Origin of the sequence: Methylobacterium sp. XJLW (assembly GCF_003254375.1) — a bacterium.
GTDB lineage: Bacteria > Pseudomonadota > Alphaproteobacteria > Rhizobiales > Beijerinckiaceae > Methylobacterium > Methylobacterium fujisawaense.
This window is the reverse complement of record NZ_CP016429.1, coordinates 6378300-6435232: the sequence shown is the minus strand read 5'-3', so window position 1 is coordinate 6435232 and position 56933 is coordinate 6378300. Positions and strand designations below refer to the sequence as shown.

The window sequence follows — 56933 nt, the reverse complement described above, 5'->3', positions numbered from 1 at the left end:
TCCTGATCGGCAAGACCAACCTCGACCAGTTCGCCACCGGCCTCGTCGGCCTGCGCACGCTCGACCCGGTCCCGCGCAACGCCATCGATCCGGCCTACGTGCCGGGGGGCTCCAGCAGCGGCTCGGCCGTCGCGGTCGCCCACGGAATCGTCGCCTTCGCCCTCGGGACCGACACGGCAGGCTCGGGGCGGGTGCCGGCGGCGCTCAACAACGTCGTCGGTCTGAAACCCTCCCTGGGGTCGATCTCCAGCCGCGGCATGCTGCCGGCCTGCCGGACCCTCGATACGCTCTCCGTGTTCGCCGGCACCGTCGCCGACGCCGACGCCGCCTTCCGGGTCATGCTGGGCTTCGACAGCGCCGATCCCTGGTCGCGGGCCTTGCCGGTGCCGCCCGCACCGGCCGGCCTTCCACCGGGCCTGCGGCTGGGCCTTCCCGATGCGGCGAGCCTCCGCTTCGGCGGCGACGGCCACTCGGAGGCGGCCTTCGCGGCGACGATTGCCGATCTGGAGACCCTCGTCGGGGCGGCGCTGCCGGTCGATTTCGCGCCGATGTTCGCCGTAGCGGCCCTGCTCTACGACGGGCCCTGGGTCGCCGAGCGCTACGCGGCGATCCGGCCGATCATGGAGACGCGCCCCGAGATCCTGCACCCGACGACGCGGGCGGTGATCGCCGCCGCCGGGCGCTACAACGCCGCCGACGCCTTCGCGGGTCTCTACAGCTTGGCGGAACTGCGACGGCACGCGGACGCGGTCTGGGACCGGGTCGACGTGCTCGCCGTGCCGACCTATCCGCGTCCCCAGACCTGCGCGGCGGTGGCCGCCGACCCGATCGGCCCGAACAGCGAGCTCGGCACCTACACCAACTTCGTCAACCTGCTCGATTGGTGCGCCCTCGCGGTCCCGGGGCGGCCCCGCGCCGACGGCTTTCTTTCGGGGATCACCCTGCTCGCGCCGCGTGGCTCCGATGGGCTCCTCGCCGCCCTGGGCGCCCGCCTGCACGCGGCTGCGGCCGGCCGGATCGGCGCGGGGGAGACGCCCGTGCCGGCCGTGGCGCCGGGTCCGGCCCGCGGATGGCCCGGCGAGATCGAACTGGCGGTCGTCGGGGCGCATCTGTCGGGCCTGCCGCTGAACCGCGAACTCGCCGCGCACGGCGCCCGGTATCTGCGGACGGTGGCGACCCGACCGGAGTACCGCCTCTACGCCTTGCCCGGCGGACCGCCGCATCGTCCCGGATTGCTCCGGGTGGCCGAGGGCGACGGCGGCGCGATCGAGACGGAGGTCTGGGCCCTGCCGCCCGCCGCCTTCGGGGCCTTCGTGGCGGCCATCCCGGAACCGCTCGGGATCGGCACCCTGCGGCTCGCCGACGGGACCGCGCCGAAGGGCTTCCTGGTGGAGACGGCGGGCGTCGCGGGGGCCGCCGACATCACGCAGTTCGGCGGCTGGCGCCGCTACCTGGCCAGCCGCGCCGCGGCATAGCTGATTGGGCGATGCCAAAATCCACTCCGATGCGGTCGCAGCGCCGATCCACGCGCGCCTGACAAGCGCCCGCAAACCCAAGCGTACGGAGACCGCAGAACCGAGCGCCGGTTACGTGAATCGGCGGCCGCCGGCCCGGATCGCGGGCTTCGCGGCACGAAAGCGCCGCGGTCGGCCCGTCGCGGCCGGTCCGCTTCTTGCTGATCCTCCGCCCGAAGAGTGCCCCGAGGCTGCCGAACCGGGAGACCCTGCATGCGTCGATCCCTGCACACGGACGAGGAGATCGCCTTCCTGCTGGACGAGGCCGCGCGGGGCATACCGATCGCCGCGATCTGCGCCAGCGCTCATGTCTCGCTCGGCACCTTCTACCGCTGGCGAAGACGCCTCGGCGGCCTGAGGCCCGCCGGTGTGGCCCGGCTCGATCAGGTCGAGCGGGAGAATGCCGGCCTCCGGGCCGAGGTGCTGCGGCTTCGGGCAGCCCTGCTCGTCCAGCCGGGGCGCGGGGCACCGGCCACGACGGAGCGCGCGAGCCTGAGCCAGCCGCCGCACCATCGCGGCGCCCAAGCCTGTGTCGGCCGGTTCGCCTTCGGACGCAGCGCGAACTGAGGCGGTCTCCATCTGCAGGAATCGGGTGAGGCGTTCCTCCCCTCATCGCGAGCGCAGCGAAGCGACCCAGGGCAGCGGGACCGTTGAACGTAGCGCTGCTGGATTGCTTCGCTGCGCTCGCAAAGACGGAGGAGGCAGCATCAGCCGAGAATGCGCTCAGGCGGCCCCGGACGTCGACGCGAGGGCAGTCTTGGGCATCAGCATGTGCACGCCCTTGTTGCCGTCGACCGTCTGGGTGATCCGCAGGTTCCCGGCGAGCGAGCACAGCATGTAGGCCTGGTTGCGGGTTAGGCTGGTGCGTGCGCAGACGAGGCGCACCATCTCGCGCACGGCCTGGCGCATCGCCTCGTCGAGGCTCTCGTGCAGGCCGATCGACATCAGGTCGGTGGGCGTCTCGGCGAAGGGCCACGCGCCTGGGAGATCCTTGCGCACGGTGAGGCGGAACGTGCCGGTCAGCCCGGTCTCCAGGGCGGTGATGCAGACCTCGCCGTCGCCCTGCACGCCGTGGCCGTCGCCCGCGTAGAATCCGCCGCCGGGGTTGAACACCGGCAGGTAGAGGGTCGTGCCGACCTTCAATTCCTTGTTGTCCATGTTGCCGCCGAAGGCGCGGGGCACCGGGCTGCCGACCCGGCCCCAGGCGGGGGGCGGGGCGGTGCCCATGATGCCGAAGAACGGGTCGAGGGGCAGCTCCGTGCCCCAGGGCAGGCGGCAGAGGCCGCGGGCGGTGTCGATGTCGGCGTGGACGGTCTCGTACTCGGTGAACTCGTCCGGCAGGGTGCCGAGGAGCGGCAGGATCGCCACGAAGCCCCAGTCGAGGCGGAACTTCAGGTCGAGGATGTCGACCTGCAGCATGTCGCCCGGCTCGGCGCCCTCCACGTGGACGGGGCCGGTGACGAAGTGCGGGCCGGGGCCCCGCTCCAGGGTGTCGAGGGCGTGGAGCAGGTCGGCCGGCACCCGGGCGGGGTCGGGGTGGAGCGACTCGCGCCCGCCCGCCGGATGCGAGTGCAGGGTGACGGTGTCGCCCGATTTCACGGTCAGCACGGGCGGCAGCGCGGCGTCGAAATAGCCGAGCACCATGGTCTCGGGCGTCGCGGGGATCTCGTGATGGGTCGACACGGCGGCTCCTTCTACGGATGTCAGACGGCGATGTGACGGGTGAGGGCTTCGGGGTTCAGCACCTTCGGATCGCCGCGCTCGACGACGCTGCCGCGGGACAAGACCACCACGGAATCGGCGACCCGGAGGGCGAAATCGAGATACTGCTCCACGAGCAGCACGGTGATCCGGCCTTTGAGCCCGGCGATCACCGCCTCGATCGCGGCGACGATCGAGGGCTGGATGCCCTCGGTCGGCTCGTCGAGGAGGAGCGCGCGAGGCCGGGTGGCGAGCGCCCGGGCGATGGCGAGCTGCTGCTGCTGGCCGCCCGAGAGGTTGCCGCCCGGACGGTGCCAGAGGCCGCGCAGCGCCGGGAACAGGGCGGCCGCCTCGTCAATTGCGTCGGTCCGCTCCAGCCCGTGGGCCCGGGCCGCCACCCGCAGATTCTCGGCGACGGTCAGGTCGGGAAAGATCTCGCGCCCCTGCGGCACGTAGGCGAGGCCCGAGCGGGCGCGCCGGTCGGGCAACAGGCGCGTCAGCTCGGTCCCGTCAAGGGCGATCCGGCCGCGGCTTTCCGGGATCAGGCCGGTGAGGCAGCGCAGCAGCGTGGTCTTGCCGGCGCCGTTGCGGCCGAGCACGGCGAGGCAGGCGCCCGGCTCGACGTCGAGGCCGATCCCGCGCAGCACCTGCGCGCTGCCGTAATGCTGGTCGAGCCCCTCGACGGCGAGGCGTGCGGGCGGAGATGCACACGCTTGCGTCATCGGCCGAGGAACACCTCGATCACCCGGGCGTCGTGGCGGGCACCTGCCATGCTGCCCTCGTAGAGGGTCCGGCCCTCGTGCAGCACCGTCACCCGGTCGGCGATGGCCTCGACGAAACCCATGTCGTGCTCGATCACCAGGATCGCCCGGTCCGGCCGGCGCAGGCTCCGGATCAGCGCGGCGGTCTGGGCGGTCTCGGCGTCGGAGAGCCCGGCCACGGGCTCGTCGAGCAGGAGCAGCGCCGGCTCGGCGGCGAGCACCATGCCGATCTCCAGCCACTGCTTCTCGCCGTGGGCGAGGCGGCCGGCCGGCACCGCGGCGCGGGGTCCGAGGCCGATCTCGCCGAGGACGGAGGCGATGCGGGCGGGCCGCTCGCGGGCGGGGAGCGCGGGCCCGCAGCCGATCTCCAGGTTCTCGCGCACGGTGAGCGCGGGGAAGACGCTGGGCTTCTGGAATTTGCGCCGCACGCCGGCCTTCGCGATCTCGGCCTCGGAGCGCTTGGTCAGGTCGATCCGGTCGCCGAGCATCACGCGGCCGGAGACCGGCTTGGTGATCCCTGAGATCACGTCGAGCAGGGTGGTCTTGCCGGCGCCGTTCGGGCCGATCACGGCCCGCACCTCGCCGGGATCGACCGCGAGCGAGACGGCATCGAGGGCCGTGAAGCGACCGAAGGCGACCGTCAGGGCGTCGATGGTGAGGGCGGTCATCGGGCGCCCCGCAGCCAAGTCGGGCGCGGGCGCCAGCCCACGAGGTCGAGGAGGCCGTTCGGCAGGACCAGCACCACGACGAGCACCAGCCCGGACAGGATGAACGGCCACGACTCCGGCATCGCGGCGCTGAGCCAGAACTTCAGGCCGTTGACCAGGATCGCGCCGATCACCGCCCCGCCGAGCCGGCCCAGCCCGCCGATCGCCACCCAGACGGCGATCTCGATGGAAAGGTCCGGCGCCAGCACCCGCGGGTTGATGATGCCGACCTGCGGCACGTACAGGATGCCGGCGAGCGCCGCGATCATGGCCGAGAGGCACCAGATCCCGAGCTTGAGCCGGGTGGTGCTGTAGCCCAGCGTGCGCAGGCGGGTCTCGTCGTCGCGGCAGGCGAGCATCCGCCGCCCGATCGCGCTGCCGACCAGGAGCCGCGCGCCGGCCAGTACCGCCGCCAGCGTCAGGAGGGCGGCGACAGCGAGCCCCGTGACGACGCCGGGGGAGCCCATCGGCCAGCCGTACAGCAGCGGGAAGCCGGTCATGCCGTTGTTGCCGCCGAGCCCGGTATCGTTGCGGTACATCAGCAGCATCGCGACGTAGACGAGCGCCTGGCTGATGATCGAGAAGTAGACGCCGTTGACCCGCGAGCGGAACGAGGCCAGCCCGAACACGAAGGCGACGAGGCCGGCGAGCGCCAGGGCGAGGACGAAGGCGTAGGCCGCGTGGTCGAGGCCGGCCCAATAGGCCGGCAGGCTCTTCCAGCCCATGAACTGCACGAAGTCCGGCAGCACGCCGGTCACGGCCACGCCGTGGGCCAGCAGGTGCATGGCGCAGACATAGCCGCCGATGGCGAAGAACAGCCCGTGCCCGAGGCTGAGGATCCCGAGATAGCCCCAGACCAGATCCAGCGACACGGCGAGGATCGCGAAGGCGGCGAGCTGACCCACCGCGTTGACGAGATACGGGGCGGGCGGTGCCACGAGGAGCCCGACCGCGGCCGCGAGGCAGAGCCCGACAAGGCCGGCGACCAGGGGATCGCGCACGGCGCGGCGTCCCGGTCCGGCGGGGGCGGCGAGGGCGGTCTGCACGGCGCCGCTCATCGCCGCCGCCGCACGGCGAACAGCCCCTCGGGCCGGCGCTGCAGGAACAGGATGATGCCGACGAGCACGATCACCTTGGCGGCGACCGCGCCGGAGATCGGCTCGATCAGCACGTTGGCGCCGCCGACGCCGACGGCCGCCACCAGGGTCCCGACGAGGCTGCCGACGCCGCCCAGCACCACGACCATGAAGCTGTCGACGATGAAGCCCGAGCCCATGCCGGGATTGACGCTGTAGATCGGGCAGAGCGCCACCCCGGCAAGCCCGGCCAGGCCCGAGCCGAGCCCGAAGGCGAGCCGGTCGACCCGGCGGGTCGGCAGGCCGAGGCAGGCGGCCATGTCGCGGTTCTGGGTCACGGCGCGGATGTCGAGGCCGAGCGGCGTGCGGCGCAGGATCACGAGCGTCAGGACCAGCGTCGCGGCCGCGAAGGCGATGGCGAACAGCCGGTTCCAGGTCATCACGAAGTCGGCGTAGAGGGGAACGCCGCCGCTGACATAGGCCGGCATGACGAATTGCAGGTTCTGGGTGCCGACCGTCACGCGCACGAGGTTCACCAGGAACAGGCTCACCGCCCAGGTGGCGAGCAGGCTCATGAGCGGCCGTCGGTAGAGGTGGCGCAGGATCAGCGCCTCGACCGTGATCCCCACCAGGGCGACCGCCCCGAAGGCGACCGGGATGGCGGCGAGCAGGTAGAGGTCGAGCAGGCCGGGGGCGAGGCGGCGGAAGGCCTCCTGCACGCCGTAGGTGGCGTAGGCGCCGAGCATGATGAACTCGCCCTGGGCGAGGTTGATCACGCCCATCAGCCCGAAGATGATCGCGAGCCCGGCCGCCGCCATGAACAGGATGCTGGCGAAGCTCAGGCCGTTATAGACGACCGCGAGCCCGTCGCCGATCGCCACCGCGCGGGAGACCTGCGCGAGGCCGGCATCGAGGGCCGCCCGGAAGGCCGGGTCGGAGGCGTAGGCGGGATCGCTCTTCAGCGCGGCGAGGCGCGCCTCAGCGGCCCCGGACGGGCTCGCCGCCACGGCCGCGATCGCCGCCCGGCGCCGGGCCGGATCGGGCGACGACAGGGCGGCGGCCTGGGCGAGACCGGCGATCGTCCCCTTCAGGCCGGCATCCGTCTCCGCGTCCCGCGCCCGGTCGAGGACCGAAGCCGGAACGGTGGCGATGCGCCGTTCCAGGATCGCGAGACCGGCGCTGCGGGCGGCCGGATCCGGGCCGGTCAACAGAGCGACGGTGCCGCGCGCGGTCTCGACGGCGGCCCGCTGGCGTAGGCCGAGGACCGGCGCGCGCGCCTCGGCGGCCGGACGCGGCGCGCCGCTGACCGCATCGCGCCCCTCGGATGCGCCCGGGCGGTCGAGCAGGAGTGCGCCCTCCGCCGGGCAGGCGAGACGGCGCTCGGCCAGCGCGCCGAGGAGCCCGCCGGCATAGGCGAGGTCGTCGGCCGCCAGATCGCCGCTGGCTTGCACGAGACCCTCGGCCGCGCGGACCTGCGCGGCGCCGTCCCCGCACAGACCCGCCGCGAAGGCCGCCCGGTCGATTGGCGCGGCGGAGGCCGGAAACGTCAGCAGCGCCAGACAGCAGAGGGCCAGGAGCGCGCGGAGCCGATCAGCCATAGGGGCTGAACGGGACCGGCTTGGGGGCGTCCGGGGATTGCCAGAGGACGTCGAAGCCGCGCTTCTCGTTGACCGAGCCGATGAACACGCCGCGGGAGACGTAGTTGTTCTCCCCCGTCATGGTCAGCGTGTAGCCCGACGGGTCGTCGAAGCTGAGCCCCGCGAAGGCCTTGCGCACCTCAGGCACCGCGAAGGAGCCGGCCTTGGCGGCGGCGAGCGCCCAGAGGTTGACGCTGTCATAGGCCGAGACCATCGGGTCGATCACCGTGTCGGCGCTGAACGGGACGTTCTTGGCCTTCACGTAGGCGGCCCAGTCGGCGAGGAACTTTTGGTTGCGCTCGCCCTTGGCGGCCTGAAGATAGGCCCAGCAGTTCAGGTGGCCGACGAGCTTGGCGGTATCGAGCCCCTCAAGGTCCGCCTCCACCATGTCGAGGCCGAGAATCGGCACGTCGGTGGCGCTGATGCCCTGGTTGGCGAATTCGCGCAGGAAGTCGGGGATCGAGGAGCCGACCACGGTGAGCACCACGATCGCCTGACCGCCCGGCTGGCTGGCGAAGCTGCGGACCTGATTCACCAGCGTCTGGAAGTTCGAGAAGCCGAACGGCACGTATTCCTCGCGCCACGCGCTCTCGGGGATGCCCTTGCTCTTCCAGTAGCCCTTGAGCTGCTTGTTGATCGTGCGCGGCCAGACGTAGTCCGAGCCGATCATGAAGAACCGCTTCGCCCCGACCCCGTCCGGGCCCATCAGGTAATCGACCGCCGGCAGCACCGAGCTCGCGGGCGGCGAGTTCACGTAGACGACGTTCTTGGAGTTCTCGTCGCCCTCGAAGTGCAGCGGGTAGAACAGCAGCCCGTCATTCTGCTCGACCACCGGCAGCACCGACTTGCGCGACACGGAGGTCCAGCAGCCGAACAGGGCCGCGACCTTCTCCTGCTGGAGCATCTGCCGCCCGACCTGCGCGTAGAGCGGCCAGTCGGAGGCGGGATCGGAGGTCAGCACCTCGATCTGGCGGCCGTTGACGCCGCCGCGCCCGTTGATCGCGTCGGCGGCCATGCGGACCACGTGGTTCAGCCGGCCCTCAAGATTGGCCATCGTGCCCGAGGACGAGAACAGGCAGCCGAGCTTGACGGTGTCGGCGGCGAAGGCCGGCCGGATGAGGGCCGGGGCCGCAAGCAGCGCCGCCGTGCCCGAGATGCCTGTGCCCAAGACGCCGCGTCGCGTGAGATGCGTCATCGACCCCGAAGCTCCCATGGATGGACCTGGCGATTGTCGGCCGAGGTCCGGGGGACGGGAAGGTCAAAGAGGCTGCAGGCCGGCATGGGCCTTGCGCATATTGGCAGCATTTGTGCGCGCTGCGGGCGGTCCTGTGCCGAGAACGTCAAAATTCTCGTATCGGGTGTCGAACTGGTGTCGCCCGTAGTGCGTCGACGGGATGCCTGCATCCAGCGACCGCATCAGTCGGAAGCCGTGTCCGACCGCGCGCGGACGGACGCGCCGGTCGGGGTGCCCTCGCCGGACGCGGCGCGGACCGGCGAGCGTGCCGGCGAAGCCGTGGGCTGCCGGGTGGCCGGATCTCCGCGACGCCGGCACGAAAGTGGCAGGATGGCGCCGTCGCGGTCCGCCCCGGGCCCGCGCACCGGGAGCGGCGGGATGGACACGGTATCGGCGATCGGCACGGCGGTCCGCGCGCAGCGCGGCCGGGTGGCGGCTTTGTTCGACGACCTCGCCCGGTGCGGCCGGACCGATCCCGGGTTCACGCGGGCCTCCTACAGTCCGGAGGAGAGTGCGGCGCACGGGGTGGTGACGCGCTGCGCCGCCGCTCTCGGCCTCGCGATCGGGCGGGATGCGGCCGCCAACACCACCCTGACGCTGCCGGGGCGGGACCGGAGCCTGCCGCCGATCCTGATCGGCTCCCACCTCGATACCGTGGCCCACGGCGGCAATTTCGACGGCGCCGCCGGGGTGGTGGCCGGCCTCGCCGCCGTCGCGGCGCTCCGCGAGCTGGGGCTGACCCCGGCGCGCGACATCACCGTCATGGGCATCCGCGCCGAGGAGAGCGTCTGGTTCCAGGTCTCCTACATCGGCAGCCGGGCGGCCCTCGGAACCCTGCCGGACGGGGCGCTCGACGCCGCCCGGATCGACAGCGGCCTCAGCCTCGCCGCGCACATCGCCCGGGAGGGCGGCGACCCGGAGGCGCTGCGCAGCGGCCCGCCCGCCCTCGACGCCGCCGCGATCCACGCCTTCCTGGAGGTGCATATCGAGCAGGCGCCGAGCCTGGAGGAGGCCGGGATCCCGGTCGGCCTCTGCACCGGGATCCCCGGCAACGTCCGCTACCCCGACGTCCGGATCCTTGGGCGCTACGACCATGTCGGAACGCCCCGCCGCTTCCGCCGCGATGCAGCCATGGCGGGCGCCGAGATCGCCCTGGCCCTCGATCGGGTCTGGGCGGAGCGCGAGGCGGCCGGCTGCCCGATGGCCGTCACCTTCGGCCGGTTCCACACCGATGCCGCGGCCCACGGCCTGACCACCGTCCCCGGCGAGTTCCGGTTCAGCCTCGACATGCGGGCCTACGCGGCCGAGGTGCTGGCGGCGTTGGAGGCCGCATTCCTGGCCGCCGTAACGGACGTGTCGGAGCGCCGCGGTGTCACGGTGGCCCTCGGGCCCCGCGCCGAGGCGGGCGTCGGCGCGGTTTCGCCCCGGATCCGCGACGGGCTCGCGGCGGCCGCGGACGCGCTCGGCATCGCCACCCGGCCCCTCGGCAGCCCGGCCTCGCACGACGCCGCCGCCTTCGCCAAGGCCGGCGTGCCGATGGCCATGCTGTTCGTGCGCAACGCCAACGGCAGCCACAACCCCGACGAGGCCATGGCGATCGACGACCTTCTCGACGCCGTCGCGATCCTCACCACCTGGCTGGCGGCGGAAACCTGCGACGGCTGAGGGCGGGCCTCATCATGCGGCGAAGCGCGCGAGGCCGCCGACGGGCGTGCCGAGCACCGCGTCGTCGCGCATCACGAGGTGGCCGCGCACGAGCGTGGCGACGGGCCAGCCGGTGACCTCGGTGCCGGCGAAGGGCGTCCAGCCGCAGGGCGAGACGATCCAGGATTCCTCGATCCTGCGGCGCGCCTTCAGGTCCACGAGGGTGAAGTCGGCGTCGTAGCCGGCGGCGATCCGGCCCTTGCCGCGGAGCCCGTAGACGCGGGCCGGCCCGGCCGCCATCAGGTCGACGAGGCGGGCGAGCGGCAGGCGCCCGGCCGCGACGTGGTCGAGCATGATCGGCACTAGGGTCTGGACCCCGGTGAGGCCGGCCGGGCAATCCGGCCAGGGCCGTTCCTTGGCGGCCCGCGCATGGGGCGCGTGATCGCTGCCGATCGTGTCGACGGTCCCGTCGCGCACGGCCGCCCAGGCGGCCGCCCGGTGGCGCTCGTCGCGGATCGGCGGGTTCATGACGCCGAAGCCACCGAGGGTGTCGTAGCAGTCCGGGGCCACCTGCGTGAGGTGATTGACCAGCACCTCCACGGTGGCGACGTCGCGGAAATCGCGCAGGTAGGCGAGTTCTTCGGCGGTGGAGACGTGCAGGATATGGGTCGCCCGGCCGGTCTTCCGCGCCAGCGCCATGAGGCGGCGCGTGCCCAGGAAGGCGCATTCCGGGTCGCGCCATTCCATGTGGGTCCGGTACGGCTGGCCCCGGCTGAACAGCGGCTTGCGGGCCTGGAGCCGGTCCTCGTCCTCGCTGTGGAAGGCCATGCGCCGGTGGCCGGCGCGCATGGCGCGTTCGAGATGCGCGTCGTCCTCGATCATCAGCGCCGCCGTGGAGCTGCCGGCGAAGACCTTGACGGCGCAGACGCCCGGCGCGCGCTCCAGCGCGGCGAGCGCGTCGATATTGGCCTTCGTGCCGGCCACGTAGAGGCCGATGTCGCACCAGCTCCGGCCCGCAACGTAGTCGCGCTTCCACGCGAGGCGCTCGGTATCGGCGATCGGCGGGACGGTGTTGGGCATGTCGAACAGGGTGGCGATCCCGCCCAGCACCGCGGCCCGCGTGCCGGTCTCGATCGTCTCCACCGCCGGGTCGCCGGGGTCGCGCAGGTGGACGTGGCTGTCGATCAGGCCGGGCAGGACGTGCAGGCCCGCCGCGTCGATCACCGCCTCCGCGGTCGCGCCGGCCGGGGTCGCGAGGGCCGCGATGCGCCCGTCGCGGATGCCGAGATCGATCGCCTCGGTGCCCCAGGGCGTCACGCAGGTGCCGCCGCGGATCAGCAGGTCGTAGTGCATCGCCGGTGTCTCCCTACAGGTCCGCCCGGAGCAGGACCGCCCCGAGGGCCGCCGCCACCGCCTGCTGGCAGGGCTCGACGACCGGACACCCGACCGCCCGCTCGACGGCGGCCCGGTGCGGGGCCATCCCGGCGCAGCCGAGCACGATGACGTCGGCGCCGTCGCGCGCGACCAGGGTCCGGGCCGCCCCGATCAGGCGGTCGCGGATCGCCGCCCCCGCCGTCTCGTCGGCCCGGGCCTTCACCGGCCGGCTGCCGGCATAGCGTTCGCCGAGGCCCATCTGGCGGACCATCCGGCGCTGGCGCCGCACGCTACCCTCCGAGAGGGCGACGATGCCGAAGCGCTCGCCGAGGGTGAGCGACCGGAGGAGGCCCCACTCGGCGATCCCCATCACGGGCCTGCCGCGGGCGACCTCGCGGGCCGTATGCAGGCCGGGGTCGCTGAAGCAGGCGATGACGAAGGCGTCCGCCGGATCCTCCGCGATGCGCCGGGCCAGCGGCATCACCACGGAATCCGCGTCCTGCTGGGTCGCGATGCCCGCCGGCCCCTCGGGCAGATCCGTCACCGCGATGACGGGGCCGCCGGCCAGGCGCAGCGGCGTCAGCGCCGCGTCGATGGCGGCCGTCACCGCCCGGGAGGCGTTCGGGTTGATGACCAGGATGCGCGCGGGTCCGGTGGTGCCGCGATGATGCATGCCGCCTCCTGCGGAACCGACGCGCGGGCCTGCCGCTGACGACAGTGGCCCGCGCGATGCGAAACTCGGGCCGCGCTGCGCCGCGATGCCGGCCCGATCGGGCACCGATCTTGCCCGCCTCGTCGGCGCCAGAGAGAGGGTATCGATGTACGACGATGCTGCGGACAAGAGCGCCGGCGCCACCCTGGTGACAGGGGCCCGGTGGGTCGTCGCCTGGGACCCTGACAGCGGCGGCCACGTCTACCGCACCGGGGCAGACGTGGTGTTCGAGGACGGCGTCCTGATCCATGTCGGTCCGGATTACGCCGGCCCCGCGCCGGCCCGGACCATCGACGCCTCCGGCTGCCTGGTCATGCCCGGCCTCGTGGACATCCACACCCATCTGTTCTCGGAGCCGATGAACAAGGGCATGTGGGACGAGGTCGGCAGCCAGCGGCTCTACAACACCTCGCTCTACGAGTACCTGCCGATCCTGCGGCCCGACGCGGAGGGCACCAGCGCCGCCTACGGGGTGGCGCTCGCCGAGTTGGCGCTCTCGGGCGTCACCACCGTCTGCGACCTCGCTTTGCCGAGCGACGGCTGGCTCGATCGCCTCGGCGCGTCGGGCCTGCGGGTCTGCATCGCCCCGATGTTCCGGTCGGGGCGATGGCTCACCCGGAACGGCCACAGCGTCGAGTACGAATGGGACGCGGCGGCGGGCCAGCGCGGCCTGGAGCATGCGCTCGCCGAGATCGAGGCGGCGCAGCGCCACCCGAGCGGACGCCTCTCCGGCATGCTCTGCCCGGCGCAGGTGGATACCTGCACGGCGGAGCTGATGCGCGACGCCCATGCCGAGGCGGTCCGGCGCGACCTGCGGTTCCACACCCATGCGGCGCAGTCCCTGTCGGAATTCCACGAGATCACCCGCCGCACCGGGATGACGCCGATCGAGTGGCTCGACGATCTCGGCGTGCTTACCGAGCGCACGATCGTGGGCCACGGAATCTTCCTCGACGACCATCCCTGGACCCACTGGCACAGCCCGGGCTCGGACATGCGCCGCCTGGCCGAGCGCGGCGCCACGGTCGCCCATTGCCCGACGGTCTTCGCCCGCCGCGGCATCGCGCTCCACCATTTCGGCCGCTACCGCCAGGCCGGGGTGAACATGGGCATCGGCACGGACGTCTACCCGCACAACATGCTCGACGAGATGCGCCTCGTCGCGTACCTCGCCCGGGTCGTCGCCGAGAATCCCCGCGACACCCGCGCGGCGGACGTGTTCCACGCCGCCACTGTGGGCGGCGCAAGGGCGCTCGGGCGCGACGACATCGGCCGGCTCGCGCCGGGCTGCAAGGCCGACTTCGTCCTCGTCGACTGCGCGCATCCGGCCATGCGGCCGTGCCGCGATCCCGTGCAGTCGCTGATCTACTCGGCCGGCGACCGCGCGGTCCGGCAGGTCTTTGTCGACGGCCGCGAGATCGTGCGCGACGGCCGCGCCCTGACGGTCGACTACGCGGCGGCCGCGGCGGCGCTGGAGGAGGCGCAGGGCCGTGCGCTGGCGCAGATCCGGCAGCTCGACTGGGCCGGGCGCGGCCCCGACGCCATCGCGCCGCCGACCTTCCCGGGGCTGTGAGGCCCCGGCGCCGTGATCCTCAGGCGGGCCGGACGTTCCAGAAGGTCGGAAACCCGTCGAGGATCCCGGTGAGGCGGGAGCGGTATGCGGTCGGCTGCAGGTACTGGCCGAGGGGGTAGTAGGGCACGTCCTCCATCGCCTGGAGCTGGATGTCCCGGCACAGGGCGGCGCGGGCCGCCTCGTCCGGAGCCGTGAACCACGCGTCCCGCAGGGTCTCGATCCGCGGGGTCGTGGCCCAGCCGGCATAGCCGCTCTCGCCGGTGCCGCGCAGGGCGATGTAGCCGGCGGGGTTGAGCCAATCCATGCCGGACCAGTTGGTGACGAAGGCGCTCCAGCCGCCCTCGGAGACCGGCCCCTTGTGGTTGCGCCGCTGCAGCATCGCGTTGAACTCGACCGCGTAGACCTCGACATTCATGCCGACGCGCTGGAGCAGGTCGGCCGCGACCTGGCCGAGCGCCAGAAGCGGGGCCGAGTTCGACGGCACCATCAGCAGCACGGTCTCGCCGGCGTAGCCGGCCGCTTTCAGGTCGGCCCGCACCTTGGCCGGATCCCGCGGTGTGGTGAGCGGCCCGAGCCCGTCCGTCGAGGCCATCGGCGTGTCCGGGCAGAAGAAGCCGAGGGGCACGTGGAACAGGCTGGGATCGTCGGCGCCCACCACGCCCTGCATGCAGGACGTCTGGTCGATCGCCCCCCAGAGCGCCCGCCGGATCGCCGGGTTGTTGAAGGGTGGCTGCAGGTGATTGACCCGCAGCATCGTCACGAAGCCGGTCGAGTCGAGGACGCGGGTGGTGACGCCCTTGGCGGCCTTCAGCAGACCGAGCTGGTCGTGCGAGGCGTATTCCTGCCAATCCGCCTCGCCGGCGACCAGCGCCGAGGTGGCCGTGGATGTGTCGCCGATGACGCGCCACTCGACCCGGTCGTAGTGGACGATTTTCGGACCGGAGGTCCAGGTGGGTGTGCCGTCCGTGCGGGGCACGTAGCCCTCGAAGCGGGTGTAAACTGTGCGGTCGCCGGGCACGCGCTCGTCCGCTTTGAAGCGGAACGGCCCCGAGCCGATGAGTTCCGGCACCTGCTGGAACGGGTCGGTGACGGCGAGGCGCTCCGGCATCATCGCGCAGACCGGCACCGAGGCCTTGCCCAGCGCGATCGGCAGGAGCGGGAAGGGGCGCTTGAGGCGGAACCGGATCGTCCGGTCGTCGGGCGCCGACAGCTCGTCGGTCGCCTCCATCAGGGAGCCGCCGAACGGGTCGCGCTTGGCCCAGCGCCGCAGGGAGGCGACGCAGTCGCGGGCCAGCACGGGGGTCCCGTCGTGGAAGCGCAGGCCCTCGCGCAAGGTCAGGTCCCAGCGGCGCCCGTCCTCCTCGATCCGGTGGCCCTCGACCATCTGCGGCGTGGCGCGGAAGGCGCCGTCCATGCCGTAGAGCGTGTCGAAGACCATGTAGCCGTGGTTGCGGGTGATGTACGCGAAGGTCGTCACCGGATCGAGCGTGACGAGATCCTGCTGCGGGATGAAGCGCAGGGTTGTTGTGGCCTCCGCGCGGACCCGGGATGGTGCCGCGACTGCGCTCGCCACGACGGCTCCGGCTCCCTGCAACAGCGTACGCCGCTTCATCGGACAAGTCCCACTCTGCGCGGGCGGTGATTGGACGACCGCTCGCGGTGGTCCGGTACGATCACCGAACCTGGCAACCCGCAGGCTTGCAGGAACGAGGCCGCGGTCCGTCGGGTTCGGACCCGTCGCGGGGGCCACTCCGCCGGCAGGCTGGCACTGTGGAGGAGTGCGGCCTCCCGCCTTTCGGCTGCTCAAGCTCGGATGGCAGAAGCGGCTCGACCACCGCCCAGAGGTCGTCGGATACGAGCGCGTCCGTACCTGCATAACCTGCTCAGTGCGGATTTGTCCGGCGTTCTCAGGCCTCCGCGCCTGTCCGATCGCGCCCGCTCATGAGGCATTGTCGAGGCTAGCTCGATGACCGAGTTGCGCGCGAAGCAGTCAATCGAGGGTCAAGCTCGGGCGGCTGCTTGGTGCCCATCCCGGTCATTCAGCGTGTTTCGAGAACGCTCCGAAGCGGACATCCCTTCCGCAAAGATCCCAGGCCGGAGAAGCTCCTACACGGTGAAGATTTTTGCGCCTTCCACCGGTCGCCGCTCGCAGGCAGTGGCACCGATCAGGCTGGCGCCGACCGCGAAGGTCCCGTCATCGACCAAACGCTCGCCGGTGCGGTGCTGCACAGTGATCCTGAACGCCGCTCGAGGTAGGTCGTCCCAAGCGCCCGCGCTTCATCCGGCAGCAGCCACGCTTCACAGCCCCCTCACGGGCTGGTCGGCACCACGGCCCCGACGCTTGCCGCCCGAGCCTTCAGCCTTGCGGCGGCCGCGGCGTAGCCTCCGCCAGCGCCATCGATGAAGTGCATGTGCCCGCGGCCGGGCACCGGAGGGCTGATGCAGGTCAACTGCGCAGCCAATTGCCGTTCCAGCCCGAAATGGCAGATCCCCCGCGCCTCCGCACCGGCGAGCTGCGCCTCCAGCTGATCCGCGAAGGCCTCTGTGCAGTCCAGCGTCATCCGCAGCGCATCATCGTATTTGCGGAAGTCCGTATTCCCGACGATCTCGTGCCGAAGCGCGGCCGGATCGAACCCTCCCACCCGCAAGCCGATGCGGTAGATCAGGTATTCGGGGATCGATCGTGCCACGAGGCGAAGCTTGCGCCAGAGGCGGCTCCGACGGGAGCCCGGCATGGCGCGCAGCTCAAGATCCAGGCCCGCCCACGGTCCGTGCATCTGCGGTCCCTCATCCTGCATCGGATGTGCGACCTCGGCACTGATCTCCACACTGCGCAGGATCTCTTGCACGAGTTGCCGGAAGGCCGGCGCGTCGCCGCTGTGCTGCGGCACGAGCATGAGCGAGAGCATCAACGCGTGGCGGGGACGGATTGACTGCCATCGGCAGGAGAGGCCGGTCAGGTCGGGCTGGCTGCCGGGCTCAGCCGGTGCGACGGCATAGTCGCCGGCCTTCATGGCGGCCTCTGCCCAGGGCAGGCCGCCTCCGCTGAACATGGCATAGGAAACGTGAGCACTGGGCGCGTAGCGCGCGACGCGCACGTCGAGCCCGCGATCGCGCACGGCTGAGACCGGTACCAGAGCGGTGCGCAACTCGAGCTGCAGCGCCTCGCGGACCCAGACGGCCGTTGCGGCCAGCGCTTCTCTGGCGGCGTCTACGTCTTCCGGGGCAATCGCGAAGCTTGCCCCGTCGCCGGCGAAGACGAACGGGAACGCGCGCCGGCCGAGGGCATTCGAAACGGCCGCGATGATGGCTGCGCCGGCCGCATTGACCGCCTTGTAGCGGCCGAGCCCGATCTGCTGCTGAGAGCCGACGACATCGGTCACACCCAGCCACCAGGTCGTGGGAAGCGGCCGATAGAGGCCTGGATCCATGAGGCTGGAGAAGGCGGTAAACCGGGGCAGGCTCGCGTAGAAATCAGGGGTCGTGCGGCCCATTGCGGGTTCGATTGGCTCCTCTGCACGTCCCGATGTCCTCGTCGCCGTCATCGCCCTGCTCCCCGGCACAGCCTCGGACGCGCGGCGCGCCCGGAACGCGGCACCGACATCTTCCTTGGTGGGACCACCATCACCACGGTCGCGTGCACGCCTTCAAGCGAACGCGCTGCGGCGGCGACAAACTCACGACCGCTCCGCGCTGCCGCTCGGCTCATGTCTAATGCGGTTGCGGTTTGAATTTCGATATTCGGGCGGCGTCTTCGGGACGAATGGGTCCGGGGTGCCGGCTCCCATCCCGTCGTCACGGCAAGCGGTGGTGTGACGACGTCGGCCAACCGGCCGCCGCTGCGGGTGCAGCGGCGGCCGATCGCGCACCGGGGCCTCAATCAGCCGAAGACGGATGCTCCGTCAGCTGCAGACGCGCTCGTGTCCGAAGAACAAGGGGTTGTAGACGACGCGGCAATCCCTGAAATCCGAGCTCAGGAAGTAGCCACCCGTGGGATAATTCCAGTCGAACCCGCCGAAGTGCCGACGGTAGCCACGGTGGTGGAAGTATCGATGGTGGCCGAACCCGCCGTTTCCGAAGCGGCCGTACCCGAATCCGCGATGGCCGAAGCCGCCGTGATGGCCGAAGCCGCCGTGACCAAATCCGTTGTGACCGAACCCGCGGGCATCGGCGCTGGCGGCACCGCCGGCCAGTGTCGCGAGCGCGAGACCTGCGACCATCATCGTCTTCGTCGAAGTCGTCTTCATCGTGCTTCTCCCTGTTGGGGTGACAGCACTCTGCGCCCGACGATGGCCGGCCGCTGTGACCGCCGTCACAGAGGCCCGGAAACGCGGCGTTGCGCGGGATCTATGGCAGCCGCGCAGGTTCGCGCGTCAACCAAACCGCGATGGGTTGGGACCGTCCGCGGATGGAAGCCGTCCGCCGCTCGTCGAAGAGGCCGGCCGGCTCAACGATGCCGGCAGCCGTCAGGAGATCGGCGCTGACGGCGAGGCGGGCCTTGGCCTCCGACGCCACGGCCAGCAGGCGGCTCGCGACGTTGACGGTATCGCCCGTCGCCGTGACCTGCTGATTGGTGTCGCTGCCGAGGCGCGAGAGGATCGCCGGTCCGGAATGCGCGCCGATCCGCACGTCGAGCGCCCGTCCGGCGCCTGCCAGTTCGGGATCGCGCGCGATCCAGTCGCGGGTCCGGACGATGAGATCGCCGGCTGCCCGCACGGCGTTTTCGGCCTGCGCGGGATCGGGGTCCAGGGCGCCGAACACGACCATCGCGCCGTCGCCCATGAAGTTGACGACGAGGCCTTTGTGCGACGAGGCGGTCTCGTCCACGAGATCGTGGAACGTCTTGAGGAGGGCGCGGGTGCGGACCGGGCCCAGGCGCTCACTCTGGCCGGTGAAGCCGGTCAGATCGATGAAGAGCACTGGGATCTCGCGCGTGAGGGGTGCAGCCAGATAGGTCGGGTCCCAGGCGAGCCGTTCCGCGAGCGCGGCGGGTTGAAGTCGGCGCAGGGCCTGCTCCGATCGCGCGAGCCTCAGCCCCTGACGGCGATCCAGCGTCTGGCGGGCCACCGCGCACAGGAGCGTCGGCAGGCCAGCGGCTGCGAGCGGCAGGGCGGCGCTCATCCAGATGCCCTGGCTGAAGGCGACGGTGCCCAGAGCGAACCAGGCGGCCAGGAGGAGGAGTACGAGGATGGCTGCTGGGAGCGGTGGGGCCAGCGCGATCAGGAGCACGGCGGCGCCCGCGAGAATCCCGGCCGCCACCCCGTCGAGCCGCCGAACGCGCGCATCGCGCACGAGTCCGTCGCCCGCGGTCAGATGGGCGATGCCGGTCGCCAGCAGTTCGACGCCGGGCATCACGGGATCGAACGCCGTCGCAAAGGTGTCGCTGCCCCCGAGTGCCGTCGCGCCGATCACCACGACACGGCCCGCCAGAGCGGCGACGGGTGCCGTCCCATCGAGAAGTGCGGCGGCGCTCAAGGTCTGGATCGAGCGCCGCGGCCCGTAGGGACGGAGCGGAAGATGATAGCCGAGGTCGAGCCGGATGACGGCAGGCCCGATCCGGACCTGTCCCTCGGTCAGGACCGGATCGCTCCGGGCCGCCAGGGCCGCTGTGCGCAGGACGAAATGGGCCGCAACGCCGTTGTCCGCCCTGGCAACGAGAGGAAGGTGCCGCGGAACGCCGGCGGCGTCCTCGGACAGGTTGACGAGTCCCGTCAGCGCGGCCGCGCCGATCACCGGGATCGGGCGATGCACGGCGGTGGCGACCGGGATGCCCCCTTCGTTCGTGGCCTCGTCGAAGACGGCTGCCGCCGCCAGGACGGCGGGCACCTTGCGGAGGGCGGCGGCGAGGGCATGATCCGCCTCGGGCTGGCGCCCGTCTTCGAGGAACAGGACATCGACGGCGAGCGCACGGGGGTGGGCCGCGGCGATCGTTTCGATCAGCCGCGCCATCGTCGTGCGCGAGATGGGAAAGCCTCCTTCCCGGCGGACGATTTCGTCGTCGATGGCGACGATCGCGACATCTTTGGGCGGCGTGCGTGGACCGGCCAGGCGCATGCGCAGGTCCGTCGCCGCCGCCTCCAGGTAATCGAGGGGCGTTGCCCGTCCGGCGATGTGCAGGTGCGCGAGCCAGCCGCTCCAACCCAGCGCGGCCACGAACATGAGGAGGGCGAAGCGTCGCTTGGTCCGCCCGGGGCGCGAGATCGACTCAAGCCCCGGCACCGGACCCGCGGCTCTCACCGCCCGAAGCGCTCGAGCAGGCTTCTGACGCGCTCCTGCGGCCACCGTCGCACGTCCAGGGGGGCCTGATCCTCACCGACATCGACGCCTTCACCCGGGCCGAGCGTGACGGACACGGCCGGGGTGTTCCGGCGCGCGACGGCGACGCGGCCGCGAGCCACGAAAACCGCCGTCTTGGCGGTGGTCACATCGACGGCGTAGATCGTGCCGCGCACGGAGGCAATCGCGTGGGGGGTGAGGATCTGGAAGCCGCCCCGGCGCGTCTTCGAGCGCGGCGGCAGGGTCACGAGTACGGCGCTGCCGCCGATCTCCGCTCCCTCGAGCTGCCCGTCGCCGTCCCGATCCACCGGCCGTAACGTGGCCGCTCGCTCGGCTTCGAGCGTGAGCCCGTCGGTGCATCGCAGGATCCGCAGAGGCGGGTCGAAGCGGGTCGTTTCCGTGCAGCGCGTCTGGGCATGGACGGTGACCGGGACGACGACGGCCGCGAATGCGGTCACGACGCGCGCGAGATTCCTCATGGGGTGGATCCCTTCTGCCGCCTCAGAGCCGTGAGGGCGCGCCGAGGGCCGCCAGACGCGGCGCGACCTTCACATGCACGCGTGAGCGCCCAAGATCGATGATGCCGGATCGACGCCAATCCTGAAGGACGCGATTGACGCTTTCCCGCGCCGCGCCAACGTAAGCGGCGAGTTCTTGCTGTGTCACCTGGATTTCTGCGCCGTAATCCTCGGACAGCATAACCAGACGCCGCGCCAGCCGGGCATCGAGGGGAAGGAGTGTCGCCTCCTCCATGCGCTCGCTCATCCAGCGCAACCGTCGGCACAGGAAGCCGATGATCCGCGCCGCTAGGGCCGCGTCGTGCGCCAGGAGTTCGAGGAAGTCCCGCCGGTCGATGACGAAGAGATCCGTCGTCTCGAGCGCGATGGCCTCTGCGGTGCGGGCATGGCCATCGAGCAGGGCGATCTCGCCGAAGACATCGCCCGGGCCGAGGAGGTTGAGCGTCACGGACCGGCCGTCCTCGGTGCCGGTGGCGATGCGGATCTGCCCGCGACGGATCGCGTAGAGGGCATCGCCTGGGTCCCCCTTCTGGAAGAGGATCTCGTGACGCGCAACGCTGCGCATCCGGCAAAGGCCGGCGATGGCACGAAGAGCGTCTTGGCCCAGCTCGGCGAAGAACGCGTTGGCGGCCAAGAGCCCGACAAGCCTGTTCGGCGCGCTCACGACATCCTCTCTCGACTGTGCCGGCCCAGGCTCGTGTGCGCTCCGCAGAGTTCTCCGCGGCGCAGCCTGGTGTCAGCATGATGCCGCACCGTGTCGCCTCTGACCGGCGGGCGGGTCCGTGACAAAACTCACAGCCCGGCTGGCCACGCCGTCCCACGAGGACCGGCTATCGGCCAGCGATCGCGTATGGCCGCCACCGCCTCTCGGGGAGACGCGATCCGGGCTGCCCGCCGAACCTTCGGACGGCCCTGCTATGTCGGAGGTTCCCGCAGCCGGGATGCGGCTGTGACCGAGGGATCGGTTCGCCCCGCGGCTATGCAGAAGGCCGGACCAAGACGCATCTCCGTCGGCAAGATCGACGACAATGGCGTGGGGGTGAACCGAGCCTATCACGCGAAGCGCGGCATGCAGGTCCGCGAAGATCTCCGTAACGCAATCGGGAGCCGAAGCGAACAGGCCCTCGTGAACTTCATCCCGCGCTTCCGGTGTGACGTCGATCACAGTCGCGGAGGTCGAAGGCATGGAACATCCACCCGAATTCCTGCGGCTTAGGATCATTTTCGCGGGATCCGCCGTGTTGGCGGGACAAATCACTCCGTTCATCAGCAACGGCAGCGCAGCATTAGAAGGATGTTACATATCATGAGCCAGTCTCGTCGCGAGGACCGCGATTCATCCCGGCGCGCGCAGGAGAACCAGCAGCGCCTGGTCGCCGACCTGCGCTCGCAATACGATGTCATCATTTGCGGCGCCGGATCCTCGGGCTCGGTCGTGGCGCGGCGCCTCGCGGAAAATCCCGACCTGCGCGTGCTGCTGATCGAAGCCGGAGGCAGCGACGATGCCGAGACGGTGCTCGACCCTGCACAATGGCCGGCCAACTTGGGCAGCGATCGGGATTGGGGATTTGAGGCGCAGCCGAACCCGCACCTGAACGGTCGTGCCCTGTCGATGTCGATGGGCAAAGGTCTCGGGGGCGGCTCCAGCATCAACGTGATGGTCTGGGCGCGCGGGCATCGCAGCGACTGGGATTACTTCGCTGCGGAGGCGGGCGATGCCGAGTGGAGTTACGACAACGTCCTCCAGATCTATCGTCGAATCGAGAACTGGCAGGGTTCACCGGATCCGCGGTATCGCGGCGAGTCCGGGCCGGTCTGGGTCCAGCCCGCCTCGGATCCCAGCCCCATCGCACACGCGATGCTCGATGCGGCCCGCGAGGTCGGCATCCCGACCTTCGCGCATCCGAATGGCCAGATGATGGAGGGGCCGGGCGGCGCCTCGATTTCGGACATGCTGGTTCGCGACGGCCGGCGCCAATCGCTTTACCGGGCCTATGTCCATCCTTGGCTCGACCGCCCCAACCTGACGGTCCTCACCGACACGACCGTGCGGCGCGTCCTGATCGAGCAGCGGCGCGCGGTCGGCGTCGAAGTGGTCCGCGCCGGGCAGGTCCTGGAGATCAGAGCCCGGGCCGAGGTGGTGCTGTCCCTGGGCGCCATCCAGACGCCCAAGGTTCTGATGCATTCCGGCATCGGGGACCATGCGGAGCTGACGCGCTTCGGCATCCCGGTGGTGCAGCACCTGCCGGGCGTCGGCCAGAACTTTCAGGACCATGTCTCGTTCGGATGCATCTGGGAGTATGCCGAACCCATCGCCCCCCGTAACAGCGGCAGCGAGGCGACCCTGTATTGGACGAGCCGCCCCGGGCTCGATGCGCCGGACGTGCTCTTCTGCCAGGTCGAATTTCCCGTGCCGAGCGATCGGACCGCGGCGCGCGGTGTGCCGGCGCAGGGCTGGACGATGTTCGCCGGTCTGGCGCGCCCGGCGAGCCGCGGCCGGCTTCGGCTGACGAGTGCCGATCCCGGAGTGCCGTTGGCGATCGAGGCCAACATGATGTCCGATCCCGCGGATCTGACGACGGCCGTCGCCTGCGTGGATCTGTGCCGCGCGCTGGGCAACGCCCAGGCGTTTCGTCCGCATGTCCGCGGAGAGGCCATGCCGGGCGACATCCGGGGAGACGCACTCGAAGACTTCATCCGTGATGCCGCCGTGACCTACTGGCACCAGAGCTGCACGGCCAAGATGGGCCGCGATGCCATGTCGGTGGTCGATGCATCGCTGAACGTCTACGGGATCGACGCTCTGCGCATCGCGGATGCTTCGATCATGCCGCGTGTGACGGCGGGAAACACGCAGGCCCCCTGCGCCATCATCGGCGAGCGGGCGGCACAGATGATCGCTCAGGCGCACGGCCTGTGATCACCCTGCGGGTCGCGGCCCGGCCGGGTTCTGTGGCTGCCGGGTCCGGCTCTTCTGCTTCGGGCGCCACGCCGCGTCGTGGTGAACTTCATTCTGGCGGTCGCCGATGACTTTCCAAGACGTTCAACACACGCTGCGGCAGATGGGCGATGCGGCAAGAGGCCTTGCCGCGATCGGTGCAGCCCTACGCCTGCGGCAGGAGGCGCCGGACATTCATCCCGAGGTCGCGCGCCGGCTGCACGACGTGGTCGCCGCCGTGGTGCCGGGCGGCCTCGGTGACCGTGATCAGGCGCAGGTCTCCGCGTCCCTGGCCTCCGTCACGCACGCCCTGCAGGAGGCGCGGGATCTGTTGGAGTGTCCCGAGCGACCGCCCGTCTGGCAGGTCCGCGATCCTGCGATGTTGCAGGCTCAGGGCCAAGCCTCGCGGGTCGTCGTACGGCGCTTGGCGGCCCTGGCGGCCGACCGCCCGGCGCTCGCGGCCGCCCTCACCGGGCGCTTCCTGGATGTCGGCACGGGTGTGGGCGGCATTGCTCTCGAAGCCGCAGCGCAGTGGCCCTCGCTGCGTGTCGTGGGCCTGGACATCTGGGAGCCGGCCCTCGAACTGGCCCGTGCGAACGTGGCGGCAAGCCCATTCCGCAGCCGTATTGAGCTCCGCCTGCAGGATGTGACCCAGTTCGATGATCCAGCCGGCTACGCGCTGACGTGGCTTCCGGCACCCTTCCTTTCCCAGGACGCGGCTCGGACAGCGCTCGACCGGCTAACGGTTGCCCTTGAGCCGAAGGGATACCTTGTTGTCGGTCTCTACGCTCCGCCTCCGGATCCGGTCGGCGCCACGCTTGCAGCCCTGCGGCTGGCCCGAAGCGGCGGCCACCTATGGTCGTGTGCTGCGATGGAGGCTGAACTTCGCTCCCGTAAATTCACCGCCATCGAGACTTCTGCGGGACAGCCGGTCACGCTCATGATGGGACGACGCGCGTAGAACGCTTTCCGTCGAGGCGGTGGCCTGCCGCGACGGTGCGCATCAAGCCGGCCAGTACCGACCGGGTCCAAGGCAGCGCGATCAGGACCGACGATCGGGCGGCTCGAGAGCCGCTGCCGCGTCGCGCCTGCGAATGACTTTCGAAGCCGCGATCCGGTTGCTGGGGCGCACCCTGAGGCCTCTGCCTGAACCGCTTCGAGTGGCCGCTCCCGTGCGATTGGCCCCCCGAAGCGGACCGGCGGGTCTCGGCCAAATCCCGTCGTGGTGGCGGGCGCCCCTGAATGACTGGGTTGGGTGGAAAACGGACTGGCGGCTTTCGAGTATTGAACTCGAGAATACGGACTTTCACAAGCTGGTGAAATGCCCAAAGTGAAACGTCCGCTCCACGACAGGTTCGCCGAAAAAGACAGAAGGTTCTCTGGCAAGAGTGCGCCTCGTATTGGCGTGTAACCCGAAGCGAGCTTCGACGAACTAGGCTCGTGGCAAGGAGATCGACGGCATGCCTTGTGTGATCGAGTTCACAGGCGGCGACAGAGGCCCGTGGCGGGTTACGCGCGCGGAGGCAACGGCCGGAGCCCGCCTTGAAGAGGTGGCATTTGTGTCAGTTGGCTTGGTGAGTGAAAGTGAAGATCCGGGACACTTGGCGTCTTCTGGCATGGCATGGCGTCTACGCGGAGCTATTAGCAATCTCCGCTACACCACACGCGATGAAGCCAATAGGCTACGGAGCTTACAAGCTGCTCTTGATCGGCCGACAGCAACTCATGCCGCTCTGATCCCGATCAAAAAATCTCAGCAGTGGTGGGATTTGGCTCAAGACGAGCGCCGTGAAATATTCGAGGAGACTTCCAAGCACACCACGATTGGTATGAACTATCTTCCTGCCATTGCCAGAAGGCTTCATCACAGCAGGGATCTTCGTGAGCCGTTTGACTTTCTGACTTGGTTCGAGTTTGCGCCAGAGCATGAGGCGGATTTCGAAGCTCTCCTCTCTAACCTCAGGGCCACGCGGGAATGGACCTTCGTGGAGCGAGAGGTCGATATACGCCTCACGCGCGATTGACCCATTTAGGCGAGAACCGCCTTTGATGCTGTCGGGGCCATACCTCGCCAGCCTTCATGCAGGAGGCGAAAGAGGGGCGCGCCGCATTGCAGACGCGCCCCAAGTGCGTTCCGGTCTCATGAAGAACGTGCCCGCTCGGTAAGGCCTCACGCTCGCGTGAACAATGCGTCTCGCGTAAGAAGCTGGCTGTGTGGCCGCGTCATCGGAACGTCGCATTGGCCGACGGGATTGTGGCCCAGCCGAGCGGGTGAGGTGCAGGTGAGCAATATGGCATCGATCAGAGAGATCGCAGACACGCTGAAGGAGATTGCCGCCCCTGGGATGAAGCCGAAGGCGATCCGTTCTGCCATCCGCGAACGGCACCCGGAGGCGAGCAAGAAGGAGATCGTTCGCGCGGCGTTTTATGCTGTGACGGAAGCGTCGGCTGCTTCAGACGGAGCGACCGCTGAACTCCATGACTTCGTGTTGGCTGAGCGCATCGCCGAGGACAACGCGGACGTGGTGTTGAAGGTGAGCAAACGCAAAAAGAAGAAGCGCTCGTCGGACGCATTGGAGCGGTCGCCGGCGCACTGATGCCGGGGGAGCCGCTTCTGACTTATGCACTCGAACGTCCGCTTCGAAGAAAAGCTTAGATGCGCGCTTGCGACCGAGTTGGGTAGATTGCGGGAGGGCCGCTCAGGGTGGTTTCCCGCCGGTCTGCTTTCAAGCAAACGACCAAGGTTAAATGACGTTCGAGTTCTAATGATCGATAGACAAGGATCGTGCGCCCGACTCGGGGTCAAAACCAACTGGCGTGTGCAGGGCCGTTAAGCCGCTATCCGTAGCCTCAGCCGGATCATCGAACTGACTGTTGCGCCGCTCGTCGATGCTCACCGGGTGAGCAGCCGTACCTGTGCTTGAAGCGCCGAGAGAAGTGCGCCTGGCTGGTGAACTCGGACTCATAAGCCAGCGTGCCAATCGGTAGGTGCAACGAGGCTGGGTCGGCCAAGCGCTTCGCATCCACCGCCAGCCGGCGCTCCCAGATCCAGTCGGAGATGTGCTGACCGCGCTCGTGGAACAGCTCCTGCAGCCGCCGCAGCGAGACACCCATGGCGGCTGCAAGTCGAGGCGGATCGAGCGTCTGGTCGTGCAGATTGGCTTCGACGTAAGCCTTGGCACGCTGGACCACGACGCTACCGTGCAGCGGCCGGGGCACTTCCTTGGCCAAGCGCTCAGCGATGCTGGCCATGATCAGGTCCAGCCCGATCGACGACATGCGCTCCGCCGTGTCGGCGCCAAGCTGTCCCTCGACCCGGATCAGCTCCCGGAAGTAAGTCAGGGCCAGCGTCGTGGAGGCCAACTCCGCCCCGATGGTCAAGGACGTGTAGAGGTTGGACGGACCAAACAGGCCCTCCAGGCGCGCGCGCGGCAGTTCGATCACTAGTGACTGGCCATCGTCAGCTGTTCCCAGCACGGAGGGCCGACGATTGAGCAAGACCAGATCGCCGGGGCGTTGAACGGCCGCTCGGTCTTCCTGCATGGTTCCCGACGTCGTTCCGGCCAGCTTGAAGAGTGCCAGCACCGAGTCAGGGGCGTGGCTCGACGGGCGCCTTCGGCTTGTCTGCTCTGCTGCACTTTGCGTGAAACGCGCGATCGGCAAGGACCCGATCTTCGTCGCCTCGACCTTGCTCGTGAACGGCAGGTCACCAAGGCGGGTAAACTCGAACTCTCCGTATCGGTCCGCCAGCAGATCGCGCCAGACCTTGAAGCTGTTCGCAGGCGGCAGCATAGCTGTAGAATGAAGAAGATGCATCGACAGGTCTTGTGCTCACCGCCCGCTGAGGCATGTGCCATCACCGACGTTGAATGGTCGTCGTCACCTAGACACAACACCTCAGCTGATATCTATGACGATCGTATACAATCTTCAGAAATGGTGTCCATAGCGCCGCCATTCTGTGAACGGGAAGTCGCACCCAGCTGCGTCCGCGTATGGGAATCTATCTCGGCCGGTTGAGTGACCGAGTTGGGTCGCTACCGGAACGGCGGTAGGGAGTGGTCTGGAGATGGTCTGCTTCTACCGCAGATTGGGCCAATGTGCTGGTTCGGAGTCGGGAGCCGATCGACGACTTGCTCCGCCCGGGCGATAGAAGGCGCAGGGATTCTCCGAAGATGGTCCGGTCTGTGCTTGCCCCGGCTGGCCACCCGATCGTGCCGGTCCCTGTCGTCGCTGGGCACGCGGACGGACGATGGGTTTGCCCCGATGGAAGGGCGGCGCCCCTTTTTTCCACCCCGGTTCCCCCATGCCCGAATGCCTCGTCTTCCGCGTGCCCGCGCAGCATCCCGCCGACGTCTCCGAGGTGATGGGCCTCGTCGCTTCCGGGGCGGTGGACGTGACCGAGATCGTCGCGATCTTCGGCAAGACCGAGGGCAATGGCTGCGTGAATGACTTCACCCGGCAGCTTGCGGTGATGGCCCTGGAGACGGCGCTCGCCACCGCCCTCGGCTGCACGGCGGCGGAGGTCGGCGCGCGGATCGCCCTCGTCATGTCCGGCGGCACCGAAGGCGGGCTGTCGCCGCACTTCCTCGTCCTCGCCCGGCGTGACGGCCCCGCGGTGCCGGAGGGCAAGGCGCTCGCCATCGGCACGGCCTTCACGCAGGAGTTCCGGGCGGAGGAGATCGGCCGGATGGCGCAGGTCGAGGCGACTGCGGCGGCGGTCGGCCGGGCCATGGCAGAGGCGGGGCTCACCGATCCCGCCGACGTGCATTTGGTGCAGGTGAAGTGCCCGCTCCTGACGAGCGCTCGGATCGCCGAGGCGGCCGCCCGGGGCCACGGCGTTGCCACACACGACCCCTACGCCTCGATGGGCTTATCCCGCGGCGCCTCGGCGCTCGGCATCGCCCTCGCCCTCGGGGAGGTCGACCGCGAACATCTCACGGATTCCGCCATCGGCACCCGACGCGATCTTTTCTCCGGCCGCGCCAGCTGCTCGGCGGGGATCGAGCTGATGCGCAACGAGATCATCGTGCTCGGCAACTCTCAGGGCTGGACAGGCCCGCTCGCCATCGCCCACCGGGTCATGGACGACGGCATCGACCTGCCCGCGATTCGGGGGGTGCTCACCGACCTCGGCTTCCTGGAAGCGGGGCAGTTGCCGCCTCATGAGTCGGAGCGCGTGATCGCCCTGCTCGCCAAGGCCGAGCCCTCCCACGACGGCCTGATCCGGGGACGGCGCCACATCATGAACGACGACAGCGATATCAACGCCACCCGGCACGCCCGCGCCTTGGTCGGCGGCGTGGCCGCCGCGGCGATCGGCCGGACGGACCTGTTCGTCTCCGGCGGCGCTGAGCATCAGGGGCCGGATGGCGGCGGGCCGGTAGCGGTCATCGCCCGCGTGAGGGACTGAAGCCGTGCGCGGGGCCGCAGAAGTTCGTCCGCTCTGCCGAGGGCCGTTCGCCAAAGCAAGCTGGTAGCCCTCGGCCAGCTCCCGCGGCGCCAACGCGCCTCCGAGCGCCTTCGATCGGTGGACGGCAATCCTTCGGCTTCAGGGCAAGGACGCATCGAAAGCTGACGTTGATGGGCGATGTTGCCGTCCCGAAAACATTGAACATCGGAAGGCAACACATTCACTCAATCCAACTGTGACGATGCCGTGAGACGCGCAATGACCGGATCGGCGATCAGCCGGGAGGGTGCCCGGGAAGACGGCAAACCCTGTGCCGGATTGCAGCTTCGACTTAGCGCTAACGCTGCAATCCATCGAAGCTGGCAACCAGCGCGTCGATGAAGACTCGCACCTTGGCCGACAAGCTGCGGTGGCTCGGGTAGATCGCGTGAATCACGGTCTCGATGCCCTCGGCGGTGGGCCATAGCCGAACCAGCCGGCCGTCCGCGACGTACGGCCTCGCAAGGAAATCTGGCAGGTACGCGATGCCGGCGCCGCCCAGTAGCACTGGCAGCAGAGCCGCGGAGTCGGAGATGGCGACGGCCGGCGGCAGCTCGATGCGTCTGGCGTCGTCGGTCGCATTGTCCTGGTAGGCCATGGCCCGATCGCCGTAGCCGATCAGCGTGTGGTCGGTGAGGTCCGCGGCGTGAGCGGGCGTCCCGCGCGCCGCGAGATAGCCGGGGCTGGCGCAGAGCCATGCCTCCGAGACCAGCAGCCGGCGGGCGATCAGGTCGCTGTCTACGAGCGGTCCCACCCGGATCAGCAGGTCGGCCATCTCGGCCGGCATGTCGACGAAGCGGTTCTCGACCGCCAGCATCACGCGGACCTGGGGATAGGCGGCCATGAACCCCGGCAGCATGGGAGCGACCAGTGCGGTCGCGACCGTGAAAGGCAGGCTGACCCGCAGCGTACCGGCCGGAACGCCTCCCAACCCTTCGAGTGCCGTGCCTGCCTCGTCCACGTCGGCCAGGATGCGGAGCGCGTGCGGCCGAAACAGCGTGCCGGCGTCGGTCAGCCGCAAATGCCGCGTCGAGCGGTCCATCAGCACCACGCCGAGATCGCGCTCCAGCCGTGCGAGCGCGCGGCTGACCCCCGACTTCGGCAGGCCGAGCGCGCGCGCCGCGGCCGACACGCTCATCAGGTCGGTGATGCGCACGAACGCGCGCAGGTCGGAGAGCTGCATTGTCGTTCCACCTTTTGCAACACCCTGTCCCATCTCGCCCAGCTAATCGCAGGAGAGCGCAACGCCTATTCACCTGATCGGCGAGCGGATGGAGGAATGAGTGGTGGATGGCGCGCAGACCCAGCACTTGGTGGTCGTGGCAGGAGCCACCGGCGATCTCGGCACCCGGATCGTCAAGGCACTGACGGCCAAGGGTAGGCCGGTACGGGCGCTGGTGCGCCGGCCGGCCGATGAGCTGGCCCGCGGCAACGTCGAGCAAGTCTCCGTGGATTTCGGAAACGGTGTTGCGCTGACTCACGCCGTCTCCGGCGCCGCGTGCGTCGTGTCTGCGCTGAACGGTACCGCGCCGGTGATCCTCGACACGCAAGGGCAACTGCTCGACGCGGCGGTGGCAGCCGGCGTGCCGCGCTTCATCCCGTCCGACTTCTGCCTGGACTATCTGACAACCCGGCCGGGCGACAATCGCAACATGGACCTGCGACGCCAATTCGCGGCCCGCCTCGATGCGGCACGGATCCGTGCGACCTCGATACTCAACGGGCCGTTCGCCGACCTCCTTAAGGGTCAGGCTCCTATCGTGCTGCACCGCTTTCGCCGCGTCCTCTTCTGGGGCGATGCCGACCAGGTGTTCGACTTCACCGCCAAGGACGACGTCGCCGCCTACACCGCGGACGCGGCGCTCGACCCTGCCGCGCCCCGCCATCTGCGCATCTCGGGCGATCAGATCAGCCCGCGCGGGCTGGCCGAGCTGCTGACCAGCCTGGAAGGCCGGCGCTGGCGGCTGCTGCGCGCCGGCGGCATCGGTCGCCTGAGCGCGATCATAGCTGTCGCGCGCGCGCTGACCCCGGAGACCGACGCGCCGTTCCCGGCGTGGCAGGGGATGCAATACCTGCGCGACATGTCGACCGGGCGCGGCAAGCTGCACGGCTTCGACAACACCCGCTACGGCAAGACCGATTGGACCAGCGCCGCAGCCGTCCTCGCCCCCACGATCCGCTGAGCATCGACCCGCCAAGGGAAAGCCATGCCATGACCGACGCTATCACTCCCTTCCCGATCCGGGTCGCCGACGCCGACCTGACCGACCTGTCCGACCGCCTCGCCCGCACCCGCTGGCCCGATGCCGGCACCGTCACCGACGGGAGCCAAGGTCCGACCGTGCACGCCATCCGCCGTCTGGTCGGCCGCTGGCACGATGGCTACGATTGGCGGGTGGCAGAAGCCCTCATCAACGGCTGGGGCAGCAGCCGCACCGTTATCGACGGCCTCGGCATCCACTTCCTGCATGTCCGCTCGCCCGAGCCCGATGCCCAACCGCTCTTGCTGGCGCATGGCTGGCCAGGCTCGATCCTGGAGTTCCGCGACGTGATCGGGCCGCTGACCGACCCTGCGGCGCATGGCGGAAATCCGCGGTGTGCGTTCCACCTCGTGATCCCTTCGATGCCGGGGTTCGGATTCTCCGACAAGCCGACCGGGCCAGGTTGGAACGTCGGCCGCGTCGCTGGCGCCTATGTCGAGCTGATGCAGAGGCTGGGCTATGGCGACCGGTGGTTCGCCCAGGGCGGCGATTGGGGTGCGGCCGTGGTGACGGTGCTGGCGCACATGCGCGCGCCCGGCCTCGCCGGCATCCACCTGAATATGGTCATGTTCCAGCCGACGGAGGACGAGATCGCGGACGCGACGCCGGAGGAGCAGGCGATGCTGTCCGGCATGGCGCGATACGACCGGGTGCAGTCGGGTTACATGAAGCTGCAGAACACGCGTCCGCAGTCGGTCGGATTTGCGCTGGCGGACTCGCCGGTGGGGCTGGCGGCCTGGATCTACGCGCTGTTTCAGGACGTGACCGACAGCGGCGGCGAGCCCGAGCGCGTGATCCCGCTGGACCACATGCTCGACGACATCATGCTCTACTGGCTGCCGAACGCCGGAGCCAGCTCGGCGCGGTTCTATTGGGACAACGCGCAAGGCCAAGCGGGTATGCCGAACGAACCCATGCCGCTGCCAGCCGGCGTCAGTGTGTTCCCCGGTGAGGTGATGCGGCTGTCACGGCGCTGGGCGGAAAAGCGTTTCGTGGACCTGCGTCATTACAACCGGCCCCCAAGGGGCGGACATTTCGCGGCCATGGAGAACCCTTCGGCCTTGGTCGCAGATGTGCGCGCGACGTTCGCGAAGGTCGGATAGTTCCAGGTGGCTCGGCCTCCACGCGAGGTCATCATCGTGGTCCAGTGCGCGTCCGCATCCCCGTCTGACGCGTCCGATCTCTGTCCGCTTCGAACTTGCGTCGCCCAGCACCGAGAAGGACCGCTTTCGGGACGTAGCAACGGCTGTCGGGACGGTCGATATGGGTCGTTTGGAGACGGTCCGCTTTTGGACGAAAGTGTAGGAAGCAGATGCCCCACGGCATCCAATCGACCGCGATCGGTGTTGGTGAGGTCGGCAGCAGCCTTTCTCAGAAGCGCAGCTGCATCCGAGCAGTCCCCGCATGCGAGAGGAAGTGGTCTCCGACTTGACCTTGATACTCGCCGGTCACCTCGATGCCGCCACCGAGGCTGACCTGAAAACCCAGCCCCACTTCGCCGAGGCGATCGGGGATCGATGATTCCGTAGCGAACAGGCCCAGCGCGCCGGTCCCGTTAAAGCTCGCCTTGCCGGTGAAATGGTCGTCCGACAGGAGTGTCACGCCAAGGGTGCCGTAGGGGCGGACCCAGCGCCCCCCGTCGAAATCGATCCGGCCGCCGATCTCCATCATCGGGCTGAATGCCACCAGCGTCTTGGCCACCGGCCGCATGTCGAGGTTGAAGCCCGGCGCCCCGGTCTCGGAATAGGCGGGGCTGTAGCTGTAGAGCAGGTCCAGATCCGCGTAGGGCTTGAGATACCAGTCGCCGAACAAGACTTGGTAGCTCGCCCGCAGCCGACCGCCCGCGGTGAGGATCCCGGACTTGCTGCGCGCCGTGGCGGTAGCGCCACCAAAATCGATCAGGCGTTTGTTGTCGGCCCAGGAATAACCAAGATTGGCCGAAGCCGCGAGCAGCCAGGGGCCAATCTGGTGCTTGAGCGCCGCAGAGACATCGGCGGCATCGCTTGTTGTCCCGGTGATCCGGTCGGGGTCGCTCTGGATCGCCCGTGTGTAGGCGCCAGTGAGGCCGAAGAACCAGTCCGGGGCGAACTCGGTCTGGAGTCCGCTTTGGTAGCTGAGGGCGGTCTGACGGTAGCCAACGTCGTCCGCGGTGGCGGATTGGGTCGTGTGAGCGCTGGTGATGCGCCCCCAGACGCATTCACCCTCACGCAGGAGCGTACCGGTTCCCGTGAACGCCGGGCAACTCATGGCGCGCTGGAGACCCTTGCGGGTATCGAGCGTCCGGTCGGTCAGGTTGTCCTGGTTGGATTCTGGCTTCAACTCGTCCAGGGCGGCGGCATAGGCCTTCGAGCTGTCGACGGAGAGGAAGCGTCCGTAGAGCGTGCCCAGCTTCGTCGTGTTTCCATCCCAGGCATCCTGCAGGCCTTGCGCCACGCTGCGCTGGTCCTCGGTCAGGGTCACGCCGACCGGCGCCGTGAAATGAGCCTGCGGCACCAGCGCGATGCTGTTCCCCGTCGAGACGATCGTCCAGGAGATTGGGATGGCCCCCGAGCTGATGCTGCTTCCAGTGGCGCTGGCGCCGACGTTCTCCACTTGGCCGGCCCTGAGGAAAGTGTAGCGGCCGGGCGAGAGACCATCGATCACGTGCGGCTCGACCACGCCCCTCAGGGAGGCAGTGCCGGTGACGGTCAGAAGATCGTTCCGCAAGGCGGGATCTGTCGCCAGCGGTGCGATATCGACCAACAGGCGCCCGGACTCGGTCTGCTCGAAATTGCCGGTTATCGTCGCCCGAGCGACTTTGCCGACCCCGCCGATGTCGAGGATGGCGCCGTTGCGCAGGCGGCCGCCATCTCCCAGGGCGATGACACCGTCGGGACCGGTGCGCAGGATCGCCGAAGCTGCGCCGTCGAATCCGTTGTCGAACAGGACGCGACCCGTCTGCCCTCCGCCTGTGAGGTCGACATCGCCGATCAGCGTACCGCGATTGGTGATCGTGCCGGTGGTGAACGCGCCGACGATCGCCCGGCCCGAGGCGGCGCTGACCACGGCGCCCTCCTCGATGGCGATCCTATTGTCGTGCCCACCCTCGACGCGCATCGCCGCGCCCGCGCCGCTGCCGCCAGTGACGAGGCCGCTGACCCGGATGACGATCTTGCCGCTGCGGCTCGGATCGGGCTCGAGGCTACCATCGGTCCGCTGGACGCCGGATTGTGCCAGGATCGCGTGGGCGTCCAGGCCGGACGCGATGATCGACCCGGCCGACTCGATGGAGATATCGCCGCCGCTCCCGGTTACGGCGCGGCTTCGCACGGGCTGCATCCCCGTCTCGCCGGACAGGCCGACGAGGAGCCCGCCACCTCCGCCGAGGCTCTGAGCGACGATGCCGTGGGATTGCGTGCCCGCGGTGCGGATGACGGAGCCCTGCTCCAGGTTGACCCTGACCGCACCGCCGGAGCCGCTACTGCCGTCCGCCAGTCCGTAGGGGATCGCGTAGCCCATGGCCTGATGGGCGCCGCCGTAGCCGCCGCCACCGCCGATCGACTGCAAGAGCAGGGCCGGTGCCGCGTCGCCGGTGGTCAGGATCTGCGCGCTCGCCCCCATCCTGACCTGGATCGAACCGCCATCGCCAGCGGCACCGCCCGTGCCGCCCAGCCCGAACGTATATTTATGGCCGCCCGGTCCCGCCGCCACGGAGGCGAGCCCGCCGCCGCCGCCGATGCTCTGGGCCAGGATGCCGACCGCGCCGAAGCCGCTCGTGGCGACCGTGCCGTCCTGAACGATCCGCACGGTGCCGCCATTGCCCGCCATGGCTCCGGAGCCGCCGAGCGTCAGGCTGCCGGACTTGGCCGAGACGGAGGCAGGATCCTCCGGCGGTGCGATCTGTACGATGTCGAGCGCTGCGAGCAGCGCATCCGTCAGCGCCTTGGCATCGCTCTTCGTGTCATCCTTGGCGCCACTCTTGGCGTCGCTCCCGGAGCCGTCCTTGGTCGTGCCATCGTCAGCCGCGTCGTCGCCAGCCGGTGCGGCGAAGCTGCCGCCGCCGCCGCCGATGCTCTGAGCGACAACGGCATGCGCCTCGATCCCGGCCGTCGCGATGGTGCCGCGGTTTTCGATCGTGACGTCGCCGCCATGCGCGCCGACACCGCCGCGGCCGCCGACGTTCAGATTGAGTGTCAAACCCTTGTTGACTTGGCTGTCGACGCTGGCGCCGACACCGGTCCCGCCGCCGCCGCCGATGCTCTGCGCGTAGAGGCCGTAGGCTGCATTGCCCTCTGTAGCGACCGTACCGAGGTTGAGGATCCCCACAGGACCGCCAGTATTGCCCGTGCCGCCCGAGCCGCCGACGGTCGCCGCGATGTTGGTCGCATTGGTGGCCTGTGCGAACGAAACGCCGCCCTGGCCGCCGCCACCGCCGATGCTCTGCGCCATGATCCCGTGAGCGGAGGCTCCAAGGGTCGTGATCGTCCCCTCGTTCTTGACGTTGACCGCGCCACCGGCGCCTCCGCTTGCCCCGTCGCCTCCCAGAGCCAGGGTGGCCGAGACATTGGGCAGCTTGGTCCCGGTCTTCTTCTGTGTGTCCAGGTAGTTTGAGATGCCGGTCGAGTAGGATTTCAGCGCCTTGCCGAAGTCCGATTTCTTCAGCTTGTCAGCGAGCCCCTTGTAGGTGTCGCTGGCCTTGATATCCTTGAGGAATTGTTCAAGCGATTTCTTGTCGTCCTTGTTATTTTTGTCGGCGGCCCACTGCTGATACGCTTCGACGCCGATCGCCTGCTTGATCTGTTGCCAGATCTCCCCGACGGCGTCGGGCGCGACATCCGTCCCGGCCGCGAGGCTGCCCCCCGTACCGCCGCCGCCGCCGATGCTCTGGGCAAGGATCCCGTGTGCGCCGTCACCCGAGGTCGCGACCGTGCCGGTCGCGGCGTTGACGACAGCCACTGGGCCGCCCGTGCTACCGGTCCCGCCGGATCCGCCAAGCTGTCGGGTGATTTTGAACGTGCCCGTGGCGGCACCCGACACCTCGCCGCCGTTGCCGCCGCCGCCGCCGATGCTCTGGGCCTGGATGCCGGTCGCGTTCGAACCGCCGGTCAAGACCGTGCCTTCGTTCGTGACCCGGACGGTACCGCCGCGGTTGCCGACGCCGCCTGAGCCGCCAACGGTATCGCTCACCGACAGGGTGTCGGCGATCGGGAGCTTGCCGAGAACTTCGTTGAGGGTCTTGTCGAAGGAGACTCCGGACGTCGCGACTGCCGAGGCCGGCCCGGCATTACCACCGCCGCCGCCGACGCTCAGCGCGAGGACGCCGATCGCGGCGTCGCCTCCGGTCATCACGCGGCCCGTCTGAGTGACGGTCACGTCGCCGCCGGTACCACCGCCTCCACCCGCCCCACCGGTCCGATCGCGGTTCTTCCCGCCGATGCCCCGGGTGATGGCGATGTTCTGGCGCAGGCTCAAGGTGTTGCTCGTCGCGGTCGCGCCACCGCCGGTTCCGCCGCCGCCACCGATGCTCAGGGCCTCGATGCCGGACGCGCCGTCGCCGGAGGTCCGCACGGTCCCGCGATTGGTGATGGTAGCGCTGCCGCCGTTGCCGCCGCCGCCGCCCGTGCCGCCGAGGATCGTGGTGGCAGCCACAGCCATCTGCTGCGGCGGTGCGACGGCCAGCGCGTAGGCCGTCGCGTTGCCGCCGATTCCGCCGCCGCCGCCAACGCTGAGGGCGAGGAGGCCGGTCGCCCCATCGCCGTAAGTGGTGACGAGGCCGGTGTTGGCGACACGCGCTGCGCCGCCCGCGCCACCATCCCCTCCCGAACCGCCGATCGCGGTGGAGAACGCGAAGCTCGGCAGCGTCTTGCCGGTCGGGGTCACGAGGGGTGCCGTGATCGCCTGCGCGTTGGCCAGGCCGCCCACGCCGCCGCCGCCGCCGATGCTGAGCGCCGCGAGGCCGTCCGCGCCGAGGCCGACGGTCGTGACCGTGCTGCCGCTCTCGATGACGGCGGAGCCGCCCTGTCCGCCTCGGCCTCCGCTCCCGCCGATCGCCCACGACGCCGAAAGCCCTACACCCACCGCCTTGGTCCTGGCCTCGCCGCCGGCACCGCCGCCGCCGCCGATGCTCTGAACCAGCACGGCCGTCGCGCCGTCACCGCCGGTCTCGACCGTACCGCCGACGCCCGTGAAGCGGGCGAGGCCGCCATCGCCGCCGCCGCCGCCGCTGCCGCCCAGGCCGACAGAGAAGAAGGCATTCGCTGTGAACGCGTCGCCGCCGATGCCGCCGCTGCCGCCGATGCTCTGGACGAGGGCGCCGTATGCGGCGTCACCCGCGGTCACGATCCTGCCGCCGGCATCGACGATCTCGGCGGTGGCGCCTCTCCCCCCGGTGCCGCCGGTACCGCCGGTGGAGAACCACAGCGTCCTGCCCCCGGCACCGCCGCCATTTGCCTCGGACCTCACGGCCAGGGGCGAGAGGGGCAGGGCCGTGTCGGCGCTGCCGCCACCGATGCTCTGCGCGACCAGACCGATCGCCCCGGTACCGCCGGTCGTCACGGTGCCGCTGTTGGTCAATGTCACCGATCCGCCCGTGGCGGCATCCCCACCCTTGCCGCCGCCGAAGATGCCGTCGCCGCCCCTGCCGCCGGGGCCGCCGACCGACTGCGCAACGATGCCCAGGGCATAATCGCCCTGCGTGACCACGGTGCCGCGCTGGATCACCGTGACGGTGCCGCCGTCGCCGCCTCGGGCTCCATCCCGTCCACCTGCATCGCCCTGGCTTCCGCCTCGACCGCCGATGCTCTGGACGAGGGCGCCGAAGGCATAGTCGCCAGCCGTCCTGATCGTGCCGGCCATGTCGAGGCGCGCAGGGCCACCGATGCCGCCCTGCGTCACCTCGGGTTTGCTGTAGGCGGTTCCTGTTCCGCGGTTGCCGCCCGCGCCGCCGATGGACTCGACGATCGCCGCAGTAGCACCGGCACCGTCGGTGCTCACCTGCCCGGACGGCGTCACGACGAGCGAGGCCGACCCGCCGGTCCCGCCCTTCCGGAACGCAGTCTGGTCGGCGGCAACCCCGCCTGAGCCGGCATTTCCCCCGGTGGCGCTCACTCGCACGCCAAGGAAGGCTTGCCCCACGGTCGAGACCATGGACGAAACGGTGAGCGCAACTGGGCCGGCATCTCCGCCGCCGCCGAAGTTCGTGAGGGCGAATCCGCCATCCCCGCCCCGGGAAAAAACGAGGAACCGGGGAATGGGCTTGAATTCCGGCCGAGCGCCGCTGCTGACTTGGTCGCCCAGTCCGGCGACGTCCTCCAACAACGTTACCGAGACGGCACCGCCGGCGCCTCCGTTGGCGCCGAAAACCGAACCGAGGCCAAAATCGTCGCCTCGTCCACCGCGTCCGCCCTTCGAGCCAATTTGGAGCGTCACGGCGGGATCAAGCCCGGCGGCTGCGGTATCGACATCGATCAAGGTCAGATCGCCGCCAGCCTGGCCGGGCGTGGCAGAGGTGTTCCGCCCAATGATGAGGACTTTGCCATCCCGGCCATCTGCGCCGATGACCACTTGGGGTTGGGATTGCTCGGCGGCGTGCGCAGAGAAGCTGACGATCAATGCCAGGGTGGTGGTGGCCGTAACCAGAAATCGTTCGCGGCTACGGACCGTCCCGTGGCAAATTACAAGAGATGGCTGACCTGACTGAGACGGCATCGAGAAAAGGCTCTTTGCTCGCACGGATCCGCACATCTGCGCAGCCCTCAGCGAGAGGGTTGGGGTCATCGGTGCACGGATTGCCCGTCATCGAGGCCGCCCAATTCGACGAATGTTTTTCTCAAAGATGGTTAACAAAATCTTTACGACAGACCCATTCCCGTAAGCCTGGCAGAACATCTTCAGGGCGGCCATCGATTAATGGCTGTATAATTCGACATCGACGCAATGATGGAGAACAATTCCGAATATCAATTGCTGACCGCGCGGGGACAAGGCGCGGTCTGACATCAACGGGGAGGCTGGGTCGATAGTGGCCATTTGCTACCGCGTTGAGCTTCATCTCACACGCGCGCGTTATTCGAACGGTTGGCTGGGATCGCGATCGGAACTGGATTCTCCATCCGGAAGCGGACCTTCCGCATGCGACCCAACGCGGCCGCCCGGATCAACCTCTGCCTTCTCCGAAACCGGTCATTCGTCGGCGGACGGGCAACTTGCGCACGAGGCGGCAAGCGGACCCCATCTCATCGCCCTGAACAGGACATCCGACTTCAAGCCTTGGTTGGCGATGCGATCCGCCTTTACCGAGGACAGGAGGCGGCCGGGCACTGAAAAGCCGTGCCGAACCTCTCCGCGATCACTCGGTCGACCGTGTCCGGTCATGCCGGCGTGCTGGCAGCCGACATCCTGGGCGCGGCGTGCGGACCGGCCGGTCATTCCTGCTCCAGCAAGTTGGTGAAGCTGGCGACAATCCCGGGCATCTGGCTGCCCTTGCGGGACGAGGCAATCAACCGGACCCTGTAGCGAGCCCCGTCCGCCCCCTCGACTATCCGCTCGGAGGGCCGGTTTGCCCTCAGCACCGCCGGGATCTCGTCCAGCAGCCATGTCAGGGGGATCGGCGCCGAGAAGTTGCGCAGGGACCGGCCGACGTCGCTCGGCTGCAAGCCGAAGATCTGCGCCGCTGCGCTGGTGAACATGCGAATGCGGAGATCCGACGTCAAAAGCACGCTCGCGACGTTCATGCCCTCGAACAGCGTAGCCTGATCGTCGATCAACTGGTCGATGGCCTCGATCTTGGACGAGAGCTCGAAATTCACCGTCTGAAGCTCCTCGTTCAGAGACTGCGTCTCCTCCTTCGAAGCCTCGAGCTCCTCGTTGGCGGCCTGCATTTCCTCGTTGACGGAGTGGAGTTCCTCATTCGAGGATTTGAGCTCCTCAAGGGAGGTCTCGTATTCTTCGATCACAGCTTGAAGCCGTTCGCGCGTGACGCTCAATTCGCGCTCCAGGCCTTGGAGCGCCGTGTCCCGCTCGTTCGCCTCGAGCGCTTGCTGGCGTTCCTTCTCCAAGGGTGCGGCGGCCTCTTTGAACACGACCAGGAACAGTGGCTCGATTGCGCCAGGCGTGTTCAGCGGCTTGACCACCAGGGAGATCGATTGGAAACGGCCGTCCGGCAGCTCGACGCCTATGCCGTCCCGCACGACCAGGGTGTTGCCCTCGATCGCCTCGCGCAGGGCCGTCCGGAGATCCAGCCGCAGGCCCTTGCGCGCCATCGCGGCCAGCTCCCGGGTCGGCTGGCCAGGCACGACCTCGAGGTGATCGCCGATCCGCGACGAATAGTGCACGGCCTCGCCGGTCCGCGTCACGACCGCGTGGGGCGGCGTGAACTCGGACAGCATCTGCGTCTCGACCGCGTGCCGCAGGGCCGCGTGCGTCGTCACGTTCCGCCGCTGCGCCTGGCCCACACTCCCAAAGATCGGCGGTTCTGCCCCGGATATCGGCCGCAACCGGACGGGCGGGATCGCGTCGCGAGCCTGGAAAATGCGGTGCTGCTTGTCGATCGTCTCGAACAGGTCCTCGAACCGCGTCACGTTCTCGGACATGCCGATGAACAGGTAGCCGCGTGGACGCAGGGCGTAGTGCAGCACCGGCAACAACTGCTGCTGGGCCTCGATGCCGAGGTAGATCATCAGGTTGCGGCAGGAGACGAGATCGAGGCGTGAGAACGGCGGGTCCCGCAGCACGCTGTGAGGGGCGAAGGTGCACAGGTCGCGTACGGCCTTCGCGACGACCGCGCTGTCGCCTTCGACGACGAAGTGCTGCGCGATCCGCTCGGAAGAGACGGCGGACAGGTAGGCGCTCGGGTAGCGGCCAGTCCGCGCGACTGTGAGCGCGCGCTCGTCGATGTCGGTGGCGAAGATCTGCACGCGCGGCGGATCCGCCAGGGTGAGCATGTGCTCGCGCAGGAGGATGGCCAGGGAGTAGACCTCCTCGCCGGTCGAGCAGGCCGGCACCCAGATCCGTACGACATCGGTCGCCGCGCGTGCGTCGAGCAATTTGGGGATGACCTGGGTGGTCAGGGCCTCGAAGGCCGCGGTGTCGCGGAAGAAGTTCGTCACGCCGATCAGCAGGTCCCGGAACAGCACCCCGACCTCAGCCGGGTCGGCACGCAGAAGCTTGAGGTAGCCGTCCGGCCCGGCCGCGCCGACGACGCTGATGCGCCGTTGCAGGCGCCGCACGAAGGTGCTGGGCTTGTACCCCGAGAAGTCGTGGCCGACCTGCCGGCGGAGGATGGTGAAGATCTCGGTGAGGAACTCGGCGTCGTGCTCCCGCGGGACCGCGTCGACCTGCGCGTCCGGCGCTGCGGCGACGTGTGCAGCGACATGCGCGGCGATCCGGTCGCCCATATGCTCGGCCATCTCGCCGAAATCGACGAAGCCGGTCCGCAGCGAGCTGAGCGGCATGTCGGCGGTCTCGGGGCCGTAGCCATCCGCGGTCTGGGCCAGGGTCAGGCCTCCGTGCTCCTTGATCGCCTTGACGCCGATGGCGCCGTCGCCGTCGCCGCCGGACAGGATGACGCCGACCGCGCGCTCGCCCTGGTCGAGGGCCAGGGCGGTTAGGAAAATGTCGATCGGCTTGGTCTCGCGGGCCGCCCCGAGCGGTGTCAAGGTCAGCCGGCCGTTCGCGATGCCCATGACGCAACCGGGCGGCATGACGTAGACGGTGCCCGGCTCGACCGGCACACCGTCGGCGGCGGCCTCGACCTTGAGCGGCGTGAGCCGCGCCAGCACGTCCGGGAGCAGGCTCTTGTGCTCCTGGCCGAGATGCGTGACGACGACGAAGGCGGCCCTGAGCGTCTCCGGCACTCCGCGGAAGAAGCCCCGCATCGCCTCGATGCCGCCCGCGGATGCACCGATGCCGACGATCGGAAAGTGGTCCTGATCTATCACCGCGTTCTGAACCTTCGGATCGAGGCCGCGCCGTTCGTTGGGTCCCGGCATCATGCGTTCTCGCCCAACGTCGAGGATGGCCGCGCGGATCAACTTTGGTGCGTGGCTTCCTGCACGACGTAGGCGAGGCAGCGTGCCCGGGCCTCGGGGCTCTTCAGCCGCACGAACAACCGCAGCAGCGCCACCGCTTCGGCGAGATGATTCGCGCCCTCATCGACAGTTTCGATTGCCGGCATATCGGCAGGATCGGGCGTCAGAAAGGTCGCGACCGGGACGCCCAGGGTCTGGGCGATGCGGAATAGAGAGCCGCGGGCGTCGTCTTGCGGATCGTCACCGTTCATCATGACCTTTCCGCCGATCCCTGCGTCGCGTCGATCAATGCATAGCGATCCCGGCCGACCGCGGTCCAATCACGCCAGCGACGCGACGCCCGACATGATTGAGCACACGCCCGAGAAGCAAGCGGGTCTGGGTGTCGGTATCGTCTTCCGCGGCCTCGTAGGCATCGATCAGGCTTGTTACCAACCGTTTCGAGGGGCCTGGGTGGTCGCTCTCATTGGGTGCCTGCGGTCGAGCGGTGTCTTGTTCGCGGGCGCGCCGCACGAGATCGCGGGAAGCCTGGAGCGTCCGCCGCGTCTCCTCGGCTGCCGCACGCAGCTCACGGGCAACCTCAAGGTACCGATCTGCGTGAGGGCGGTCGGTCATGGGCGCTCCGAGTTGCACTGCATGCCCGCGCGTGGACGACTTCAGCGCGGAGCCTGGTATCGTGCACTCAATTTCTGGGTGCATCAATCCGAAGCTCGATTTCGATCGCAATAAGAGGGATCAATCGTCAGCATCCATCATAAGTTGGTTCTTCCAGCTTTTCGCATGAGGCGAAGGGATGCGAGGATACGCGTCAAATTTCCAGGTCACCTCTTCGCCAACCACCGCAAAGCGGACCGTTCCAGGGTTTGCCTAGGGTCGAGGACGGGTGGGACGGCGATGTCTGCTTCATCGCCAAACCGCCCGAAAACGGACCGGCACAAATCCACCCAAAGCACTCGGCCGCGTGCTCAAGGAGCGGTTCAGACGTAGGCGACCGGCAACTCGCCGACCTGCGTCGTGTAGCGCGGCGTGCGCATCTCGAACTTCGTGTTCCAGTCGCGCCGGCTCACCAGCCCCGCGCGCGCCGGCACCACGGCGCCGCGGCCCCAGCGCGCGTTGCACGCGTCCATCGCCGCCATGAGCGGGCCCGACCGCTCCCGGTCCAGCGCGCCGATCAGCGCCCGCGGGCTGTGGGACAGCGGCACGAGGTCGTTCGTGACGATCCCAGCCTTGCTGTACCGCCACGGCCGTTCGCCCGGCTCGCGCCAGGTCTTCGCCACCCCGTGCCGCGCGGCCTTGATCAGCGCCAGCGTGTCCGAGCTGTGCTCCGGCAAGCGCATTGTGGTCGAGACCGAGCGCATCGGCGCGTCCCGGTCGTGCTCGCTCGTGTGGTAGAAGATCGTCACGTGGTTGGTGCCGAGCCCCTCGCGCCGCAGCTTCTCGCCGAGCCGCGTCGCGTGCGCGGCCACCGCCTCCTCCAGCGCCGCCCGCTCGGTGATCCGGCTCGAGAACGAGCGCGTCACCGCGCAGCCCTTCCGCCGCGCCGGCACCATCTCCAGCGGCAGGCAGGCCGCCCCACGCAATTCGTAGATGATCCGCTCGCCCACCACGGTCAGGCCCTTGCGCACCGGCCGCGGGTCGAGGTCGCGCAGGTCCGCGACGCTCTCGACGCCCATCGCCTGGAGCTTGGCAAGCGAGGCCCGGCCGATGCCCCAGACTTCGGCTACGTCGATCCGGCACAGCCAATGCGCGTAGGCCGCGGGGTCGGTCAGGTCGCAGACGCCGCCGAGAGCCGGCACGGTCTTGGCGATGTGGTTGGCGAGCTTGGCCAGCGTCTTGGTCGGGCCGATGCCGACGCAGGTCGGGATCCCGGTCCAGGCCCGCACCGTGGCGCGCAGGTCCCGCGCCAGCTCGACCCGCAGCGCCGGCGCCACGTCGGTGAGGTTCAGGAAGCTCTCGTCGATGGAGTAGATCTCCACCTGCGGGCTGAACTGCCGGTAGACCGCGTTGGTCCGCCCCGACATGTCGCCGTAGAGCGTGTAGTTCGACGAGAACACCCGCACGCCCTGGGCGCGGCACAGGTCGCGGATCTTGAAGAACGGATCGCCCATCCGGATGCCGAGCGCCTTGGCCTCGCTGGTCCGGGCGATGGCGCAGCCGTCGTTGTTCGAGAGCACGATCACCGGCACGGCGGCGAGCTTCGGGTCGAACACCCGCTCGCACGAGCAGTAGAAGCTGTTGCCGTCGATCAGCGCCACGGCGCGGCCGCCGCCGATCCGGTCGCGCCGGCGCGCCTCCGGCGTGCTCACGAGACCTGCCCGCGGGCGACGTGCCAGCGGATCGAGAAGCGCACCACGCCCCAGATCACGCCCTCGCCGAGTTCCTCGACCGCGAAGGCCGGCAGGTCCGGGTTGCAGAAGGCGAGCCGGGCGGTGTTGCCGTCGATCACGAGGCGCTTGCAGCTCATCTGGCCGTCGACCGCCGCCACGACGATGCTGCCATGGCCGGCCGTGAGGCTGCGGTCGACGCAGGCGAGGTCGCGGTCATAGATGCCGGCGCCCTCCATGGACGAGCCACTGATCCGCCACAGGAAGGTGGCGGGCGGGTTCGGCACGAGCCAGCGCGGCAGCTCCAGCGCGCCCTCCAGGAAATCGTCGGCCGGCGACGGGAAGCCGGCGCACAGCGCCTGCCCGATCAGGGGCACGCGGACGGCGTCGGGACTCCCGAGCAGCAACGCGTCGATCGGGTGGATCGGCACGGGGCTCAGGCCGTCCCGGCGTGGCATCGTGCGTATCCGCGGGAGATCAGCCGGCCCTGGGCGAGCACGCGCGCTTCGGCGTCTCGCAGGTCGGTGAGCGCATCCTCCACCGCCCGAACGAGGGCGGCCCAGGCATCGCCGGAGGCGGCCCGGTGATAGGCCAGGGCGATCACCTCGGCCTCGGACAGACGGATCTCCACAGGCGGTTCGTGCCGTTGGGCATGCATCCGGATCACAACCTCGACTAGAACATATCGGGAACAAAGCCCGATGGTGGGGCGTGGTTCAATGGCCGTGTCGGATCCCGCGGAGATCGCAGTGGGCACGTGTGGAGAGGTCGGGAAAACGCCAATGCCGCGGAGGCTTTATCGCTTCCACTGCCTGGGAGGCGGTGATGCCGTGTTCGACCTGCAGGGGCGGTGGCTGTCGAGCATCCGCGAGATCCGGCAGCACGCGGACCGGGTGGCGCTGGGCCTGATGGACGGGGTCGGCTGCGAGGACTGGACCGTGTGGTCGGTGGACGTGCGCGATGCCGCAGGCCGGCCCGTGCTGTTCCGCGCGTTCACTGCGGTACGGGTCGGCGGCAAGTCGGCGTAAGGACGGGAGCCGCACCATGGCGATGACGACCAGCTTCGTGGTGCAGCCGTTCGAGATCCACCGCAAGCGCCTGCGCCCGGCCCGCCAGGAGCCGGCGCAGACGGAGAGCGGCGCGCTGAAGAAGGCCGAGACCCTGGCTAGGCGGATGCCGGGTGCGGCGGCGCTGAAGGTGGTGGCCGACGACGAGACCGGCGAGCTGGAGGGCGTCACGATCCTCGGCCAGTGGGGCGAGGTGCCGGACGACTTCGCCGAGAGCCTGCAGGGCTGAGCGTCAGCCGCGCCGCTTGGCGGCGAAATCCCGGACCGGCGGTCCCCAGGTCTGACCCGGCTTGGTCGGGTAGCCGGAGAACCGGTCGAACACGATCCGGTTGGGCTCGACGCCGACGGTCCGGCTAGCGTTGACCATCAGGGCGCCGGCCTACGTCACGCGCAGGACGCCGTGCTCCGGATGGACGCCGAAGAGCTGCGGCGCGGCCCAGCCGAGCCGATACGCAACGCGGCTCGTGATGCTGGATGCCCGGCGGCGGTTACCGGGCCGTTCGGTGTCGGCCGGAGGATGGTCCCGCACAGGAATTCCGAGCACGAAAGAGCCCGCGCCGGCGAACCCGGCGGGCAGATGTCCGAAGGGACAGGGCGACACCCTATTGCGGGCGGAACAGGTCCGGGTGATCCTGCCTTTGCCAGTCGACGCACGATCGACGGCACGGGAGGTAAGCATGACGATCTTCCAGGTGAGGCAGAACAGCACGCGCGCGGTCCTCTGGACGGGACAGGCCGACACAGCGGATCGGGCATTGGAAGTCGCCGCCCAGGCCGCCGGTTATCACGGCTTCGAGGAGCTGCCCGAGACGGCGCGCGCCGATATGACGGCTGAGGCCGTGATCGTCTGAGCACGAGAAAAAGCCCCGTGCGGCGGGCCGGCGGGGTCGGCGCATTCGAGGGATATGGCCGGCTGGCAGACGCCGGACACGAAAAAACCGCCGCGGCCGGAGCCGGGCGGTTCGAGAGAGTCTACGCTTGGGGATTGGTCTACGCGCACGCGGCGGCACGGTTCCCGCGCCTGAATCGGCGAGCGGCGCCCCGGCCGAAACCAGGGTGCCCGGGGCAACGTGAACGTCTGCGTTTGCGGGTGCGAGACCCGCTCGGCCCCGCCCCGATCTGCTCACGGGGCGGGGGAGCGTCCGATCTCATCAGCGTGTGAGCCGAGCCGATACGCAACGCGGCTCGGCGGTAAGATGGCGAGCACCGGTTACCGAGCCGTGCTCGTGCCGGCTGCCGACCAATCCCGCGCCGGGATTCCGCGCAGGAAAAAGCCCGCGCCGGCGCGCCGGGCGGGCTTCTCAGGTCGGGCACCGAAAGGGGGGAAGTTCAGCCAAACCTCGCACCGAGGCTAGGCGGGACGCAGGGAAAGGAAAGCCCCGCTGACGTCAGTGAATCGGAGAGCGAGGGAGCGGCATCCGCTCAGGCAAATCGAACCACCCACCGTTGAAAGCGTTCACGCCCCGCAACAACGGAGAGCACGACATGAAGGTGATCTCAGCGACCGTCCTTGGCCTGGCGCTACTCAGTGGAGCCGCTCCGGCCTTCGCGCAGCCATACGGCGGACGCGATTACGGCTACGATCGCGGCGACTACGGGCCCCGTGACAGAGGCTACGGAGATCGCGGCTACGGAGATCGCGGCTACGGCGACCGTGACCGCCGCGATTACGATCGGGATTACGACCGAGGCTCCCGGGGCGGGCGTGGCGACTACGCGTTCAACGAGGAAGAGTATCTGCGCTGCAATCCGGACGTGCGCCGAGCGGTCATTGGCCGAGCGATCAAGTCGGGTCTGGAACACTACCGCAAGGTCGGGATGGCCGAAGGCCGGAAGTTGACCTGCAATTAGAGCGCATTCGAAGAGCAGAGCAGACTGTGAGAACGCCCCGCGCGGCAATGCCGGCGGGGCTGAAGAAAACGCACGCAGATGATGGCGATGAGCGGCTACCTGCTGCTGCCGCCACCGCCGCCGCCCTGAGGAACGGCGCGCTCTGGCTGATTGGCATTCCCGGCGGAGGACGAGCTGTTCGACATCGTGTCGGCCGGCTGCCCGGTCGGCGAAGTCGTCACGGCGCCATTGCTACCAGTCGTGCTGTTCTGCGGCGCAACCACGCCCGAAGCGCCAGGAGCGGAGGGCGCCACGGGAGTCGCCGCGGGAGCCTGCGCGGAGGCCCCGCCTGCGAGGAGGCTGAAAGCAGCAGCGGCTGCGAGAACTTGATGGCGCATGAAAACCTTCCTTTAGGTAGAAGGCTGATAAACGCTTTCGCTTGAGCGTTGGTTCGAAATCCAAGAAGCCAAGGCGGTTTCGAGACAAATCCGCGCGACGAGCTGGTGGGCACCGCGCGGCTGATCGGCTCTCATCACGGCCTGCAGAGCGCTATCCCCCGGTTACAGCTGGCGCACACCTAGACAACCACAACGCGAGAGCGGCAATCTCTAGTGCCTTGGAGAATGTCGCGTGACCCGCTCTGTAGTTCGTGCAGCCGTAGCCGGTGCGTCCGCCCTCATCCTGATGCCATCAGCGACAAGGGCCTCGGATTTCTCGTTCAGAACTAACGATTTTGTCTCGACATTCACCAGCCAGTACAGAACCGTTGGCGAGCGCGTAAATATCAAGCAAAAGGATTGCGGCGAGCAGGCTCGAGCGATTTGCACCTACGAGGTCGGCGATTTCGCCGTCTTGATGGTGGGCGGCTCGAAAGTGCGCGGTCCTGCCGACGAGGTAACGCTCATCTGCGCCGCTGGAGGTGATCCCAAGAAGGCCGCGAGTTGCCTGCTGTCCTACGTCGTCCTCATCATGTCGGTCGCGCCAAGCCTTTCGAAAGACAATCGCGGCAGCATCCTGAGCGCCATGATGAAGGTTCTCGACGTCTCCAAGGAGACCAGGATCAAGACCGATGATGTCGAGTTTATAATGCAAAACCTGAGCAGCATGGGACTCTGGTTCCACGCCAAGGCAATCTGATGCGCACTCTTCACATCGCCCTCGCTATGATCGCCGCTGTCAGCGGCGCACAAGCAGCGCCTCGTCAGGCTGAGATACCAACGATGGCGATCGCAAATGGCGCCTGTGATCGGCTCGTCATCGGCGGTACGGATCGCACGCGTGAGTGCAGCGGCAAACTCCTGAATACGATTTACCGGAATGGCCGGGTCGGCTTCTACTTCGTGACTGACACCGGCGCGGCGCTGACCTTCACAGGCCTCGGCGACAAGCAGGTGAAGCCGGATCCCGACACGGCCGTGCAGCCGATCGATGGCGTCATTTTCGGGTACGGCGGCAAAACCGATCGGGCGAACGCAGTCGGATCGTGCCGCTTCACCAACCCTTATCGAAAGCCGGGAATCGTTCAGTGTCGAGCTGATACGTCCAACGGGCAATTCGAGGCGTCTTTCCGGACGGATGGCAATCCGCCTTCGGTGACGAATCCTCGCTGAGATTGTACGGCCAGACCAGTCCCCGCTCCGATGCTTTCATGGGGCTGAGAGCCACTGATTTCAGCCTTGTAGGCCGAGCCAGTACGCGACGCGAATTTTCGCGTCGTTTGCCGATAACGCAAGATCGGGCACAAATTGTCGGAGTGCGTAGCTGTCTCGTCGCGAGCCCGCGCTTTGCCTTCGAAATCAAAGAGTGGACCATGATCAGAGCTGTGATCATTCTCGGTGCTCTGGCCACGACAGCAGCCTCAGCGGTGGCTCAGGTGAATGAGAAGCGGGAACGCTGTTTGTCTGAGGCAGTGCTGAAGGGCCTCTACTCGCGCAACCCCGGAAAAGGATCGGCTGCATTCAATCGATATACTATGTCGCAACGCGGCGCCTTCATGCGGGAATGCATGTCTCGGCGCTGATACGCGTCGATCAAGACATCATGGCGCCCGCGAAAAAGCCCCGCTGGGCGGTGCCGGTGGGGCTGATGGTAGTCTCTACGAGGCGTGTCGGGGCTCAAAATCCACGCCGGTCATCAGGTTGAATCAGCTCGCACAGCTCACCGCCCTGCCAACCCAATCTTCGCCAGCACGATCCCCCCGAAGGCCAGCAGCGCCGCCGAGGCCAGCACCCAGCCGATCTTGCGCAGATCCCGCACCTGCCCGGCGATTTCGGCCAGCCCCTTGGCGGCCTCGGCCTTCGCCCCGTCCACCGCCTCGTCGATCCGCCGCTCGATCTCGTCGCGTGCCACGAAGTGCTCGATGTCCCGCCGGTAGGCCACACCCTCCAGCTTCTCGTCCATCCGGTCGAGCTTGCCCCCGAGCGCATCCATCTGCCGGCCGGTGGTCTCGACGCGCTCGATCAGGCGCCCGATCCATTCGGGCAGATGGTCGGCCATGGGTCCGGTCCTTCGCTCGCCGCGGCCCGTCCGAGCCGTCCGGACCCGGGGCGGTGTCTCGTCCGTCATCGAGGCGCGCCCGCGGCCCCGGGGCTCAACTCTTCGACCCGATCACCTGCGGCACGATCTTGTCGACCGAGCGGGCCAGCATGTAGGCGCCGATCCCGACGGTGAGCAGCGACCACAGCTCCGCCGGCACGCCCTTCAGCGCCGCCACCACCTCGACCTGCAGGCCGAGCATCGGCGCCACCACGCCCACCCAGGTGATCATCGCCAGCGCCCACAGCACGGTGATCGGCCGGGCGTTGCGGGCGAGCGGGCTCTCGGACCCCGCATCCGCCTTCATCACCTCGGCCATGGCCCGGCCGAGATCGTCCTGCTGCTCGATCAGGGCCTTCTGCAGCTCCAGCTGGACCTGGAGCCGCTGGCCCTCGTCGGGCAGAACCTTCTGGAGGATCGGACCGAGCGCGCCGAGCAGCGCCGGCAGGAGGGCGAGGAACCCCATGGTCAGGCCCCCTTCTGCATGTTGCGGCGGACGGCCTCGCGCAGGCGCGGCCACCAGGCGGTCGATGGCGGGGCCGGGGCGGCCGGCGGGGCCGCGGCGGCGCACGCCGCCCGGAGGCAGGCGAGGAAGACGGCGTGATAGCCCGCGATCCGCGCGCCGTTCCGCGCGCCGTCGCCGTTGACGATGGCCCGCGCACCCTCCGGATCGTCGGTGCCGCCGTCGAAGTAGCGCGCGAGGGTATGGCCGGGGCGGAACAGGCCGTCGCGCGCGCCGACGATCAGGATCGCCGCGCTCGTCTCCGGCACGAGCGCCAGGTCCGGATCGCCGACGAGGTCGAGGCCGAGCCGCCGGCCGAACCGCCGGTAATTGTCGAGCCAGGTGAGCTGGCTGGCGCCGCGGCCGTAATAGACCCGGCCGTCCACCGGCACGCCGTAGGGATGCCCGCGGCCGAGACCGTCCTCGCGGATCGACAGGTTCAGCCGGCATTCGTGCCAGGCGGTGGCCAGGGTGTAGGCGACGTGGCGGAGATCGCCGGGCCAGCCCAGGCGCTCCCAGGCGTCGAGGAGGCCGGTCAGCCCGTCGACCTCGGTCTGCGCGAGGGTGGCGCCGAGCAACCCCGTCGCGCGCAGCCGCGCGAAGAAGGTCGCCCGCACGAGGGGAGCGGTCATGTCGGCCTCACGGGGGTCCGGGTGGAGGGGGCGCGGCTACGTCAGAGCGAGGCTGACGCCCGCCTTGTTCGCGGCCCTGAGGGCGGTGGCGTCGGTGCGGCCCTGCGCCCCGGAGAAGCCGACCGCGATGCCGGCGCCGAAGGACAGGCCGAGACCCTTGAGGATCTGCTGGTTGGCCTCGGGCCAGACAATCTCGCCGCCCTGCACCCAGGGCGTCGGCAGGCGGCCGTCCTCGCCGAGGATCGGCTTGATGGGGGCGCCGTCGATCGGCTTCAGGGCCAGGAGGTCGCCCGCGCGGGAGTGCTGCTTGAAGGTGGTCCAGGCGTCGAGGACGAGCACGTCCTCCAGGCCTATGCGCAGCCAGTCGGTCCAGGGGAGGACGCCGTCCGGTTTGGCGAAGAAGGCGGTGATGGCCCACTTCATCCGCGCGGCTTGATCCTTCCGCGTCTCGATCATGAGCCGCAGCAGGTCGTCGCCGTCGGCGATCCGGCGTAGCTGGGCGAACGAGACCGGCTCTTAGAGCGCGGGACAAAACCGCAGCGAGCGGGTTTGGCGTGCATGGACGCTCTCGTAGCCGGAGCGCCCGTACCGGCGCGCCAGCTCCACGAGATCGGCGGTCAGCGCCGCCTCATCGTCTCTGCCCCGCGGCACCTTGTGCTGCGTCGACCGTTGCTGACCGAGCGCACGGCACGCGCGGGGCTCAGAGACGTCCAGGACGTCCATCACAAGCTCAATGCAGGCGCGTCGGCGCGCGGGGCTGGTCAGTTTCCCCGGACAGCCTCCTGCAGGATCAGCGTGTCGAGCCTGAGATCCGCGATCACTTTCCGGAGCCCCTGGTTCTCGGTCTCCAAGTCCTTCATGCGCCGGACCTGGTCGCTCTTCAGGCCGCCGTACCCCTTGCGCCAGCGATAGTACGTCACCTCCGTCACGCCGGTCGTGCGGATCGCGTCCCCGACGCTCTGGCCCTGCGAGACCAGCACATCCATCTGCCGCAGCTCGGCGACAACGTCCTCCGGCTTGCGCCGCTTCGTTCCCATCTGTCCGTCCTCGCACTGGCCCGAAAGCCATACCTCAGGGCGGACCACTTCATTGGGGGCGGATCATCCCCTGCAAGCTTCTCCAAAGTGGACCAGCCGCTTACGGCCAGACTACGCCACGCCGGATCGCCAGCGCGCACAGAACCGGACGTTCGGCTTGGCACCCACACCGGACATTCCCCGGCCATCGGACGTCGCTTGAAAGCGGAAGTCTCTCATGGCTTCCTGCTGCATCAAGCAGGTTTTGAAAGAGCGGCCGCCCCGTCAGGGTCGGCCGGCCCTTCTATACCTTCCGTCATTCAGGCTGTCGCGGGCCCTTAGCAATCTCCGCTTCAGGCCTTGAGGAATTCCGTGACAGCCTCGGCGATTTCGTTGGTATGCGTTTCCAGGGCGAAATGCCCCGTATCGAGGAACCGGATCTGGGCATCCGGGATATCGCGCCGGTACGCCTCCGCACCGGCTGGCAGGAAGAACGGGTCGTTCCGCCCCCAGATCGCCAGAAGCCGCGGGCGGTGCGTGCGGAAGTAGGCCTGGAAGGCGGGGTAGAGCGCCACGTTGCTGGCATAGTTGCCGAACAGGTCGAGCTGGATCTCGTCGACCTCCGGCCGCTGGATGTACCACGCGTCGAGGGCGCTCCCGTCCGGCGAGACCAGCGAGGTGTCCGGAACGCCGTGCTCGTATTGCCAGCGGATCGAGGCCGGGGTGAGCAATTCGCGCAGCGCCTGCCGGTTGGCGTCGCACTGGTCCCGCCAGTAACGCTGAATCGGGTTCCAGCCCTCGCTCAGTCCTTCCTCATAGGCGTTGCCGTTCTGCGAGACGATGGCGGTCACTCGCTCGGGATGCGCCATTGCGACCCGGAAGCCGGTGGGCGCGCCGTAGTCGAAGACGTAGAGCGCGTAGGTCTTCAATTCGATGACCTCCGTGAAGCGGCCGATGACCTTCGCCAGCGCGTCGAAGGTGTAGGTAAAGGCGGCGCGCGGCTTGATCTCGGACAGGCCGAATCCCGGCAGGTCGGGGGCGACGAGGTGGAAGCGGTCCGCGAGCAGCGGAATCAGGTTGCGGAACATGTGGCCGGACGAGGGGAAGCCGTGCAGCAGCAGGAGCGTCGGCTTCGCAGAGTCGCCGGCCTCCCGGTAGAAAACCTTGAGGCCGTCGACGTCGACGGTGCGGTAGGTGGTCTGAGTCATCGTTCGCCCTCCGGTGCCGGCGATGCAGCCCGTGCTGCACGCCGTCGGTGAGGCATGGGTACCGACTTGCACTCTGCGGGATAATCTGACCACTCCGAGAGTGACCGTTGCCGAAAACGAGAGGGTGCGATGGACCGGTTGGAGGCCATGAGCCTGCTGGTCGCTGCCGTGGAGGCCGGGAGCCTGTCGGCCGCCGGACGCCGGCTCGGCATCCCCCTGCCGAGCGTCAGCCGCAAGATCGCGGACCTGGAAGCCCATCTCGGCGCGAGGCTCCTGGTCCGCACGACGCGCAAGCTCACCCCGACCGACGCGGGAGCCGCCTACATCGAGGCGTGCCGACGCTTGCTCGGCGAGGTCGAGGAGACCGAGCGGGCGGTCAGGGGCGAGTACACCGAGCCCCGCGGCGCGTTGACGATGACGGCCCCGCTGGTTTTCGGGCGGCTGCACGTCCTGCCGGTGGTCTCGGCGTTCCTGTCCCGGTTCCCGGACATCACCGTGCGCCTGATCCTCACCGACCGGGCCCTGGACCTCGTGGAGGATCACGTGGACCTGGCGGTCCGCATCTCGCACCTGCCGGACAGCGACTTGGTAACGGCGCGGCTGGGCACGGTCACCCGCGTGGTCTGCGGCAGTCCGGACTTCCTCGCCGCCCACGGGACGCCCCACACGCTATCCGACCTCGCCGAGATCCCGTGCGTGACCTTCAGCGACCTGGCCGCCGGCCCGGCCTGGCACTTCGCCACGTCCGACCGGAAGGCCGTCCAAGTGGTCCGGGTGCGGTCGCGTCTGCAGGTCAACACGGCCGAGGCCGCTCTCGACGCCGCGGCGGCCGGCGTCGGCCTCACGCAGGTGCTGTCGTACCAGGCCGCCCCTCTGGTCGCCGCCGGGAGCCAAGTTCTCGTCCTGCGGTCGTTCGAGCTTGATCCGGTCCCGGTCAGCGTCGTCCATGTCGGCCACGGACGCCTCCCGCTCAAGCTGCGGTCATTCCTCGACTTCGCGACGCCGCGCATTCGCGCGTCCCTGGGTGCCGTTATCCCACCCCCATGAAGGCCGATGCGCCCGCGGGCTTGGGACGAGCGTCCGCCGGGTAAGAAAAGGCCGGGCCATCTCCCTCTCGAAATCCGTAAGGCTGAGTTTCGCAAACTCTGTGTTCTAGTGAGTGCCGAGAGAGTTCATCGTGATCACACTGTCCGGTCCCGAGCCTGAACGCCGCGGCACGGTCGGAGGGCTCGCGGCGAAGGCCGGTGCATCCGCCTCGACGTGCGCGACATTCGCGGTCGCGAGGCGCGCAATCCGGACGTTCCCCGGCCCGCACATATGCGAGTGGAGCGATGAGACAGGACAAGGCATTCCAAGACGGGCCTGCCAGGACGACGCGGCGGTGTCTTCTCGCCGGCAGCGTCATGGCGGCAGGCTTAGGCCCGGTCGGCGCCGTCGCGGCGGAAACGCGGCCCGCCGAGGTCGCAGAGGTCCGCCACGGCACGGTTCGGGCCGACGGCGTGGACGTCTTCTATCGCGAGGCCGGCCGGCCCGACGCCCCGGTGTTCCTGCTGCTGCACGGCTTCGCGAATTCGTCTTTCTACTTCCGCCATCTCATGCCGAGGCTCGCGGACCGGTTTCGCCTGATCGCGCCGGATCTCCCATCCTTCGGTTTCACGGTGGTCCCGGACGACCGCGGCTACGTCTACGACTTCGCGTCGCTGTCGCGAACGATCAAGGCCTTCGTCGACGTCCTCGGCCTCCGGCGCTACCGCCTCTACACGTTCGACTACGGGGCTCCGGTGGGTTGGGACCTGGCGCTCGCGCATCCCGACCGCATCGCCGGCATCGTGTCCCAGAACGGCAACGCCTATCTGGAGGGGCTCGGCGAGGCGGCCTGGGCGCCTCTCAGGACCTATTGGGAAAAGCCGAACGAGGCCGCCGTGGAGGCCATCCGAGCCCGCATGACCCTCGACGGCGTCAAGGCACCCTACTTCCACGGGGTGCCCGACCCGTCGGTCATTGAGCCCGAGTCGTACACGCTCGACGCCGCCATTCTGGCGCGACCGGGCAATGCGGACCGCCAAGTCAAGCTCAAGCTCGACTACAAGCGCAACCTGGAACGCTACCCGCTGATCCAGGCCTTCTTCCGAGAGCGCCGCCCGAGGCTCCTCGCTGTCTGGGGACGCAACGACCCCTTCTTCATCCCGCCCGGAGCCGAGGCGTTCAAGCGCGATATCCCGGACGCACGGGTCCGCTTCCTCGACACCGGCCACTTTGCGCTGGAGACGAACGGGGACGACATCGCCCGAGAGATCCGGGCCTACTTCTGAGCCTCCGGCGCGCCAGGCCATCCTCGCGGGCCTGACACGCCGTGCGATGGTTCGGATCGGGCGCTCACTCAGTTCTGGGCGGCCATGGTCCGGGCCACGTCGGCGGCGCTGATGCCCTCCAGGGCGAGGCCGTAGCCGGTGCCCTCCTCGACGAGCCGGCGCAGGCGCTGCGTGAGCGCGATCCGCGTGTACCGGCCGGTGAGCGGCGGCAGAGCTGCGATCCCGTCCGCGATCTCGTGCGCCCTGGCCAGCAGCCGGTCTTGCGGCACGATCTCGTTGACCACGCCCCAATCCTTGGCCGTCTGGGCATCCAGCACCTGCCGCGTCAGCAGGAAGTATCGCCCGCGGATCGAACCGATCACCTCAGGCCACAGGATGTGCATGCCGTCGCCCGGCACGATCCCGAACTCGAAATGCGGCTTGTCCTGGAACACCGTCTCGGGCGTGGCCAGCACGATGTCGGTGAGCAGCGCGTATTCGCTGTGAAGCAGGACCGGGCCGTTGAGCGCGGTGATCATCGGCACCTCGATGTCGAGGATGTTGCTGAGCACCTTGCGGCCCTCCCGCAGGATCTTGTCGTAGCCCTGCGGCGTGAAGAAATCGAAGCCCTCGGGGCTGATCGCGTCCATGAAGGCGTCCCCCGCACCGGTCAGGATCACCGCCCGGTTGTCGCGGTCCTCGCCGATCGCGTGGAACAGGTCGACGAACTGCTCGTGGGTGTGACCGTTGAAGACGAGCTTGCCGCCCTCGGTGTGGAGCATGACCTCCAGCACGCCGTTCGGCTTCCGGGTCAGGCGGGCGTTGGGGAACGCGTCGCGGTAGGTCTCGAAACGGGCCATCGGTGCTGTCCTCGTGGTGGCCGGCCCCGTTGGTCGGCGTGAGGACGAGGTAGACGGCACCGCCCGGCGACGGATGACGGCGCGCAGCGATAAGACTTATGCCGTCGCGGAATGGGGCTCCCGCATCTCGGCCATCACCGCCTCGACGAAGCCGGCGAAGAGCCGCGCCTTGGCGCTGGCCATGCGGCCGGTGGGGAAGACCGCCCAGAGATCGATCATAGGCAACGCCCAGGGCTGCAGCAGCCGCCGGACCGCGCCGCTCTCCAGTTCGGGGGCGAACATCC

At 69.1% G+C, this 56933-nt stretch carries 51 protein-coding genes and 1 pseudogene (2 of these 52 cut by a window edge); 19 read left to right on the top strand and 33 right to left on the bottom strand.

Features of this window, described 5'->3' with window-relative positions:
• Positions 1-1475 carry the 3' portion of an allophanate hydrolase gene (gene atzF, locus A3862_RS29855; RefSeq protein ID WP_043755379.1) on the top strand. Its footprint begins 331 nt before the window's first position, so 1475 of the gene's 1806 nt are visible here — the last part of the coding sequence; the start codon falls outside the window, past its left edge; its stop codon occupies positions 1473-1475.
• 252 nt (positions 1476-1727) lie between these two features.
• Positions 1728-2081: a transposase gene (locus A3862_RS29850; RefSeq protein WP_043755382.1), complete on the top strand. Its 354-nt coding sequence runs from the start codon at positions 1728-1730 to the stop codon at positions 2079-2081.
• Positions 2082-2237: 156 nt separating this feature from the next.
• Here the strand turns inward: A3862_RS29850 and A3862_RS29845 are convergent, their stop codons facing one another.
• Genes A3862_RS29845 through A3862_RS29820 form a run of 6 tightly spaced genes read right to left on the bottom strand, consistent with a single transcriptional unit; the run spans position 2238 to position 8591 of the window.
• Complete coding sequence (locus tag A3862_RS29845) at positions 2238-3197, bottom strand: acetamidase/formamidase family protein (protein WP_043385385.1); 960 nt, start codon at positions 3195-3197, stop codon at positions 2238-2240.
• A 20-nt stretch (positions 3198-3217) separates the two neighbouring features.
• The gene (urtE, locus tag A3862_RS29840) at positions 3218-3937 is read right to left on the bottom strand and encodes an urea ABC transporter ATP-binding subunit UrtE (protein ID WP_043755385.1); all 720 of its coding nucleotides are present in this window, start codon (positions 3935-3937) and stop codon (positions 3218-3220) included.
• A complete protein-coding gene (locus A3862_RS29835) occupies positions 3934-4644 on the bottom strand; it encodes an ATP-binding cassette domain-containing protein (RefSeq protein WP_043755388.1) in 711 nt (236 codons plus the stop codon). The genes urtE and A3862_RS29835 overlap by 4 nt, the downstream gene beginning before the upstream one ends.
• On the bottom strand, positions 4641-5741 hold the full coding sequence (gene urtC / locus A3862_RS29830) for an urea ABC transporter permease subunit UrtC (protein WP_193376714.1): 1101 nt from the start codon (positions 5739-5741) through the stop codon (positions 4641-4643). The genes A3862_RS29835 and urtC overlap by 4 nt, the downstream gene beginning before the upstream one ends.
• Positions 5738-7357: an urea ABC transporter permease subunit UrtB gene (gene urtB / locus A3862_RS29825; protein WP_043755390.1), complete on the bottom strand. Its 1620-nt coding sequence runs from the start codon at positions 7355-7357 to the stop codon at positions 5738-5740. Before urtB ends, urtC begins: the two co-directional genes overlap by 4 nt.
• Entirely contained in the window at positions 7350-8591 is a 1242-nt protein-coding gene (locus A3862_RS29820; protein WP_051976164.1) for a transporter substrate-binding protein, read from the bottom strand. Before A3862_RS29820 ends, urtB begins: the two co-directional genes overlap by 8 nt.
• A gap of 417 nt (positions 8592-9008) precedes the next feature.
• On the opposite strand from A3862_RS29820, the gene A3862_RS29815 reads away from it, so the two are divergent.
• The gene (locus A3862_RS29815) at positions 9009-10295 is read left to right on the top strand and encodes a hydantoinase/carbamoylase family amidase (RefSeq protein ID WP_111474400.1); all 1287 of its coding nucleotides are present in this window, start codon (positions 9009-9011) and stop codon (positions 10293-10295) included.
• A gap of 12 nt (positions 10296-10307) precedes the next feature.
• Here A3862_RS29815 and A3862_RS29810 read toward each other — a convergent pair whose 3' ends face one another.
• Both A3862_RS29810 and A3862_RS29805 read right to left on the bottom strand, forming a co-directional pair.
• Positions 10308-11627, bottom strand: coding sequence for a dihydroorotase (locus tag A3862_RS29810; protein ID WP_043755395.1), 1320 nt, complete (start codon positions 11625-11627; stop codon positions 10308-10310).
• A 13-nt stretch (positions 11628-11640) separates the two neighbouring features.
• Positions 11641-12321 (bottom strand): aspartate/glutamate racemase family protein, encoded by a 681-nt coding sequence (locus A3862_RS29805; RefSeq protein WP_111474272.1) that lies wholly within the window; start codon positions 12319-12321, stop codon positions 11641-11643.
• Between the two features lie 145 nt (positions 12322-12466).
• On the opposite strand from A3862_RS29805, the gene A3862_RS29800 reads away from it, so the two are divergent.
• Complete coding sequence (locus A3862_RS29800; RefSeq protein ID WP_111474271.1) at positions 12467-13933, top strand: amidohydrolase family protein; 1467 nt, start codon at positions 12467-12469, stop codon at positions 13931-13933.
• Positions 13934-13952: 19 nt separating this feature from the next.
• Here the strand turns inward: A3862_RS29800 and A3862_RS29795 are convergent, their stop codons facing one another.
• The 7 genes from A3862_RS29795 to A3862_RS29770 all read right to left on the bottom strand — a co-directional run bounded on the left by A3862_RS29795 (position 13953) and on the right by A3862_RS29770 (position 21391).
• Positions 13953-15545 carry an ABC transporter substrate-binding protein gene (locus A3862_RS29795; RefSeq protein ID WP_111474270.1) on the bottom strand — a complete coding sequence of 531 codons (1593 nt, stop codon included), beginning with the start codon at positions 15543-15545 and terminating at the stop codon, positions 13953-13955.
• A 494-nt stretch (positions 15546-16039) separates the two neighbouring features.
• Positions 16040-16162: a hypothetical protein gene (locus A3862_RS32425; RefSeq protein WP_257791603.1), complete on the bottom strand. Its 123-nt coding sequence runs from the start codon at positions 16160-16162 to the stop codon at positions 16040-16042.
• Between the two features lie 80 nt (positions 16163-16242).
• Positions 16243-17427 (bottom strand): DUF3095 domain-containing protein, encoded by a 1185-nt coding sequence (locus A3862_RS29790; RefSeq protein ID WP_043755401.1) that lies wholly within the window; start codon positions 17425-17427, stop codon positions 16243-16245.
• Positions 17428-17835: 408 nt separating this feature from the next.
• Positions 17836-18180, bottom strand: a complete 345-nt coding sequence (locus A3862_RS29785) for a hypothetical protein (RefSeq protein ID WP_111474269.1) — start codon at positions 18178-18180, stop codon at positions 17836-17838.
• Positions 18181-18280: 100 nt separating this feature from the next.
• Positions 18281-20152, bottom strand: a complete 1872-nt coding sequence (locus tag A3862_RS29780) for a CHASE2 domain-containing protein (RefSeq protein WP_236961613.1) — start codon at positions 20150-20152, stop codon at positions 18281-18283.
• 14 nt (positions 20153-20166) lie between these two features.
• Positions 20167-20688: a FecR domain-containing protein gene (locus A3862_RS29775; RefSeq protein ID WP_111474267.1), complete on the bottom strand. Its 522-nt coding sequence runs from the start codon at positions 20686-20688 to the stop codon at positions 20167-20169.
• A 22-nt stretch (positions 20689-20710) separates the two neighbouring features.
• The gene (locus A3862_RS29770) at positions 20711-21391 is read right to left on the bottom strand and encodes a Crp/Fnr family transcriptional regulator (RefSeq protein WP_111474266.1); all 681 of its coding nucleotides are present in this window, start codon (positions 21389-21391) and stop codon (positions 20711-20713) included.
• A 642-nt stretch (positions 21392-22033) separates the two neighbouring features.
• On the opposite strand from A3862_RS29770, the gene A3862_RS29765 reads away from it, so the two are divergent.
• The 4 genes from A3862_RS29765 (at position 22034) to A3862_RS29750 (ending at position 26262) form a co-directional block, all read left to right on the top strand.
• Positions 22034-23647, top strand: coding sequence for a GMC family oxidoreductase (locus A3862_RS29765; RefSeq protein ID WP_111474265.1), 1614 nt, complete (start codon positions 22034-22036; stop codon positions 23645-23647).
• A 106-nt stretch (positions 23648-23753) separates the two neighbouring features.
• Positions 23754-24626 carry a class I SAM-dependent methyltransferase gene (locus A3862_RS29760; protein ID WP_111474264.1) on the top strand — a complete coding sequence of 291 codons (873 nt, stop codon included), beginning with the start codon at positions 23754-23756 and terminating at the stop codon, positions 24624-24626.
• Positions 24627-25125: 499 nt separating this feature from the next.
• Positions 25126-25689: a chlorite dismutase family protein gene (locus A3862_RS29755; protein WP_100793892.1), complete on the top strand. Its 564-nt coding sequence runs from the start codon at positions 25126-25128 to the stop codon at positions 25687-25689.
• A 252-nt stretch (positions 25690-25941) separates the two neighbouring features.
• The gene (locus A3862_RS29750; RefSeq protein ID WP_236961610.1) at positions 25942-26262 is read left to right on the top strand and encodes a hypothetical protein; all 321 of its coding nucleotides are present in this window, start codon (positions 25942-25944) and stop codon (positions 26260-26262) included.
• A 262-nt stretch (positions 26263-26524) separates the two neighbouring features.
• Here the strand turns inward: A3862_RS29750 and A3862_RS29745 are convergent, their stop codons facing one another.
• Positions 26525-27481, bottom strand: a complete 957-nt coding sequence (locus A3862_RS29745; RefSeq protein WP_043755409.1) for a helix-turn-helix domain-containing protein — start codon at positions 27479-27481, stop codon at positions 26525-26527.
• A gap of 490 nt (positions 27482-27971) precedes the next feature.
• Between A3862_RS29745 and A3862_RS29740 the strand changes: the two genes are divergently transcribed.
• Positions 27972-29078, top strand: a complete 1107-nt coding sequence (locus A3862_RS29740) for a ring-opening amidohydrolase (RefSeq protein WP_043755411.1) — start codon at positions 27972-27974, stop codon at positions 29076-29078.
• Positions 29079-29415: 337 nt separating this feature from the next.
• Here A3862_RS29740 and A3862_RS29735 read toward each other — a convergent pair whose 3' ends face one another.
• On the bottom strand, positions 29416-30300 hold the full coding sequence (locus A3862_RS29735; RefSeq protein ID WP_043755412.1) for a LysR family transcriptional regulator: 885 nt from the start codon (positions 30298-30300) through the stop codon (positions 29416-29418).
• A 103-nt stretch (positions 30301-30403) separates the two neighbouring features.
• On the opposite strand from A3862_RS29735, the gene A3862_RS29730 reads away from it, so the two are divergent.
• Positions 30404-31300 carry an NmrA family NAD(P)-binding protein gene (locus A3862_RS29730; RefSeq protein ID WP_205782314.1) on the top strand — a complete coding sequence of 299 codons (897 nt, stop codon included), beginning with the start codon at positions 30404-30406 and terminating at the stop codon, positions 31298-31300.
• Between the two features lie 29 nt (positions 31301-31329).
• A complete protein-coding gene (locus A3862_RS29725; RefSeq protein ID WP_111474262.1) occupies positions 31330-32481 on the top strand; it encodes an epoxide hydrolase family protein in 1152 nt (383 codons plus the stop codon).
• A gap of 268 nt (positions 32482-32749) precedes the next feature.
• On the opposite strand, the gene A3862_RS29720 is transcribed toward A3862_RS29725, so the two are convergent.
• From A3862_RS29720 to A3862_RS29695, 7 genes are all read right to left on the bottom strand, one after another.
• Entirely contained in the window at positions 32750-39133 is a 6384-nt protein-coding gene (locus tag A3862_RS29720) for an autotransporter outer membrane beta-barrel domain-containing protein (protein WP_257791602.1), read from the bottom strand.
• Positions 39134-39780: 647 nt separating this feature from the next.
• Positions 39781-42348 carry a CheR family methyltransferase gene (locus A3862_RS29715; RefSeq protein ID WP_164706412.1) on the bottom strand — a complete coding sequence of 856 codons (2568 nt, stop codon included), beginning with the start codon at positions 42346-42348 and terminating at the stop codon, positions 39781-39783.
• 35 nt (positions 42349-42383) lie between these two features.
• Positions 42384-42638, bottom strand: a complete 255-nt coding sequence (locus tag A3862_RS29710; protein WP_236961604.1) for a hypothetical protein — start codon at positions 42636-42638, stop codon at positions 42384-42386.
• Between the two features lie 31 nt (positions 42639-42669).
• Positions 42670-42999, bottom strand: coding sequence for a hypothetical protein (locus A3862_RS31270; protein WP_124263042.1), 330 nt, complete (start codon positions 42997-42999; stop codon positions 42670-42672).
• Positions 43000-43361: 362 nt separating this feature from the next.
• The gene (locus A3862_RS29705) at positions 43362-44690 is read right to left on the bottom strand and encodes a Y-family DNA polymerase (protein ID WP_043755420.1); all 1329 of its coding nucleotides are present in this window, start codon (positions 44688-44690) and stop codon (positions 43362-43364) included.
• Positions 44687-45166 (bottom strand): LexA family protein, encoded by a 480-nt coding sequence (locus A3862_RS29700; RefSeq protein ID WP_246410953.1) that lies wholly within the window; start codon positions 45164-45166, stop codon positions 44687-44689. Before A3862_RS29700 ends, A3862_RS29705 begins: the two co-directional genes overlap by 4 nt.
• Positions 45145-45339 (bottom strand): hypothetical protein, encoded by a 195-nt coding sequence (locus A3862_RS29695; RefSeq protein ID WP_335645387.1) that lies wholly within the window; start codon positions 45337-45339, stop codon positions 45145-45147. The genes A3862_RS29700 and A3862_RS29695 overlap by 22 nt, the downstream gene beginning before the upstream one ends.
• A gap of 151 nt (positions 45340-45490) precedes the next feature.
• Here A3862_RS29695 and A3862_RS29690 point away from each other — a divergent pair, with 151 nt between their 5' ends.
• Together A3862_RS29690 and A3862_RS29685 are read left to right on the top strand one after the other, a co-directional pair.
• The gene (locus A3862_RS29690) at positions 45491-45736 is read left to right on the top strand and encodes a DUF6894 family protein (protein WP_043755422.1); all 246 of its coding nucleotides are present in this window, start codon (positions 45491-45493) and stop codon (positions 45734-45736) included.
• 16 nt (positions 45737-45752) lie between these two features.
• The gene (locus A3862_RS29685) at positions 45753-46004 is read left to right on the top strand and encodes a hypothetical protein (RefSeq protein ID WP_043755424.1); all 252 of its coding nucleotides are present in this window, start codon (positions 45753-45755) and stop codon (positions 46002-46004) included.
• 3 nt (positions 46005-46007) lie between these two features.
• Here A3862_RS29685 and A3862_RS32420 read toward each other — a convergent pair whose 3' ends face one another.
• Positions 46008-46142 carry a hypothetical protein gene (locus tag A3862_RS32420; RefSeq protein WP_257791601.1) on the bottom strand — a complete coding sequence of 45 codons (135 nt, stop codon included), beginning with the start codon at positions 46140-46142 and terminating at the stop codon, positions 46008-46010.
• Positions 46143-46452: 310 nt separating this feature from the next.
• On the opposite strand from A3862_RS32420, the gene A3862_RS31750 reads away from it, so the two are divergent.
• The 4 genes from A3862_RS31750 (at position 46453) to A3862_RS29660 (ending at position 49215) form a co-directional block, all read left to right on the top strand.
• Positions 46453-46626, top strand: coding sequence for a hypothetical protein (locus A3862_RS31750; RefSeq protein WP_164706411.1), 174 nt, complete (start codon positions 46453-46455; stop codon positions 46624-46626).
• 634 nt (positions 46627-47260) lie between these two features.
• Complete coding sequence (locus A3862_RS29675; RefSeq protein WP_043755425.1) at positions 47261-47626, top strand: hypothetical protein; 366 nt, start codon at positions 47261-47263, stop codon at positions 47624-47626.
• 609 nt (positions 47627-48235) lie between these two features.
• Complete coding sequence (locus A3862_RS31265) at positions 48236-48742, top strand: hypothetical protein (protein WP_043755426.1); 507 nt, start codon at positions 48236-48238, stop codon at positions 48740-48742.
• Positions 48743-48825: 83 nt separating this feature from the next.
• Positions 48826-49215: a hypothetical protein gene (locus A3862_RS29660; RefSeq protein WP_052083529.1), complete on the top strand. Its 390-nt coding sequence runs from the start codon at positions 48826-48828 to the stop codon at positions 49213-49215.
• Positions 49216-49762: 547 nt separating this feature from the next.
• On the opposite strand, the gene A3862_RS29655 is transcribed toward A3862_RS29660, so the two are convergent.
• The 6 genes and pseudogenes from A3862_RS29655 to A3862_RS29630 all read right to left on the bottom strand — a co-directional run bounded on the left by A3862_RS29655 (position 49763) and on the right by A3862_RS29630 (position 53498).
• Positions 49763-50101 carry a hypothetical protein gene (locus A3862_RS29655; RefSeq protein WP_043755428.1) on the bottom strand — a complete coding sequence of 113 codons (339 nt, stop codon included), beginning with the start codon at positions 50099-50101 and terminating at the stop codon, positions 49763-49765.
• A 94-nt stretch (positions 50102-50195) separates the two neighbouring features.
• Positions 50196-50606: a 3TM-type holin gene (locus A3862_RS29650; protein ID WP_043755430.1), complete on the bottom strand. Its 411-nt coding sequence runs from the start codon at positions 50604-50606 to the stop codon at positions 50196-50198.
• 2 nt (positions 50607-50608) lie between these two features.
• Entirely contained in the window at positions 50609-51274 is a 666-nt protein-coding gene (locus tag A3862_RS29645; RefSeq protein WP_052083530.1) for a glycoside hydrolase family 19 protein, read from the bottom strand.
• 36 nt (positions 51275-51310) lie between these two features.
• Positions 51311-51697: a hypothetical protein gene (locus A3862_RS29640; RefSeq protein WP_124263041.1), complete on the bottom strand. Its 387-nt coding sequence runs from the start codon at positions 51695-51697 to the stop codon at positions 51311-51313.
• Between the two features lie 132 nt (positions 51698-51829).
• A pseudogene (locus tag A3862_RS29635) lies at positions 51830-52311 on the bottom strand (transposase); the annotation flags it as partial.
• Positions 52312-52643: 332 nt separating this feature from the next.
• The gene (locus A3862_RS29630) at positions 52644-53498 is read right to left on the bottom strand and encodes an alpha/beta fold hydrolase (protein ID WP_043755436.1); all 855 of its coding nucleotides are present in this window, start codon (positions 53496-53498) and stop codon (positions 52644-52646) included.
• A 129-nt stretch (positions 53499-53627) separates the two neighbouring features.
• Here A3862_RS29630 and A3862_RS29625 point away from each other — a divergent pair, with 129 nt between their 5' ends.
• Together A3862_RS29625 and A3862_RS29620 are read left to right on the top strand one after the other, a co-directional pair.
• Entirely contained in the window at positions 53628-54545 is a 918-nt protein-coding gene (locus tag A3862_RS29625) for a LysR family transcriptional regulator (RefSeq protein WP_043755439.1), read from the top strand.
• Positions 54546-54829: 284 nt separating this feature from the next.
• Positions 54830-55810 carry an alpha/beta fold hydrolase gene (locus A3862_RS29620; RefSeq protein ID WP_043755441.1) on the top strand — a complete coding sequence of 327 codons (981 nt, stop codon included), beginning with the start codon at positions 54830-54832 and terminating at the stop codon, positions 55808-55810.
• Between the two features lie 68 nt (positions 55811-55878).
• Here the strand turns inward: A3862_RS29620 and A3862_RS29615 are convergent, their stop codons facing one another.
• Together A3862_RS29615 and A3862_RS29610 are read right to left on the bottom strand one after the other, a co-directional pair.
• A complete protein-coding gene (locus A3862_RS29615) occupies positions 55879-56649 on the bottom strand; it encodes an enoyl-CoA hydratase/isomerase family protein (RefSeq protein ID WP_043755443.1) in 771 nt (256 codons plus the stop codon).
• 96 nt (positions 56650-56745) lie between these two features.
• On the bottom strand, positions 56746-56933 hold the 3' end of the coding sequence (locus A3862_RS29610) for a LysR family transcriptional regulator (protein ID WP_043755446.1). It continues 718 nt past the right edge of the window; 188 of the gene's 906 nt are visible here — the last part of the coding sequence; its start codon lies beyond the right edge, outside the window — the gene reads right to left on this strand; it ends in the stop codon at positions 56746-56748.

Bases quoted from the DNA above. Each gene is read 5' to 3' on its own strand.
- A3862_RS29850 (WP_043755382.1), top strand. From the start codon at position 1,728: ATGCGTCGATCCCTGCACACGGACGAGGAGATCGCCTTCCTGCTGGAC.
- urtE (WP_043755385.1), bottom strand. From the start codon at position 3,937: ATGACGCAAGCGTGTGCATCTCCGCCCGCACGCCTCGCCGTCGAGGGG.
- A3862_RS29835 (WP_043755388.1), bottom strand. From the start codon at position 4,644: ATGACCGCCCTCACCATCGACGCCCTGACGGTCGCCTTCGGTCGCTTC.
- urtC (WP_193376714.1), bottom strand. From the start codon at position 5,741: ATGAGCGGCGCCGTGCAGACCGCCCTCGCCGCCCCCGCCGGACCGGGA.
- urtB (WP_043755390.1), bottom strand. From the start codon at position 7,357: ATGGCTGATCGGCTCCGCGCGCTCCTGGCCCTCTGCTGTCTGGCGCTG.
- A3862_RS29820 (WP_051976164.1), bottom strand. From the start codon at position 8,591: ATGACGCATCTCACGCGACGCGGCGTCTTGGGCACAGGCATCTCGGGC.
- A3862_RS29815 (WP_111474400.1), top strand. From the start codon at position 9,009: ATGGACACGGTATCGGCGATCGGCACGGCGGTCCGCGCGCAGCGCGGC.
- A3862_RS29810 (WP_043755395.1), bottom strand. From the start codon at position 11,627: ATGCACTACGACCTGCTGATCCGCGGCGGCACCTGCGTGACGCCCTGG.
- A3862_RS29805 (WP_111474272.1), bottom strand. From the start codon at position 12,321: ATGCATCATCGCGGCACCACCGGACCCGCGCGCATCCTGGTCATCAAC.
- A3862_RS29800 (WP_111474271.1), top strand. From the start codon at position 12,467: ATGTACGACGATGCTGCGGACAAGAGCGCCGGCGCCACCCTGGTGACA.
- A3862_RS29795 (WP_111474270.1), bottom strand. From the start codon at position 15,545: ATGAAGCGGCGTACGCTGTTGCAGGGAGCCGGAGCCGTCGTGGCGAGC.
- A3862_RS29790 (WP_043755401.1), bottom strand. From the start codon at position 17,427: ATGGGCCGCACGACCCCTGATTTCTACGCGAGCCTGCCCCGGTTTACC.
- A3862_RS29785 (WP_111474269.1), bottom strand. From the start codon at position 18,180: ATGAAGACGACTTCGACGAAGACGATGATGGTCGCAGGTCTCGCGCTC.
- A3862_RS29775 (WP_111474267.1), bottom strand. From the start codon at position 20,688: ATGAGGAATCTCGCGCGCGTCGTGACCGCATTCGCGGCCGTCGTCGTC.
- A3862_RS29765 (WP_111474265.1), top strand. From the start codon at position 22,034: ATGAGCCAGTCTCGTCGCGAGGACCGCGATTCATCCCGGCGCGCGCAG.
- A3862_RS29760 (WP_111474264.1), top strand. From the start codon at position 23,754: ATGACTTTCCAAGACGTTCAACACACGCTGCGGCAGATGGGCGATGCG.
- A3862_RS29755 (WP_100793892.1), top strand. From the start codon at position 25,126: ATGCCTTGTGTGATCGAGTTCACAGGCGGCGACAGAGGCCCGTGGCGG.
- A3862_RS29745 (WP_043755409.1), bottom strand. From the start codon at position 27,481: ATGCATCTTCTTCATTCTACAGCTATGCTGCCGCCTGCGAACAGCTTC.
- A3862_RS29740 (WP_043755411.1), top strand. From the start codon at position 27,972: ATGCCCGAATGCCTCGTCTTCCGCGTGCCCGCGCAGCATCCCGCCGAC.
- A3862_RS29735 (WP_043755412.1), bottom strand. From the start codon at position 30,300: ATGCAGCTCTCCGACCTGCGCGCGTTCGTGCGCATCACCGACCTGATG.
- A3862_RS29725 (WP_111474262.1), top strand. From the start codon at position 31,330: ATGACCGACGCTATCACTCCCTTCCCGATCCGGGTCGCCGACGCCGAC.
- A3862_RS29720 (WP_257791602.1), bottom strand. From the start codon at position 39,133: ATGACCCCAACCCTCTCGCTGAGGGCTGCGCAGATGTGCGGATCCGTG.
- A3862_RS29715 (WP_164706412.1), bottom strand. From the start codon at position 42,348: ATGATGCCGGGACCCAACGAACGGCGCGGCCTCGATCCGAAGGTTCAG.
- A3862_RS29710 (WP_236961604.1), bottom strand. From the start codon at position 42,638: ATGATGAACGGTGACGATCCGCAAGACGACGCCCGCGGCTCTCTATTC.
- A3862_RS31270 (WP_124263042.1), bottom strand. From the start codon at position 42,999: ATGACCGACCGCCCTCACGCAGATCGGTACCTTGAGGTTGCCCGTGAG.
- A3862_RS29700 (WP_246410953.1), bottom strand. From the start codon at position 45,166: ATGCCACGCCGGGACGGCCTGAGCCCCGTGCCGATCCACCCGATCGAC.
- A3862_RS29690 (WP_043755422.1), top strand. From the start codon at position 45,491: ATGCCGCGGAGGCTTTATCGCTTCCACTGCCTGGGAGGCGGTGATGCC.
- A3862_RS29685 (WP_043755424.1), top strand. From the start codon at position 45,753: ATGGCGATGACGACCAGCTTCGTGGTGCAGCCGTTCGAGATCCACCGC.
- A3862_RS32420 (WP_257791601.1), bottom strand. From the start codon at position 46,142: ATGGTCAACGCTAGCCGGACCGTCGGCGTCGAGCCCAACCGGATCGTG.
- A3862_RS31750 (WP_164706411.1), top strand. From the start codon at position 46,453: ATGACGATCTTCCAGGTGAGGCAGAACAGCACGCGCGCGGTCCTCTGG.
- A3862_RS29675 (WP_043755425.1), top strand. From the start codon at position 47,261: ATGAAGGTGATCTCAGCGACCGTCCTTGGCCTGGCGCTACTCAGTGGA.
- A3862_RS29660 (WP_052083529.1), top strand. From the start codon at position 48,826: ATGGCGATCGCAAATGGCGCCTGTGATCGGCTCGTCATCGGCGGTACG.
- A3862_RS29655 (WP_043755428.1), bottom strand. From the start codon at position 50,101: ATGGCCGACCATCTGCCCGAATGGATCGGGCGCCTGATCGAGCGCGTC.
- A3862_RS29650 (WP_043755430.1), bottom strand. From the start codon at position 50,606: ATGGGGTTCCTCGCCCTCCTGCCGGCGCTGCTCGGCGCGCTCGGTCCG.
- A3862_RS29645 (WP_052083530.1), bottom strand. From the start codon at position 51,274: ATGACCGCTCCCCTCGTGCGGGCGACCTTCTTCGCGCGGCTGCGCGCG.
- A3862_RS29640 (WP_124263041.1), bottom strand. From the start codon at position 51,697: ATGAAGTGGGCCATCACCGCCTTCTTCGCCAAACCGGACGGCGTCCTC.
- A3862_RS29630 (WP_043755436.1), bottom strand. From the start codon at position 53,498: ATGACTCAGACCACCTACCGCACCGTCGACGTCGACGGCCTCAAGGTT.
- A3862_RS29625 (WP_043755439.1), top strand. From the start codon at position 53,628: ATGGACCGGTTGGAGGCCATGAGCCTGCTGGTCGCTGCCGTGGAGGCC.
- A3862_RS29620 (WP_043755441.1), top strand. From the start codon at position 54,830: ATGAGACAGGACAAGGCATTCCAAGACGGGCCTGCCAGGACGACGCGG.
- A3862_RS29615 (WP_043755443.1), bottom strand. From the start codon at position 56,649: ATGGCCCGTTTCGAGACCTACCGCGACGCGTTCCCCAACGCCCGCCTG.